Raw genomic sequence first — 57150 nt, 5'->3', positions numbered from 1 at the left:
GCCATTGCTCAAAATCACGGTAGTGGCCAGAGAGCCACGAGTCCGGGTAGGTCATCTGCGCTTTCAACTGCTGCCAGGAGGCGGGGAGATTGCCCTCTACGATGCCCTGGCGCTGCCAGTCATGGGCATTAACGCCGGCGGCGGCCAGCAGGGTGAGGGTCAAAAGCGTAGCGCGGGTTGGCATAGTGGCTCCATTTAAAAATAAAACAACGTTTCATAATGGATTCTAATGGCGCGGGTAAAATAAACTGTGACAGGCGATGCATTAATTAAGTTGGGGTAAACCTGCTCTGCTCCGTTGGGCAGCGGGTAAAACGCGTTGTAAAGTGGCGGCACGCGGCCTCAGGAAGAGACCGCGTGGGATCGGGAGGCCTTTATCATGTTTACGTGAGCAGGGGATTCAACGCTTCCCGGCGCAGCATCTGGCACAGGGCAATGAGCGGCAAACCGACCAGCGCGTTGGGATCGCGCCCCTCAAGCCGTTCGAATAGCGTGATGCCTAAACCTTCGCTTTTAAAGCTTCCGGCGCACTGCAGCGGGTTTTCCTTGCGGATATAGCTCTCAATTTCCTGGTCGCTTAAACGGCGGAAATGAACGTCGAAAGGTTCGCATTCCGTTTGTAGATGACCGTTGGCGGAATTGTACAGCGCCAGGCCGGTATAGAACGTGACGATGGTGCCGCTGGCCTTTCTCAGCTGGCGATGGGCGTTTTCTTCCGTATGCGGTTTGCCGGTAATTTCACCGTCCAGGACACAAACCTGATCGGAGCCTATAATGAGGTGCTGTGGGTAGCGTGCGGCAAGGGCCTGCGCCTTTGCCTGCGCCAGACGCATCACCAGCTGGCGGGCAGGTTCGCCGGGCAGCGGGGTTTCATCAACGTTCGGCGCAGCGCATTCAAAAGGCACCGACAGTTTTTCCAGCAGCATTCGCCGCCACGGCGAGGTTGACGCGAGGATTAGTTCAGACATATTTTTTCATCCACATATAGCGCTTCGCAGAGCATCATTTTAAACTATGCGCCGCAATGTGTGCGAATAAATGGCAAAAGGCAACCTGAGGCTGCCTTTTTCTTTGACTCTATGACGTTACAAAGTTAATATGCGCGCCCTATGCAAAAGGTAAAATTACCCCTGACTCTCGATCCGGTTCGCACGGCTCAAAAACGCTTAGATTACCAAGGTATCTATACCCGTGATCAGGCTGTGCGTGTCGCTGATTCTGTTGTCAGCGTGGACAGCGATGTGGAATGCAGCATGTCGTTCGCTATCGATAACCAGCGTCTTGCCGTTTTAAGCGGCGATGCGACGGTGTCGGTAACCCTCGAATGTCAGCGTTGCGGGAAACCGTTCCCCCATCATGTTCACACAACGTATTGTTTCAGCCCCGTCAGAAATGACGAACAGGCCGAAGCACTACCGGAAGCGTATGAGCCGATTGAGGTTAACGAATTCGGTGAAATCGATCTGCTGGCGCTGGTTGAAGATGAAATCATCCTCGCCTTGCCCGTAGTTCCGGTGCATGATTCTGAACACTGTGAAGTGTCCGACGCGGACATGGTCTTTGGTGAACTGCCTGAAGAGGCACAAAAACCAAATCCATTTGCCGTATTAGCCAGCTTAAAGCATAAGTAATTGAGGAGTAAGGTCCATGGCCGTACAACAGAATAAACCAACCCGTTCCAAACGTGGCATGCGTCGTTCCCATGACGCGCTGACCGCAGTCACCAGCCTGTCTGTAGACAAAGCTTCTGGTGAAAAACACCTGCGTCACCACATCACTGCCGACGGTTTCTACCGCGGTCGCAAGGTTATCGCTAAGTAATCACGCATTACTCCATGGATTTCGCGTTGCAAGAAGACGCAAGCGAGAGAAGCACCAGGAGCATAGCTCATTATGTGACTGGTGTGAACGAGCGCAGTCAACGCACTTGCCGCGTGAAAGACGAAGAGTAAAAGCGTGATGAAGCTTAGTGAGGATCTCCCCGGGTAACTGGGGAATAACCGAACCGAGCAGCGACGATACCTTGACACGTCTAACCCTGGCGTTAGATGTCATGGGCGGGGATTTTGGCCCTTCCGTGACAGTGCCTGCAGCATTGCAGGCACTGAACTCTAATTCACAACTCACACTTCTTTTAGTCGGCGATCCCGACACTATCGCGCCATTACTTGCCAAAGCTGATTTTGAACAACGTTCACGTCTGCAGGTTATCCCTGCGCAGTCAGTTATTGCCAGTGATGCTCGACCCGCGCAAGCGATTCGCGCCAGTCGCGGTAGCTCAATGCGCATTGCGCTTGAGTTAGTGAAAGAAGGGCGGGCGGAGGCCTGCGTCAGTGCGGGTAATACCGGAGCGCTGATGGGGCTGGCGAAGCTGCTGCTTAAGCCCATTGAGGGGATTGAGCGCCCTGCGCTGGTTACTATGTTGCCGCATCAGCTGAAGGGCAAAACGGTGGTGCTGGATTTAGGCGCTAACGTGGATTGCGATAGCACAATGCTGGTGCAGTTTGCCATCATGGGGGCGGTTCTTGCCGAAGAAGCGATCGGTATTAAGGATCCCCGCGTTGCGCTTCTGAATATCGGCGAAGAAGAGATGAAAGGTCTCAGCAGCATTCGCGATGCGGCGGCGGTTTTGAAGACCCTGCCAACCCTCAACTATATTGGGTATCTGGAAGCCAACGAATTGTTGACGGGCAAGACGGATGTTTTGGTTTGTGATGGATTCACGGGCAACGTCACATTAAAAACGATGGAAGGTGTTGTCAGAATGTTCCTTTCACTGTTGAAATCACAGGGAGAGGGGAAAAAAAGGTCGTGGTGGCTGCTTTTATTAAAGCGTTGGTTACAAAAAAGCCTGTCGAGGCGATTCAGTCACCTCAACCCCGACCAGTATAATGGTGCCTGTCTGTTAGGATTACGCGGTTCCGTGATTAAAAGTCATGGGGCTGCCAATCAGCGCGCTTTTTGCGTCGCGATAGAGCAGGCAGTGCAGGCTGTGCAGCGGCAGGTTCCTCAGCGAATTGCCGCTCGCCTGGAATCTTTATACCCTGCAGGTTTCGAATTGCCTGAAGGCGGCAGAAGCGGAAATTCCAGGCCTCAAACCCGGATGACCGGCAACGACTGACGCCTCGCAGTTTGAGTTAACCCGGTATATTACCCAAGAGTGACTGAGCGTACATGTATACGAAGATTATTGGTACCGGCAGCTATCTGCCTGAGCACGTGCGTACGAACGCTGAACTGGAAAATATGGTCGATACGTCTGACGAGTGGATTGTTACTCGTACCGGTATCCGCGAGCGTCGTATTGCCGCACCGAATGAAACAGTTGCTACGATGGGCCTTGAAGCCGCTAAGAATGCGCTGGACATGGCGGGCGTCAAGCCGGAGCAAATTGGTCTGATTATTGTTGCGACCACCTCCGGTACCCATGCGTTTCCTAGCTCGGCTTGCCAGATTCAATCAATGTTGGGTATTAAAGGCTGTCCGGCGTTTGACGTCGCTGCGGCCTGCGCGGGGTTCACCTACGCGCTCAGCGTTGCCGATCAATACGTGAAAAACGGTGCGGTGGATTACGCGCTGGTGATCGGCGCTGACGTGCTGGCGCGCACCTGCGATCCTGCCGATCGCGGAACCATTATTATTTTTGGCGATGGCGCCGGCGCCGTGGTGCTGGGCGCTTCTGAAGAGCCGGGCATCATCTCCACCCATCTGCACGCGGATGGCAGCTACGGCGAGTTGCTGACGCTGCCGAACGCCGATCGCGTCGAACCGGAAAACCCCATCTATCTGACGATGGCGGGTAATGAAGTCTTTAAGGTGGCGGTAACCGAGCTGGCGCACATCGTGGACGAGACTTTAGCTGCGAACAACCTCGAGCGCTCTGCGCTTGACTGGCTGGTGCCGCATCAGGCCAACCTGCGTATTATCAGCGCCACGGCGAAGAAGCTGGGCATGTCGATGGACAACGTGGTCGTCACGCTCGACAGACACGGCAATACGTCGGCGGCATCTGTTCCCTGTGCGCTGGATGAAGCCGTTCGCGATGGCCGCATTCAACGTGGTCAGCTTATTCTGCTGGAAGCCTTCGGTGGTGGTTTCACCTGGGGTTCCGCGCTGGTTCGTTTTTAGGATAAGGATTTAAACATGACGCAATTTGCTTTTGTGTTCCCGGGACAGGGCTCTCAGAGTGTCGGGATGCTGTCAGATATGGCGGCCGCTTACCCGGTCATTGAAGAGACGTTCCGTGAAGCCTCTGCGGCGTTGGGTTACGATCTGTGGGCGCTTGCACAGCAGGGCCCGGCGGAAGAGTTGAACAAAACCTGGCAGACGCAGCCGGCTCTGCTGACCGCCTCCGTAGCGCTGTATCGCGTCTGGCAGCAGCAGGGCGGTAAAGCGCCCGCTATGCTGGCGGGCCACAGCCTCGGCGAATACTCTGCGCTGGTATGCGCAGGCGTTATCGATTTTGCTGATGCCGTCCGCCTGGTTGAGATGCGCGGCAGGTTTATGCAGGAAGCGGTACCGGAAGGTACCGGCGCGATGTCCGCGATCATCGGGCTTGACGACGCTGCGATTGCCAAAGCCTGCGAAGAATCTGCTGAAGGGCAGGTGGTTTCTCCGGTAAACTTTAACTCGCCAGGACAGGTGGTTATTGCGGGTAACAAAGAGGCCGTCGAGCGCGCGGGAGCCGCCTGTAAGGCTGCGGGTGCGAAACGTGCCCTGCCGCTGCCGGTCAGCGTACCGTCCCACTGCGCGCTGATGAAGCCGGCGGCGGAAAAACTGGCGATTGAGCTGCAGAAAATCACCTTTAACGCGCCGACGATTGCGGTGGTAAACAACGTCGACGTGAAAAGTGAAACGGCGCCTGATGCTATCCGTGATGCCCTGGTTCGCCAGCTGTATAGTCCGGTTCAGTGGACCAAAACCGTTGAGTTTATGGCATCACAGGGCGTAGAGCATCTGTATGAAGTTGGTCCGGGTAAAGTCCTCACCGGTCTGACTAAACGTATTGTTGACACCCTGACCGCTTCCGCGCTTAACGAGCCGGCGGCGATGTCTGCGGCGCTTGAGCAATAAAAGAGGAAAACCATGAGTTTTGAAGGAAAAATCGCGCTGGTTACCGGTGCAAGTCGCGGGATTGGCCGCGCAATCGCTGAAACGCTCGTTGCCCGTGGCGCGAAAGTTATCGGTACTGCGACCAGCGAGAGCGGCGCGCAGGCGATCAGCGATTATTTAGGTGCTAACGGTAAAGGTCTGCTGCTGAATGTGACCGATCCTGCATCTATCGAATCTGTTCTGGGAAATATTCGCGCAGAATTTGGTGAAGTTGATATCCTGGTGAACAATGCCGGGATTACTCGTGATAACCTGTTAATGCGCATGAAAGATGATGAGTGGAACGATATTATCGAAACCAACCTGTCATCTGTTTTCCGTCTGTCAAAAGCGGTAATGCGCGCTATGATGAAAAAGCGTCATGGACGTATTATCACTATCGGTTCTGTGGTTGGTACCATGGGAAATGCGGGTCAGGCCAACTACGCTGCGGCGAAAGCGGGTCTGATTGGCTTCAGTAAATCACTGGCTCGCGAAGTTGCGTCCCGCGGTATTACTGTAAACGTTGTTGCTCCGGGCTTTATTGAAACGGACATGACGCGTGCGCTGACCGATGAGCAGCGTGCGGGTACGCTGGCGGCAGTTCCTGCGGGGCGCTTAGGCTCTCCAAATGAAATCGCCAGCGCGGTGGCATTTTTAGCCTCTGACGAAGCGAGTTACATCACCGGTGAAACTCTGCACGTCAACGGCGGAATGTATATGGTCTGACCGAGATTTGTGCAAAACGCTCAGGAACCGCGCAGTCTGTGCGGTTCACCGTAATGTTTTGTACAAAATGATTTGCGTTATGAGGGCAAACAGCCGCAAAATAGCGTAAAATCGTGGTAAGACCTGCCGGGATTTAGTTGCAAATTTTTCAACATTTTATACACTACGAAAACCATCGCGAAAGCGAGTTTTGATAGGAAATTTAAGAGTATGAGCACTATCGAAGAACGCGTTAAGAAAATTATCGGCGAACAGCTGGGCGTTAAGCAGGAAGAAGTTACCAACAATGCTTCCTTCGTTGAAGACCTGGGCGCTGATTCTCTTGACACCGTTGAGCTGGTAATGGCTCTGGAAGAAGAGTTTGATACTGAGATTCCGGACGAAGAAGCTGAGAAAATCACTACTGTTCAGGCTGCCATTGATTACATCAACGGCCACCAGGCGTAAGTGAACATCTCCAGGCGGTCATTCGACCGCCTGAGTTTTATCTATATTTTGTCCCACAAGAATCTATTTTCCCTCCCTGGAGGACAACCGTGTCTAAGCGTCGTGTAGTTGTGACCGGACTGGGCATGTTGTCTCCTGTCGGCAATACCGTAGAGTCTACCTGGAAAGCTCTCCTTGCCGGTCAGAGTGGCATCAGCCTGATCGACCATTTCGATACTAGCGCCTATGCAACGAAATTTGCTGGCTTAGTAAAGGATTTTAACTGTGATGACTTCATCTCGCGCAAAGAACAGCGCAAGATGGACGCCTTCATTCAATATGGAATTGTCGCTGGCATTCAGGCCATGCAGGATTCTGGCCTTGAAGTGACGGAAGAGAATGCTACCCGCATCGGTGCCGCTATTGGTTCCGGTATTGGCGGGCTTGGCCTGATCGAAGAAAACCACAGTTCGCTGGTAAAAGGCGGACCGCGTAAGATCAGCCCGTTCTTTGTTCCTTCCACAATCGTTAACATGGTGGCCGGGCATCTGACCATCATGTTTGGTCTGCGTGGACCAAGCATTTCCATCGCAACCGCCTGCACGTCTGGCGTACACAACATTGGTCACGCCGCGCGCGTTATCGCCTATGGCGATGCTGACGCAATGGTCGCCGGTGGTGCGGAAAAAGCCAGTACCCCGCTGGGCGTAGGCGGCTTTGGTGCAGCGCGCGCGCTGTCCACGCGCAATGACAACCCGCAGGCGGCAAGCCGTCCATGGGATAAAGAGCGTGATGGTTTCGTGCTCGGTGACGGCGCCGGCATGGTCGTGCTGGAAGAGTATGAGCACGCGAAAAAACGCGGCGCGAAAATCTATGCGGAAATCGTCGGCTTTGGTATGAGCAGCGATGCCTACCATATGACTTCGCCACCGGAAGATGGTGCTGGAGCCGCGCTGGCGATGGTGAACGCCATTCGTGATGCTGGCATTGAAGCTAGCCAGATTGGCTACGTCAACGCCCACGGCACCTCTACGCCGGCAGGCGATAAAGCAGAAGCGCAGGCGGTGAAATCCGTCTTCGGTGACGCTGCCAGCCGCGTCATGGTCAGCTCGACTAAGTCAATGACCGGCCACCTGTTGGGCGCCGCGGGCGCAGTAGAGTCTATCTACTCCATCCTCGCGCTGCGCGATCGGGCGGTTCCGCCAACCATCAACCTGGATAACCCGGATGACGGTTGCGATCTGGACTTCGTTCCGCACGAAGCGCGTCAGGTTAGCGATCTGGAGTATACCCTGTGTAACTCCTTCGGCTTCGGCGGCACTAACGGCTCGCTAATCTTTAAAAGGGTGTGATGCGCGCCTGACGCCACGTCTTTGCTGACGTCAATGCTCATCGAAAAACTGGCCCGCTCGTCGGGCCTTTTTTATTCAGTTTTCTCCGCTTGTTCAATGTATCTCCTCCTGCGAAACTAACCGGCCAGCGATAAGGAGACTTTTATGTATTTGATAAATGGCGCTGAAAGTGAAACGCTTGCGGTGAACGATCGCAGCGTTCAGTTCGGCGATGGCTGCTTTACCACGGCGCGCATCGTCAGAGGCCGGGTTCAGCTGCTGTCAGCCCATCTGGCCCGCCTGCAGAAGGCCTGTGAACAGCTCTTTATCCCCTACGACGACTGGGCGCTATTAGCGCAGGAGATGGCGCATCTGGCGCAGCCCCATCAGGATGGCGTGCTGAAGGTCATCATCACGCGCGGGGCGGGGGGGCGCGGATACAGCGCTGTCGGATGCGTGAATCCCGTGAGAATCCTCAGCGTATCGCCCTGGCCGGAGCACTATCTTCGCTGGCGCGAGGAGGGGATCTCCGTGACGTTGAGCCCTGTCAGGCTGGGACGCAATCCCTCGCTCGCCGGCCTCAAACACCTTAATCGGCTGGAGCAGGTGCTGATTCGGTCTCATCTTGAGCAGACGGACGCCGATGAAGCGCTGGTCCTTGACAGCGACGGGTGGCTTACGGAATGCTGTGCCGCGAACTTATTCTGGCGTAAAGGATCCGACGTCTTTACCCCGCGCCTCGATCAGGCGGGGGTCAACGGTATTATGCGCCAGTACATTCTCGCTAAGCTGGCACCATCGCCGTTTCGCGTTGTCGAAGCCACCATGCGCCCCGAGGCGTTACGCGAAGCCGACGAGGTCCTTGTCTGTAACGCATTAATGCCGCTGGTGCCTGTTCGCCGCTGGAACGATAAACGTTGGTCCACGCGCGAGCTTTATCATTTTTTAGCCCCCTTGTGTGAGCTGTCTGATTAGCCATGAAGAAAATGTTACGTTTCATTCTGCTGTTGGTGGTGGTGCTGGGCATCGCCGCGGGCATCGGTATGTGGAAAGTTCGCCAGCTGGCGGACAGTAAGTTACTGATTAAAGAAGAGACCATCTTTACCCTTGAGGCCGGAACGGGGCGCCTGGCGCTTGGGCAACAGCTGTATAGCGATAAAGTCATTAACCGCCCTCGGGTGTTCCAGTGGCTGCTGCGCATCAAGCCTGAGCTGTCCCACTTTAAAGCCGGGACCTATCGCTTCACGCCTGATATGACGGTACGCCAGATGCTGCAGCTGCTGGCCAGCGGTAAAGAGGCGCAGTTTCCGCTGCGCTTCGTTGAAGGTATGCGGGTGAGTGACTACCTGCGTCAGCTGCGCGATGCGCCTTACGTCAAGCATACGCTGGCGGATGACAGCTATGAAACCGTGGCGAAGGCCCTTGATCTGGAACATCCCGATTGGGTCGAAGGCTGGTTCTGGCCGGATACCTGGATGTATACCGCCAATACCAGCGATGTGGCGATCCTTAAGCGCGCGCATCAGAAGATGGTTGCCTCGGTCGATAAAGCCTGGGAAGGGCGGATGGAGAATCTGCCGTATCATGATAAGAATCAGCTGCTGACGATGGCCTCTATCATTGAAAAAGAGACGGCGCTGCCGGAAGAGCGCGACCGCGTCGCATCGGTATTTATCAATCGTTTACGTATCGGCATGCGTTTGCAAACCGATCCCACCGTGATTTACGGGATGGGGGAGAGTTATAATGGCAAATTGACGCGTAAAGACCTGGAAACGCCGACCGCTTACAATACCTATGCCATTAACGGTATGCCGCCCGGACCCATCGCCGCACCGGGCGAGGCCTCGCTGAACGCCGCCGCGCATCCGGCGAAAACGCCGTATCTTTATTTTGTCGCGGACGGTAAGGGCGGGCATACGTTTAACACCAACCTGGCCAGCCATAACCGCTCGGTTCAGGATTATTTGAAAGTACTTAAGGAAAAAAATGCGCAGTAACTATATCGTCATCGAGGGCCTGGAGGGCGCAGGGAAAACCACCGCGCGTGAATGTGTGGTAGAGACGCTAAAACAGCTGGGCGTTAGCGATATGGTGTTTACCCGCGAACCGGGCGGCACCATTCTGGCCGAGAAGCTGCGCAGCCTGGTGCTGGATATTCAGTCCACCGGCGATGAAGTGATTAATGATAAAGCGGAAGTGCTGATGTTTTACGCGGCGCGCGTACAGCTGGTAGAGACGGTGATTAAACCCGCTCTGGCGCGCGGTCAATGGGTCATTGGCGATCGTCACGATCTCTCTACCCAGGCCTATCAGGGCGGCGGTCGCGGTATCGACCAGACGATGCTGGCGACCCTGCGTGACGCGGTACTGGGAGACTTTCGTCCCCATCTGACGCTTTATCTTGATGTGACTCCGGAGGTGGGCCTGAAGCGCGCCCGCGCCCGCGGCGAACTTGACCGAATTGAGCAGGAGTCGCTGGATTTCTTTAATCGAACTCGCGCGCGCTACCTTGAACTGGCGGCGCAGGATCCCACCATCCGCACCGTTGACGCCACCCAGCCGCTGGAGGCCGTCGAGCGCGACATCCGTGCGGTGGTGAATCGGTGGGTTGCGGAGCAACTCCCATGAAATGGTATCCGTGGTTACGCCCGCCCTTTGAACAGCTGGTTGCCAGCTATCAGGCGGGACGGGGCCACCATGCGCTGATGGTCCAGGCGCTGCCGGGCATGGGGAGCGATGTGCTGATTTACGCGCTTTGTCGCTTTCTGATGTGCCGCCAGCCGGAAGGGCATAAAAGCTGCGGTCATTGCCACAGCTGTCAGCTGATGCAGGCCGGTACCCATCCTGATTATTATGCGTTGACCCCGGAAAAGGGGAAGAGCTCGCTCGGGATCGATGCCGTGCGCGAAGTGAGCGAAAAGCTTTATGAGCACGCCCGGCTTGGCGGCGCGAAGGTGGTGTGGATAGGCGATGCCGCTATGCTGACGGATGCGGCGGCAAACGCGCTGCTGAAAACGCTGGAGGAGCCGCCGGAGAATACCTGGTTCTTCCTGGCCTGTCAGGAGCCAGCGCGCCTGCTGGCAACGCTGCGCAGCCGCTGTCGTTTGTATCACCTTGCTCCGCCTTCAGAACGTTACGCGCTGGCGTGGTTAGAGCGGGAAGTGACGATGTCACAAGACTCGCTGCTCGCGGCGCTGCGGCTGAGCGCCAACGCGCCAGCGGCAGCGCTGGATCTGCTGCAGGATGCTCACTGGGCACCGCGCCAGCAGCTTTGTCAGATCCTGGGTAATATTTTAACTCACGGCGACTGGCTGACGCTGTTGCCGATTTTGAACCATGAACAGGCCGCGATTCGCCTGCACTGGCTGGCATCGCTGCTGGTCGATGCGCAAAAAAGGCAGCAGGGGATTACGCTTATCAGCAATCCGGACGCCTGGCCACTGGTCAATCAGCTGGCCGCTGCGCTGCCGGCGGCGCGCCTGCAGGCGATTGCGCGTGACGTCAGCGCCTGCCGCGAACAGCTGTTGAGCGTTGTCGGCATTAATCGCGAACTGCTGCTAACCGAGCGCCTTCTGCGCTGGGAACATTACCTGCAACCCGGGGCGGTTCTTCCCGTATCCCACCTCTGAGAGAGACATCATGTTTTTAGTCGACTCCCATTGCCATCTCGATGGCCTGGATTATCAAACGCTGCATAAAGATGTGGACGATGTACTGGCAAAGGCTTCCGCGCGCGATGTGAAATTTTGCCTGGCGGTGGCGACGACGCTGCCGGGATACCGCGGTATGCGCGAGCTGGTGGGGCAGCGTCACGACGTCGTTTTTTCCTGCGGCGTCCATCCGTTAAACCAGGATGAAGAGTATGACGTTGAAGAGCTGCGCAAACTCGCAGCAGAGAACGGCGTCGTCGCGATGGGCGAGACCGGGCTCGATTATTTCTACACGCCGGAAACAAAAGCGCGTCAGCAGGCGTCGTTTCGCGATCATATCCGTATAGGCCGGGAGCTGAATAAGCCGGTTATTGTTCACACCCGCGATGCCCGCGCCGATACGCTGGAAATTTTACGCGAAGAAAAAGTGACGGATTGCGGTGGCGTACTACACTGTTTCACTGAGGATAGGGAGACAGCGGGTAAGCTGCTGGATATGGGGTTCTATATCTCGTTTTCCGGCATTGTGACGTTCCGTAATGCGGAGCAGCTTCGCGATGCTGCGCGCTATGTACCTCTCGATCGCCTGCTGGTGGAGACCGATTCGCCGTATCTGGCGCCGGTACCGCATCGCGGCAAAGAGAACCAGCCGGCGATGGTCAGGGACGTCGCCGAGTATATGGCGGTCCTCAAGGGCGTATCGCTGGAGCAGCTGGCACAACAGACGACTGAAAATTTCGCGACGCTTTTTCATATTGACCCCTCCCGGCTGCAACCTCTCTGATATTGCTTATTATTTTAAGGCTCGTAATTAATAGCTAAAGCGAGTAAAGTTCACCGCCACAAATGGGGCGGTGAAGGTTTTTTGGCAACATTCAGACACGAGTTATGTAAATCAATGTCAGTTTTTAATGGGTGTCTGATTGAAACGTGATAGCCGTCAAACAATCATCCCGGTAATTATTTTACTCTGTGTAATAAATAAAGGGCGCTTAGATGTCCTGTCCACGGCGCGGTTCTCCCCCCGGGCCAATGCGTGAAAACGTAAAAAAGCACCAAATACTCAGGAGCACTCTCAATTATGTTTAAGAATGCATTTGCTAACCTGCAGAAGGTCGGTAAATCGCTGATGCTGCCGGTATCCGTACTGCCTATCGCAGGTATCCTGCTGGGCGTCGGTTCCGCAAACTTCAGCTGGCTGCCAGCCGTAGTTTCCCACGTCATGGCGGAAGCGGGCGGTTCGGTCTTCGCTAACATGCCGCTGATTTTTGCTATCGGTGTCGCACTTGGCTTCACCAATAACGACGGCGTATCCGCTCTGGCATCGGTCGTCGCTTACGGCATCATGGTGAAAACCATGGCCGTGGTTGCACCTCTGGTTCTGCATTTACCTGCTGAAGAGATTGCGGCTAAACACCTGGCGGATACCGGCGTCCTCGGCGGTATCATCTCCGGTGCCATCGCAGCCTACATGTTCAACCGCTTCTATCGCATTAAGCTGCCTGAGTATCTGGGCTTCTTTGCGGGCAAGCGTTTTGTGCCAATTATCTCCGGCCTGGCAGCGATCTTCACTGGCGTGATCCTGTCCTTTATCTGGCCACCGATCGGTACCGCAATCCAGACTTTCTCCCAGTGGGCCGCTTACCAGAACCCGGTTGTCGCGTTCGGTATCTACGGCTTCATTGAGCGCTGCCTGGTGCCGTTTGGTCTGCACCACATCTGGAACGTTCCTTTCCAGATGCAGATTGGTGAATACACCAACGCAGCAGGTCAGGTCTTCCACGGTGATATTCCGCGCTATATGGCAGGCGACCCGACTGCGGGCAAACTGTCCGGCGGCTTCCTGTTCAAAATGTACGGTCTGCCGGCCGCCGCTATCGCTATCTGGCACTCTGCCAAACCAGAAAACCGCGCGAAAGTGGGCGGTATCATGATCTCCGCAGCGCTGACCTCGTTCCTGACCGGTATTACCGAGCCGATCGAGTTCTCGTTCATGTTCGTTGCGCCGATCCTGTACATCATCCACGCGATTCTGGCAGGTCTGGCCTTCCCGATCTGTATCCTGCTGGGTATGCGTGACGGTACGTCGTTCTCTCACGGCCTGATCGACTTCATCGTTCTGTCTGGCAACAGCAGCAAGCTGTGGCTGTTCCCGATCGTCGGTATCTGCTACGCGATTGTTTACTACGTGGTGTTCCGCGTGCTGATCAAAGCGCTGGATCTGAAAACCCCGGGTCGTGAAGACGCCACCGAAGACAGCAAAGCTGGCGCGACCAGCGAAATGGCTCCGGCTCTGATTGCCGCGTTCGGCGGTAAAGAGAACATTACTAACCTCGACGCATGTATCACTCGTCTGCGCGTGAGCGTGGCGGATGTGGCGAAAGTTGATCAGGCTGGCCTGAAAAAACTGGGTGCCGCAGGCGTGGTTGTTGCAGGTTCAGGCGTTCAGGCTATTTTCGGTACCAAATCCGATAACCTGAAAACTGAAATGGATGAATACATCCGCAACAGCTAAGTTGTGATATGGGGAGACTAAGGCAGCCAACGGGCTGCCTTTTTTAATGGCCGCAGGCGTTAAAAGCGCGCCCGCGGCTTTTGTCACGTTAAGCCGAGATCAGAACTGATAGCTGGCCGTAATGCTGACGTTGCGCGGTTCGCCGTAGACGATGGAACCATCGACGTTGGTGTCGTAGGTTTTGTCGAACAGGTTATTGACGTTACCCTGCACAGCAAAACTTTTAGTGACCTGGTAGCGAGTGAACACATCCACCAGCGCGTAGCTGCCTTGTTCCGCACGGAACGTCCCGTACGGCGTCGCGGTATCTTTATACACCCGGTTCTGCCAGTTAACGCCGCCGCCGACGGTCAGTTCAGGCATTACCGGCAGACGGTAGCGGGTGAACAGCTTGACGCTGGTACGCGGCAGGTTGGGATTCACCGCATTGCCTTCATTGTCTTCAGCGACAAAACGCGTCGCCCCAAAGGTCATCTGCCAGTTATCGGTAATCGCCCCGTTGATTTCGAACTCCACCCCTTTGCTGACGGTACCGTCGACGGTTTTATAGGCTGCTTCGCCGTTGCTGCCGGGGATTTGCCCGCCGGTCGCCTGGCCGAGGTTATCCTGCTCGATGCGGAATAGGGCGAGCGTCGTCGTTAACCGGCTGTCCATCCAGTCCGACTTCAGGCCCACTTCATAGTTGTTTCCGGTAACCGGGGTCAGGTATTTACCGGAACTATCGCGCTTATTCTGCGGCTGGAAGACCGAGGTATAGCTGGTGTAGGCCGACCAGCTGTCGTTGATGTCGTAAACCAGCCCGGCGTACGGGGTGGTATGGTTTTTCTCCATCGTGTAGGTCAGCGTCTCGATGCTCCAGTTGTTATAGCGGACGCCAAGAATCAGATGCAGCGGGTCAAGCAGGGAAAAACGCGTCGCCGCATACAGCGACTTCATTCGCGTGGTATCGTCCTGCGCCAGGCTCTGCGGGCCCCAGCTGGTTTCCGGGAATGTCGCGCTATTGAAGCTATAGAAGCTGCCAACCTCATCGGGAAAGACGTTTGCCCACGAACTGAAATAGCGGTTGTTTTGTTTACTGTAGCTGGTGCCGATCATCAGGTTGTGCTGGCGACCAAACAGGTCGTAGCCGCCGTCGGCGAACAGGTCAACGGCGTCGACTTTACGTTTGCCGCTATTCCAGCCGGTACCGCCGACGTAATCATAGCCCGGGCCGTAGCTGCTATAGGGGCCCACCAGCATTCCGGTCGCTTTGTTGACGTACGCGTCAACGTACATCATCTTGCTGTCGAACGTGATCTCAGAATGGGTGGCATTCAGCGTTGCCTGCCAGGTATCGGCAAAGCGCTGTTTCAGCGTGACGAAGACCTTGTTGATCTCTTTGTCGTTATAGGCCCAGTCGGGCGCGGTGCTGTGGGCGCGGTCATAGCGGTTCTTGCTGCCATCGGTATTCCAGCGAGGCAGGCCACCCCATGTCGGGCTATTCACGTCGATACGATGATACTCGTAGCCAGCGGATAAAGCGGACGACGTACCGAGATCGGCATCAAGAATGCCGGAGAAGAACGTTTTTTCGCTGTTATAGCGATCCAGCCACGAGTCATTATTTTGATAACCGGCGATAATGCGCGCCCGTACGCTGCCATCGTCAGTCAGCGGGCTTTGCATATCAGCAACGTAGCGCTGCTTATTCCAGCTGCCGTACTCCGCAGAGACATTTCCCTTGAACTCCCGACTGGTCGCGTGCTTGCGGATCATATTGACCGACGCGGCAGGGTTGCCGGTACCGGTCAGCAAGCCGTTGGCGCCGCGTACGACCTCAACCCGTTCGAAGAGGGCCATATCTGAAAGCGCGTCGCCCAGATTCCAGCGAGATTCAAACCAGGTCGGAATGCCATCGACCATATAATTGTCGATCTCAAAACCGCGGGAATAATAGCTGGTGCGGTCTGAGTCCGCCTGGCTGCTGCTGATCCCCATGGTATGGTCCATGACGTCGCCCAGCGTTTGCAGCTGCTGATCCCGCATCCGCTGTTCGGTAATGATACTGACCGATTGCGGGATATCGCGCTGGGCCATCTCCATTTTAGTCCCGGCTGAGGTGGTTCTGACGCTGTAGTCCTGCTCTTGTGTCTCCGAGGCGCTATCTGCGGAACCTTCTACAATAATAGTGTCTTCGGACGTGCCGGCTGCCTGACTGAGGTTGGGAAAGATCGCCAGCGCGATACCCATAGCAAGCAGGGACGGCGCGTTACGCCCATCCCGAAAGTTGGTGGAGAGAGACATCATAAGCCCTTGATCGTGTGATTGTTGTTATTTGCTGCGGCGCGATGGCCGCGGTAGATCGTCAGTGCACTGCATTTTCTTTGAATACAAATGAGAAATATACGCATTAATATTTAATGTGTAAACAAGCGGGAAAACGGCTGTACCCGGGTCTTGTTGACCGGTACTGGGAGGCATACAGCGAAGAAACGCTTAATCCGTCAGCAGCTAAGCGCTTGGTCGCGTAAGAAAAAACGCATTCAGGTTGAAAGAGGGGGAGTAACTCGCTCATACTCTTAGGGGAATCCTGTGCATCCGCGTTTACCTGCAGAGGCAGGCCAGAGCACGGTATAAAAATTATTAAGGAATCAGTCATGGCAGAAGAAACGATTTTCAGCAAAATCATTCGCCGGGAGATCCCGTCGGATGTGGTTTATCAGGATGAGCTCGTGACCGCTTTTCGCGACATCTCTCCGCAGGCGCCAACCCATATTCTGATCGTTCCCAATATCCTGATTCCCACCGTCAACGATGTGACCGCAGAGCACGAGCTTGCCCTGGGACGCATGATGACCGTCGCGGCGAAAATCGCCCGCGATGAGGGGCTTGCCGACGATGGCTATCGCCTGATCGTCAACTGCAATCGCCACGGGGGCCAGGAGGTCTACCATGTCCATATGCACCTGCTGGGCGGCCGTCCGTTAGGCCCGATGCTGGCTCATAAAGGTTAACATTCATGCGCGCAGCCCACTTCGGCGCACTTCTGGCCGTGACGTTACTGGCCGGGTGCAGTTCGCATCCGGAAATTCCGGTCAGCGATCAGCAAAGTCTGGTGATGGAATCAAACGTACTGGCAGCGGGCATCAGCGCTGAAGTACCTACGGTGACCGCATCCGAGATTCAGGCGACGGCGACCACCCGATTGTTCAATGAACGCCAGGTACCGGTGACCGTGCATTATCGCTTTTTCTGGTATGACGCCAGAGGGCTGGAAATGCATCCGCTGGAGTCCGCGCGCAGCATAACGGTGCCTGCGCACTCTTCCGTTACGCTTTATGGCAGCGCCAATATTCTGGGGGCGCACAAGGCCCGTCTTTATCTTTATCTGTAAGAGGTAATCGTAATGATTAAACTATGTCGCTATGCATTAGTTACCGCACTGGCGATATTCCTTGCCGGATGCGTGGGTCAACGTCAGGAACCCGCTCCCGTTGAGGAAGCGCAGCCGAAGCCGCAGCAGCCCGTTCAGCCGCAGCCGACTGTGCCGACTATTCCCGTGATACCTACGCAGCCGGGTCCGATTGAACACGGCGAGCAGCCAGCGCAGCCGGCGCCGCGCGTGCGTCATTTTGACTGGAATTCCGCGGTGCAGCCGATGATAGGGCAGATGCTGCAGGCCAGCGGCGTAAATGCGGGCAGCATTTTGCTGGTCGACAGCGTCAATAACCGCACCAACGGCACGTTGAATGCGGGAGAGGCCACCACGGCGCTGCGCAACGCGCTGGAAGGCAATGGAAAATTCACCCTGGTCTCGCAGCAGCAGCTGGGCGTAGCCAAACAGCAGCTTGGCCTGTCGCCGCAGGATAGCCTTGGCAGCCGCAGTAAAGCGATGGGCATTGCGCGTACCGTTGGCGCACAGTACGTGCTCTATTCCAACGCGACCGGCAACGTTAATTCCCCTGAGCTGAAAATGCAGCTAATGCTGGTCCAGACCGGCGAAATTATCTGGTCAGGCAAAGGTGCTGTTCAGCAACAATAAGCTCACGCGCGACGAAGTGCTGTCGCGCTTTTTCCCGCGCTATACGCCTGTCGCCGCGCCGCCCCAAAACGGGCTGAGCGGCGGCAGCTGCATTCTCAGCGATGGTCGGCAAAAGCGGGTGCTGCGCCAGCCGCACGATCCGCATGCGCCGGCCTGCGACTTTCGCCGTCAATATCACGTTCTGTCACGCCTTCCCGATTCGTTAGCGCCCGCGCCGGTGTTTTATTCTCCCGCCTGGATGGTGGTGGAATATTGCTCAGGCGATGTGGTTAACGCATTACCGGAGTGTCCGGCGCTCGCAGGGTTACTGTATCATCTGCACCGACAGCCGCGCTTTGGCTGGCGTATCGCGCTGCGGCCGCTGCTTGAGCGCTACTGGCAACAGTGCAGCCCCGCGCGGCGCACACCGCAGTGGCTACGTTGGCACAAACGGCTGCTGCGTCGCGGCGAGCCCCGGCCGCTGCGTCTCGCCCCGTTACATATGGATGTCCATGCGGGCAACATCGTTCACGGCGAGGCGGGGCTGCGGCTGATTGACTGGGAATATGCGGGCGATGGCGATGTTGCGCTGGAGCTGGCGGCGGTGTGGATCGAGCCCGCCGCGCATCGTCGGCTAGCCGCAGAATACGCGAGACGGGCGAGCATCGATGAGCTTCAGCTCTGGCGGCAAATTCAGCGCTGGCGTCCGTGGGTGCAGCTGCTGATGGCGGGCTGGTACGAGCGACGCTGGCAGCAAACCGGTGACCGACAGTTTATTGCGCTGGCGGATGAGGTATGGCGCCAGTTAGACAAAAAGTAAAAGGATAAGAGAGGTGGATGTGGGCCCGGTAATGTTGGATGTCGAAGGTTTTGAACTGGATGCGGAAGAGCGTGAGATTCTGGCGCATCCTTTGGTTGGCGGGCTGATCCTGTTTACCCGCAACTATCACGATCCGGCGCAGCTGCGTGAGCTGGTCCGCCAGATCCGCGAGGCTTCGCGCAACCATCTGGTGGTGGCGGTAGATCAGGAAGGCGGGCGCGTGCAGCGTTTCCGCGAGGGTTTTACCCGCCTCCCCGCGGCGCAATCTTTCGCCGCGCTGCTCGGCATGGAGGAGGGCGGTAAGCTGGCCGCAGAGGCCGGCTGGCTGATGGCCAGCGAAATGATCGCCATGGATATTGATATCAGCTTTGCGCCGGTTCTGGACGTTGGGCATATCAGCGCCGCTATTGGCGAGCGATCCTATCACGACGATCCCGACAAAGCCCTGGCGATAGCTCGTCATTTTATTGACGGCATGCACGCCGCGGGAATGAAAACCACCGGTAAGCACTTTCCCGGACACGGCGCGGTGACGGCCGATTCCCATAAAGAGACGCCGCGCGATCCGCGCGCGGAAGCGGAAATTCGCGCCAGAGATATGGCCATCTTCCGTACGCTGATTGGCGAGCAGCGGCTTGATGCGATCATGCCCGCTCACGTCATCTACAGCGACGTTGACCCGCGTCCGGCCAGCGGATCTGCGCACTGGCTAAAAACGGTTCTGCGCGGTGAGCTGGGATTTGAAGGGGTGATTTTCTCTGACGATCTGTCGATGGAAGGGGCGGCGATTATGGGCAGCTACGCCGAGCGCGGCCAGGCATCGCTGGATGCGGGTTGCGATATGATCCTTGTCTGCAATAATCGTAAGGGTGCGGTCAGCGTGCTGGATAACCTGTCGCCGATCAAAGCAGAACGTGTTACGAAATTGTATCATAAAGGTTCCTTTAGCCGTCAGGCGTTAAGGGATTCCGCCCGCTGGAAGACGATCAGCGCGCAGCTTGAGCAGCTTCACGCGCGCTGGCAAGAGGCGAAATCCGCGTAATAAACCTGAAAGGCGTTGTTGTCTGGTGAGGATGCGATGATTATCTATTTACATGGTTTTGACTCAAACAGCCCCGGTAACCATGAGAAGGTGCTTCAGCTTCAGTTTATTGACCCCGATGTTCGGTTGATTAGCTACAGCACGCGGCATCCCAAACATGATATGCAGCACTTATTAAAAGAGGTCGATAAGATGCTGCAGCTGAGCGCCGACGATCGGCCGCTGATTTGCGGCGTGGGTCTCGGCGGCTTCTGGGCGGAGCGAATTGGCTTTCTTTGCGATATCCGCCAGGCCATTTTTAACCCGAACCTGTTTCCCAATGAAAACATGGAAGGGAAAATTGATCGGCCGGAAGAGTATGCGGATATTGCCACCAAATGCGTGAATAATTTCCGCGAAAAAAACCGCGATCGCTGCCTGGTGGTGCTATCTCGTCAGGACGAAGCGCTGAATAGCCAGCGTTCGGCGGACCTGCTGCACCATTACTATGAGATAATCTGGGATGAAGAACAGACCCACAAGTTCAAGAATATCTCCCCGCATCTCCAGCGCATAAAAGCCTTCAAAACCCTCGGCTAAACGCGCGCCGGCCCGCAATGTGAAAACATCGCGGGCTTTTTTTTATTCATTTTTGCGATTCTGCGCTCAAAAAATATGCGGTAAAACTTGATGCATATCAATTTTGGTATGACCAATGCACCGTTCATGTTATTCTCGATCTCGCTGAATGGTTTCACTGCCATAACCTGTTGTTAATTAAAGGTTATATGTATAACTTTTAGTTAACAATTGGTTAATAATTTTAGGGGGTCGCGTGACTACGCCATTGAAAAAAATAGTGATTGTGGGTGGTGGTGCCGGTGGGCTGGAGCTGGCTACCCAGTTGGGTAAAAAGCTGGGCCGTAATAAAAAGGCCAAAATCACGCTGGTTGATCGTAACCACAGCCACCTGTGGAAACCGCTGCTGCATGAAGTGGCGACCGGTTCACTTGATGAAGGTGTAGACGCGCTGAGCTACCTTGCTCACGCCCGTAACCACGACTTCCAGTTCCAGCTGGGATCGGTGGTGGATATTAACCGTGAAACCAAAACGATCACCCTCGCCGAGCTGCATAACGAGAAGGGCGAGCTGCTGGTGCCCGAGCGTAAGCTGCCGTACGACACGCTGGTCATGGCGCTGGGAAGTACGTCGAACGACTTCAACACGCCTGGCGTGAAAGAGAACTGCATCTTCCTCGATAATCCGCATCAGGCGCGTCGTTTCCATCAGGAAATGCTGGATCTGTTCCTCAAGTATTCGGCGAACCTCGGGGCGAACGGCAAGGTGAATATCGCCATCGTCGGCGGCGGCGCGACCGGCGTTGAGCTGTCGGCCGAGCTGCACAATGCGGTGAAACAGCTGCACAGCTACGGCTACAAAGGTCTGACTAACGAAGCTCTGAACGTGACGCTGGTTGAAGCTGGCGAGCGTATTCTGCCCGCGCTGCCGCCGCGCATTTCCGGCGCCGCGCACAGCGAGCTGACCAAGCTTGGCGTTCGCGTATTGACCAAAACCATGGTCACCAGCGCCGATGCAAACGGTCTGCACACGAAAGAAGGCGAATTTATCAACGCTGACCTGATGGTCTGGGCGGCCGGGATTAAGGCGCCGGACTTTATGAAAGAGATTGGCGGACTGGAGACTAACCGTATTAACCAGCTGGTGGTCGAACCGACGCTGCAAACGACGCGCGATGCGGATATTTACGCCATCGGCGACTGCGCGTCCTGCGCGCGCCCGGAAGGCGGTTTTGTCCCGCCGCGCGCTCAGGCTGCGCACCAGATGGCGACCTGCGCCCTGCACAATATTCTGGCGCAGATGAAAGGTAAGCCGCTGAAAGCTTATACCTATAAAGATCACGGTTCGCTGGTGTCGCTCTCTAACTATTCCACCGTGGGCAGCCTGATGGGCAACCTGATGCGCGGTTCAATGATGATCGAAGGTCGCATTGCGCGCTTCGTCTATATCTCTCTGTATCGCATGCACCAGATTGCGCTGCACGGCTACTTTAAAACCGGCCTGATGATGCTGGTAGGACGTATCAACCGCATTATTCGTCCGCGCCTGAAGCTGCATTAATGTCTCTGGGTGGCAAAGCCAGAAGGTTTTGTCCGCCCGTTTACTTTTCGCATTAAGAGACTCATAACCAGAATATCCTCCTTTCCTTGCCGGAAAACCCTCTCAGATTCCTCCGAATCCCGTTGATTTGCCACACGTTCACGCACTTTTCATCCGCTTTCTTATTTGCAAGCCTGATGCCTGGATTGCAAAATTACGGGCAATAGCAACGAAGGAGGAAGTCCCGTGAATAAATCAATGTTGGCGGGTATAGGAATTGGCGTGGCTGCCGCGCTGGGCGTCGCAGCCGTTGCCGGTCTTAACGTGTTAGATCGCGGCCCGCAGTATGCACAGGTAGTGTCCAGTACGCCGATAAAAGAGAGCGTCAAAACCCCGCGCCAGGAGTGCCGGAACGTCACCGTGACCCATCGTCGACCGGTGCAGGATGAAAACCGCATCGCCGGATCCGTGCTGGGCGCGGTAGCCGGAGGGGTTATTGGCCATCAGTTCGGCGGCGGACGCGGCCGCGACGTTGCCACCGTCGTGGGCGCGCTGGGCGGCGGCTATGCCGGTAACCAGATTCAGGGCTCAATGCAGGAAGGGGATACCTACACCACGACGCAGCAGCGCTGCAAAACGGTGTACGATAAATCAGAAAAAATGCTCGGCTACGATGTCACTTACAAAATCGGCGACCAGCAGGGCAAAATCCGTATGGATCGCGACCCTGGTACGCAAATCCCGCTGGACAGCAATGGCCAACTGATTCTGACTAACAAAGCGTAAAAAAGATGTGTATCTTTATTCGCCCCTCAGGCTCTCTGGCTGAGGGGCTTTTTTTATCAGAAGCTCAAAGCGTAGTTCAGGCCGAAGGTGCGTCCGCGGCCTTTATACTCGTAGAGAGAGCTGCTGCCGTAGGTCGGGCTATACAGCAGCGGCGCGCGCTGGCCCCAGAGGGTGACATAATCTTCATTGAGCAGGTTCTCAATGCTGAAGGTCAGCTTGCCGAGAGGGAGCGCGTAGCTGCCGATAAAGTCTACCGTATTGTAGCCGTCGAGCTTATTGCCGCTGGCATCGCTGATATCAAACACCTGCTGGCTCTGCACCCGCAGCGACCACGGCTCCGGCGCCCAGCCAACCCACGCGGTGGCTTTTGACGGCGAGGCGAGAGTGACGTCCCACTTCTGCCAGCTACCGTCGCTTTTCACCTGCGATTTCAGCACGTTAAAGTTAGCTCCGGCGCTCCAGTCGCTGTTCGGGAAGTAGTAGTCCACCGCGCCCTCTACGCCATAAATACGGCGTTTATCGGACTGCACATCGATGGTCATATCGGTACGGTTAACGACGATCGTTTTATCGGAGGTCGAGTAGTAAGCCGCCAGCTGAGTGCGTAGATTATCGCCGGTGTAGCGCCAGCCCAGTTCGTACGAGTTAACTTTAATTCCCTGCAGCGGCGAATCGCCAACGTTCACGCTTGAGAGAAGCGGAAGATGGCCGTTGACCGCCGCGCCGTACTTACCGATGCCGTAGTATTTGCCCGGATCCGGCAGCTCAACGCCCTGGGAGAAGTTAAACCAGGTCTGCTGACGATCGGTGAGATGGGCGACAATCCCGGCGTTAAACAGGAAGTTGTCGTAATCGGTTTTTCCGCCCGGAATGGCATCCGCTGAGCTGACCTTGCCGCTGGCGACATCCTGCTGCTGGGCATAGCCGACAAAATCATCGACCCGGTTTTCCGTCCACTGATAACGTACGCCGCCGCTGATAGTGAAGATGTCGTTCAGGTCATAGCTGGACTGCAGGAACGGCGCCAGGTTGGTAATGCTGTAGCCGGGATAACGGCCGGTGGTGTAGATAGCCTGGTTATTCAGACCGCCGGAAGACATAGACTGGCCCAAATCGAAGAACATCTGATTGGCGTTGAAGGTTTCGTGGTCGGCGTCCACTCCCCAGGTCAGATCCCAGCCATCCAGCGGCTGGCTATTCAGGGTGATCTTCGCGCCGTACTGATCGGTATCCTGCTTTGAAGAGGAGAAGCTGCTGACCTGGCCTTTGCTGAGCGTAGGGAAAGGGTAAAAAGTCAGGGATTCATCACGATAATAGACCTGGCTGACCAGATTCTGGCCGAGGAAATCGGCATCGGAATACTGCAGGCTTATCAGGTGACGTTCGGTGCCGGGGACGCGGTCGGAGTTCAGGCCATCGGTGGTAAAGGCTTTGCCGTCGCCGGTCACCGCCGACATATTTTTCCCGAGGTACAGACCGTAATCGTCGCCCTGGCTTTTATAGTACTGGGTTACCAGCTGCAGCTGACGGTTCTCGTCAATCTCAATGGTTCCCGTTCCCATCACATCCAGACGGTCGGAATGCTGAAGCCCGGTCTGGGTATTATCAAGGATCAGCGCATCGTTATTGCCATCATACCAGCCGCCAAAACGCTGATAGGCGACCGATAAACGGCCGGAAGCGTGGTCGGTACCGCCGCTGACCGCTGCCGCCACGCGTTCATCATGATCGTTGCTGTTGGCAAAACCGGTTTTGCTCCCCAGCTCCAGGTCAACCTGGCGCTCCTGCTGGCCCTTTTTGGTGACGATATTAATAAGGCCGCCGGTACTACCGCCGCCGTACAGCGATGTGGCGCCGGAGATCACCTCGATATGCTCAATGTTAAACGGATCGATAGAATCCAGCTGGCGGCTATCGGTACGGGAAGAGTTAAGGCGAACGCCGTCAATCAGCACGACGATCGCGCGGCCGCGCATATTCATGCCGTAGTTGGTGCGTCCCTGGCTGCTGACGTCGATGCCGGGGATCAGCTGCGCCAGCACGTCTTTAAATTCTTTTCCGCCCTGAACTTGCTGTTCAATTTCCTGGCCTTCGATAACCCAGGTGGTCTGGGCCATTTCAGCGACGGTGCGGTGCGTTCGGTTTGCGCTGACGATCATGCTGTCATCAGCGGCCCAGGCGGGCAGGGCGGTTGCCAGCAGCAGTGGGTTAAGCACCCAGAGACGCTTGTTCATGCTCATTCCTTTTATGAGTTTATGCCCGTCATTCTTCAAGTTGCAGGTGTGTTGACTGCGGATTACTCGGCCCATCCATGGGCCTCGCCCCTACGGGGCCAGCGCTAGCGCAGATCAAGGCGCAAGCGCCATGTCCTGCAACTCGAATTATTTAGGGCTTACGATATCGTTGTTTTCGTTATTCGGTACGGGCGTACCGGTTGTTACACGGTGAAATATACAGAAACGTTTAAGGCCGAATTTTGCCCGTATTGATTATTGTTATCAATATCATTCTCGCGAAATGAACAAAATAAATGACTGAAAACATTGCGTTATGTAGGGATAAAGGGGAGGGGAACCGGTGGGGAGCCCACCGGTAAGCGAGTTCTTAGCGCTGAAGAACCTGGGGCCACAGATGCAGCGTAGTCTCGGCGATTTGCATGATTTTAGTGAAGTCGGCGCCTTCGCGGGCGCTGATCGACATGCCTTGTAATATGCAGTTGAGGAACTGCGCCAGCTGACGTACGTCGCCGTCTGGCGGCAGCTCGCCGCGCAGCTGCCGCTGCTGGAGAAACTGCGTTAGCGTCTGTTCCTGCATTGCGTGCCGGGACTTAACGGTATTGGCGATATCGGTGGACGCCGCCGCGAGCGCTGCGGAGGTATTAATCATAAAGCAGCCTGCCGGCGTTTCTTTGCTGGTAAAGCAGGTCGCGACGGCGGTGAAGTAGTCGCGTAACGCTCGATCGACGCTTTTCTCTTCGTCAAACAGGAGCGCTTCGTGCCTGGCGGCAAAACGCGCGATGTAGCGATCCAGCACCGCGCGAAACAACCCCTCTTTATTCACAAATTCCGCGTAAAGCGTAGGCGCTTTTGCGCCCGTCGCCTCCACTAAATCGGCGAGAGAGGTCGCTTCATAGCCGTGCTGCCAGAAGAGTGTCATGGCCTTATCCAGCGCCGCTTCCCTGTCGAACACTTTAGGTCGGCCACGGCTTTTTTTCGTGCAACTTTGAACGTCAGTTGTCATGGTGCCGCTGTACCTGTGTTGGTTTGTTGAAAAGGCATTATAAAAATAAACCTTACGTGCTACCAGCGATGTTGCTCTAAAAATAAATAATTCATATATGTATGAATTTTAAGCTGTTTATAAATAGTTAAACGGTCGTTATAAAAATAGTTTGACGTGTGACGTGGATCACATTATCATTTCCCTATCGATCGTTAATTAAATGCATTCGCCCCTACAAAAACATTCATCTGCACAGGTATAACAATCATGAAAAATGTTAAAACACTCGCTATCGCCGCTGTTCTTAGCTCACTCTCTTTCGCCAGCTTCGCCGCTGTAGAAGTTCAGTCAACGCCGGCGGGTCAGCATAAAATCGGTACCGTTTCCGCCTCAGCCGGGACCAACCTGGGTTCGCTGGAAGATCAGCTGGCGCAAAAAGCGGAAGAGATGGGCGCAACCTCTTACCGTATTACGTCCGTAACCGGTCCTAACACCCTTCACGGGACTGCGGTTATCTACAAATAATTTTTTGAACTACCCCTGTTATGCCACTGACCACGCGCGGATCTGACCCCCTTCAGCAGTCCGCGTAAAGTAAGAAGTACGTTGTTCTCTGACGAGAGGCGGTGCCCACCCCTTATATGGCGCCGCAACCCGCAGAAAAGCAGGACCCTGTTTGATTATTGCCATAAAAAAACCGCCTCAGTGAACTGAAGGCGGTTTTTTTTCGTCGGCAGTTTAGCGAACTAGAGCGACTGCTCCGTTACGCGATGGTGGCGGGTGACGTCAATCGGCATGCCCGAACGCAGCATCATCGCGCGTTCCATTACCTCGGTGTCGGTCAACTGTGCCTGCTTAAACGCCTGCATGCTGTCGGTAAGGGTAATGGGCAGCGTCTGCGGGTCGTCATCAATATGTTTTGACAGCGGCTGATGGACCTCCACCAGACGGGTGCCGTTCGGCTCCACGGACACCTTGATTGGCGTATTGATAATCGTCACCCTGGTGCCAGGGGTGATTTCGTTGTACAACGCTTTGATGTCGTCATCGCGCAGGCGAATACAGCCGGAGCTGACGCGCATCCCGATGCCGAAGTCGGCGTTGGTGCCGTGCAGCAGATACACGCCGCCGTACGCCGCCAGGCGAATAGCGTGGTGCCCCATGGGGTTATCCGGGCCAGCGGGCATGACGGCGGGCAGGTCAATGCCCATTGCTTTATAGCGGGCGCGAATATTGGCCGTCGGCGTCCAGGTCGGGTTGGCGCGTTTGTCGGAGACGGTGGTGACCATCGTCGGCGTGATGGTATCACCGCCGAGCTGACCAATGCCGATAGGATAAACGGTCACTTCACTTCTTCCTGGCGGATAGTAATAGAGGCGAAGTTCGGCCAGGTTAAGGACTAATCCTTCGCGCGGCGCGTCGGGTAGCAGGGTTTGCAGCGGAATCGTCAGCACGCTACCGGCTCGTGGAACATACGGATCCACCCCGGGGTTAGCCTGGAGCAGGGCCAGAAAACCGACGTTGTACTTTTTGGCGATCGCTTCGAGCGAGCCGCCGTTATTCTCGACGACATGAAACTGGTTTTGCCCGACCAGACGGCTGCCCGGAGGCGGCAGGGGCCAGGTATTGGCGCGAGCGGGCAGCGCCAGCGCGGCGGCGATAGCCATCATCCCCAGCCAGAGAGAAATTCGCGTAAAGCTTTTCATCACCCTAATTCCATAATAAGTAAGTGGTTATTTTTATACGAAAAGTCCCTGAGATTATGGCGAAGAGAGTGTCTGGAAGTTCAGAGGGATTGCAAAATGTTTGTAAATTTTGCCGAACAAGTGGGGAGGGGCGGGATACGACGCACAGGCCGTATCCCGCTTGCTATCAGGCGGCGGCGTTCTCTTCGAGCTGGCGCATAAACTGGCGCACCCACTCCATCCGCGTTTTACGCTCGGCAAGGTCCTGCGTAAACTTGAGGCGCGTTGGGCCATCCAGGCGATAGTGCTGAGGCTGCTTTTGCAACAGGCCAATCAGCCACATCGGATTCACGTTATTCTTCTCGTTAAACTCAATGGTGCCGCCCTTTTCGTTGCTCTCCAGCTTGCGGATCCCCAGCTTCTGCGCCTGCTGGCGCAGTCGGGCGATATCGAGCAGGTTTCTTGCCGGGTCGGGCAGCAGGCCAAAGCGATCGATAAGCTCGACTTTGATCTCCTCCAGCTCATTCTCGTTCTTCGCGCTGGCAATGCGTTTGTAGAACGACAGGCGCGTATTCACATCCGGGATAAAGTCATCCGGCAGCAGCGACGGCATCCGTAGCTCAACTTCGGTCTGCTGACTGGTAAGATCCTCCAGCGAGGGTTCGCGGCCTGCTTTCAGCGCGTCAACGGCATTTTCCAGCAGCTCCATATAGAGGGAGAAGCCGATGGTTTCCATGGAACCGCTCTGATCCTCGCCCAACAGTTCACCCGCGCCGCGAATTTCGAGGTCATGCGTTGCCAGAGCGAAACCAGCTCCGAGATCTTCCAGCGATGCAATAGCCTCAAGGCGTTTTTGCGCATCGGTGGTCATCGCCTTCGGATGCGGCGTCAGCAGCCAGGCATAAGCCTGATGGTGCGAACGACCGACGCGACCGCGCAGCTGGTGCAGCTGTGCGAGACCGAAGTGATCGGCGCGTTCGATAATAATGGTGTTCGCCGTTGGAATGTCGATCCCGGTTTCGATAATGGTGGTGCACACCAGTACGTTAAAGCGCTGGTGATGGAAATCGTTCATCACCCGTTCGAGTTCGCGCTCGCGCATCTGGCCGTGACCGATGGTAATGCGCGCTTCCGGCACCAGCTCCGCCAGCCTCTCGGCGGCTTTCTGGATGTTTTCCACGTCATTATAGAGGTAGTAAACCTGGCCGCCGCGCAGTACCTCACGCAGGATCGCCTCGCGGACCACCAGCGCGTCATATTCGCGGACGAAGGTTTTGACCGCCAGACGGCGGGCGGGCGGGGTGGCGATGATCGACAGATCGCGCATACCGCTCATCGCCATATTCAGCGTACGCGGAATAGGCGTGGCGGTCAGGGTCAGGATATCGACGTCGGCGCGCATCGCCTTGATGCGCTCTTTATGGCGCACGCCAAAGCGGTGCTCTTCATCAACAATCAGCAGGCCGAGATCGCGCAGCTTAACGTCCGGCTGCAGCAGTTTATGGGTGCCGATAAGAATATCGACTTTCCCTTCCGCGACCTGCTCGAGGATCTGCGCCTGCTCTTTGGCGCTACGAAAGCGCGAGAGCATCTCGATGCGCACCGGCCAGTTGGCGAAGCGATCGCGAAAGTTATCGAAGTGCTGCTGGGCGAGCAGGGTGGTCGGCACCAGCACTGCCACCTGCTTATGGTTTTCAACCGCCAGAAACGCGGCGCGCATCGCCACTTCCGTTTTGCCGAAGCCGACATCGCCGCACACCAGACGGTCCATCGCCAGCGGCTGACACATATCGCTCAGTACGGCGTTAATAGCCTGCGCCTGATCGGGCGTGGTCTCGAACGGGAAGCCGTCGCAGAACAGCTGATATTGCTCTTTATCATGTTTAAACGCGTAGCCCGCTTTCGCCGCACGCTGGGCGTAGATATCCAGCAGTTCGGCGGCCACGTCGCGCACTTTCTCCGCCGCTTTCTGCCGCGCCCGCGCCCAGACGTCGCCGCCCAGTTTATGCAGCGGCGCATTCTCTTCCGCGCCGCCCGCATAGCGGCTAATCAGATGCAGCGACGACACCGGCACGTACAGTTTGGCATCGTTGGCGTAGGTCAGCATCAGGTATTCGCCATTGATGCCGCCCGCTTCAAGGGTGGTCATTCCGGCGTAGCGCCCAACTCCATGCTCAAGATGCACCACCGGTTGGCCGATATGCAGCTCCGCCAGGTTACGAATCAACGTATCGGGATTGATGGTGCGGCGCGAGTCCTGACGACGGCGCGCGACGCGCTCGCCCAGCAGGTCGCTTTCGCAAATCAGCGCCAGATTACGCTGGCTATCGACGAAACCATGCTCGGCGGCGCCGATCATCAGATAGCGGCCATTACCCGTCGCCTCTTCAAGACGCAGGATATGCTTTGGCGCGATCTTAATACGCGCCAGCATTTCGCCAAGCGCCTCTCGACGCCCCTCGCTCTCGACCGAAAAAATCACCGGCCCGCTGAAGGACTCGAGGAATCGGCGCAGGTTATCCAGCGGCGCTTTGTTCTGCGCCTGGATCGCCAGCTCGGGTAATTTCTGATAACCGAGATTGGTGTTGGCGGCTTTTTCCGCCAGACGCTCGGTTTTGAGCTGGACGCGCGGCCATTTTTTGAGCTCGCTAAACAGCTCATCGCTGCGCAGCCACAGCTGTTCCGGCGGCAAAAGCGGGCGCATCGGGTCGACGCCGCGGTTTTCAAAGCGGGCGCGGGTTTCGTTCTGGAAGCGTTCGGCGCTGGCCTCCAGATCGCCGGTATTAACGATCAGCGTTTTCGCCGGGAAATAGCTGAACAGCGGCGGCAGCGGCTCGTTAAAGAACAGCGGCTGCCAGTATTCGATTCCCGCGGGCAGCGTGCCTTTACTGACCTGTTGATAAATATGCTCGGCGTCGCGTTTGACCTCAAAGCGGTCGCGCCACTGGCTGCGGAATAGCTCGATAGCGGCCTGATCCGTCGGGAATTCGTGCGCCGGAAGCAGGTTAATGCTGGCGACTTCCTCCAGCGTACGCTGGCTGTCGACGTCGAACAGACGCAGGCTGTCTATCTCATCATCAAAAAAATCGAGACGGTAGGGCTGCTCGCTGCCCATAGGAAAAAGGTCAAGCAATGCGCCGCGCGTGGCGTACTCGCCGTGCTCCATCACCTGGTCGACGTGACGATAGCCGGCGCTATCCAGCTGGGAGCGCAGCGCATCCCGCGACAGGCGCTGGCCTTTTTTCATCACCAGCGCGTGGCCGTGGAGGAAATTATGCGGACAGACGCGCTGCATCAGGGTGCTGACCGGGATAATCAGTACGCCGCGTTCCATGGTCGGGAGCTGGTACAGGGTGGCGAGACGGGAAGAGATAATGTCCTGGTGCGGGGAAAAGCTATCGTAGGGGAGGGTTTCCCAATCCGCCAGGCCCGCCACCATGCTATCGGTAAACTGCCTGATTTCATCATTCAGACGCAGGGCGTTTTGCATATCGGGGGCAATCAGTACCACCGGTCCGCCGTGGCGCTCGGCCATTTCCGCCACCAGAGTGGCGCAGGCCGCGCCGGTCAGTTCGCCAATCTGGCGCTGATCGCCGGCTTTAACCGGCAGAGAGTATCGGTATTGTTCAGGCATAGACGGTATCATGATCTCTTGGGTATTCGCTCTGCCGATATGGAGGGCAACTCGCTGATATTCAATAGTGAGATTATCCGCGATCGACCCGGATTCGCCAACCCGTATCGCAAACATCCTGTCGTGGCCAAAAATGTAACGAACTCCGATAAGCGTAAAGTTAAATAATGACTTACCTGTCTATCTTGTTGTTTATATTGATGTTTTGCTGTTTTTGTCAATAAAATCTACAGGTATCAGTCATTTACGCTGCCCATAATCGCTTATATACTCGGGCATCGGCTATCAGCAATCAGATGGATTACATGTATCAACCTGCCGCACTCTTTATCGGCCTTCGCTATATGCGTGGGCGCGCAGCCGACCGCTTCGGTCGTTTCGTCTCCTGGCTTTCGACCATCGGCATTACGCTTGGCGTGATGGCGCTGGTGACCGTTCTTTCGGTGATGAACGGCTTTGAACGCGAGCTGCAAAACAACATCCTGGGGCTGATGCCGCAGGCCATTCTTAGCGCCAAGCAGGGGTCTGTAAACCCGCAACAGCTGCCGGAAAGCGCGGCCAGATTACAGGGGGTCACCCGCGTGGCGCCGCTGACCACCGGCGATGTGGTGCTGCAAAGCGCCCGCAGCGTGGCGGTCGGCGTGATGCTCGGCATCGACCCGGCGCAAAAAGATCCCCTGACGCCCTACCTGGTTAACGTCAAGCAGAGCGATCTGCAGGCCGGCAAGTATAACGTCATCCTGGGTGAACAGCTGGCAGGACAGCTGGGCGTCAATCGCGGCGATCAAATCCGCGTGATGGTGCCTTCCGCCAGCCAGTTTACCCCGATGGGGCGGCTTCCCAGCCAGCGCCTGTTTAACGTGATCGGTACCTTTGCGGCCAGCAGTGAAGTCGATGGTTATCAAATGTTGACCAACATCGACGACGCCTCGCGCCTGATGCGCTACCCGCAGGGAAATATTACCGGCTGGCGGCTGTGGCTGAATCAGCCTTTACAGGTGGATACCCTCAGCCAGCAGACGCTGCCGGAAGGGACCAAATGGCAGGACTGGCGCGAGCGTAAAGGCGAACTGTTCCAGGCCGTGCGGATGGAAAAAAATATGATGGGCCTGCTGCTGAGCCTGATCGTCGCCGTCGCCGCCTTTAACATCATTACCTCTCTGGGAATGATGGTGATGGAAAAGCAGGGCGAAGTGGCGATTCTCCAGACCCTCGGCCTGACGCCGCGGCAGATCATGCTGGTCTTTATGGTCCAGGGCGCGAGCGCCGGGATCGTCGGCGCGCTGCTTGGCGCCGGGCTGGGCGCGCTGCTGGCCAGCCAGCTGAATAATTTGATGCCGATTATCGGCGCGTTCCTCGACGGCGCCGCGCTGCCGGTGGCCATTGAGCCGCTGCAGGTCATTGTGATTGCCCTGGTGGCAATGGTGCTGGCATTACTCTCTACGTTGTATCCTTCATGGCGCGCTGCCGCCACTCAACCCGCTGAGGCTTTACGTTATGAATAAGATCCTGCTGCAATGCGACAACCTGTGCAAACGCTATCAGGAAGGCACCGTGCAAACCGACGTGTTGCATGATGTCAGCTTCAGCATTGAGGAGGGCGAGATGATGGCGATTGTCGGTACCTCCGGTTCCGGCAAAAGTACGCTGCTGCATCTGCTTGGCGGGCTGGATACGCCGACCTCCGGCGACGTTATCTTTTCCGGCCAGCCGATGAGCCAGCTCTCCGCCGCCGCCCGCGCCGATCTGCGCAACCGCGAACTGGGCTTTATCTATCAGTTTCACCACCTCTTACCGGATTTCACCGCGCTGGAAAACGTGGCGATGCCGCTGCTGATTGGTAAGCAGAAGGCGGCGGATATCGAGCGGCAGGCGAAAGCGATGCTGCGCGCCGTCGGGCTTGAGCACCGCAGCGACCACCGTCCGTCGGAGCTCTCCGGCGGCGAGCGTCAGCGCGTTGCGATTGCCCGCGCGCTGGTCAATAAACCGCGCCTGGTGCTGGCGGACGAGCCCACCGGTAACCTTGACGCCCGCAACGCCGACAGCATTTTTCAGCTGCTTGGCGAGCTGAACGTGGCGCAGCGTACCGCCTTCCTGGTGGTGACCCACGACCTGCAGCTGGCAAAACGCATGAGCCGCCAGCTGGAGATGCGCGACGGGCGCCTGACAGCCGAACTCTCCCTGATGGGGGCTGAGTAATGGCTTCTCCGTTATCGTTATTGATTGCCCTGCGCTTCAGCCGTGGACGGCGGCGCGGTGGGATGGTGTCGCTGATTTCGGTTATTTCGACGATCGGTATCGCGCTGGGCGTGGCGGTGTTGATCGTTGGCCTGAGCGCGATGAACGGCTTTGAACGCGAGCTCAACAACCGCATTCTGGCGGTGGTCCCGCACGGTGAGATTGAACCGGTGAACCAGCCGTGGAACAACTGGAACGAGGCGCTGGCGAAGGTTGAGAAGGTCAAAGGCATCGTTGCCGCGGCGCCATATATTAACTTCACCGGGCTGGTGGAGAGCGGCAGCAATATGCGCGCCATCCAGGTGAAAGGCGTTGACCCGCAGCAGGAGAGCCGTCTCAGTTCGCTGCCCAACTTTGTGCAGAACAATGCGTGGGCCAGCTTTAAAGCCGGCGAACAGCAGGTGATCCTTGGTAAAGGCGTCGCCGATGCCCTGCACGTTAAGCAGGGGGACTGGGTGTCAATTATGATCCCTAACTCCGATGCCGAGCATCAGCTGCTGCAGCCAAAGCGCGTCAGGCTTCACGTTGCCGGTATTTTGCAGCTAAGCGGACAGCTCGATCATAGTTTTGCCATGATTCCCATGCAGGATGCGCAGCAGTACCTTGATATGGGCAGCAGCGTGACGGGGATCGCCATCAAAGTGACCGACGTGTTTCATGCCAACACCCTGGTACGCGATGCGGGCCAGGTGACCAATAGCTACGTTTATATCAAGAGCTGGATAGGCACCTACGGCTATATGTACCGGGACATTCAGATGATCCGCGCCATTATGTACCTGGCGATGGTGCTGGTGATTGGCGTGGCCTGCTTTAACATCGTCTCGACCCTGGTGATGGCGGTGAAAGATAAAAGCGGCGATATTGCGGTGCTGCGCACGCTTGGCGCAAAAGACGGGCTGATCCGCGCGATTTTCGTATGGTATGGTTTACTTGCCGGTTCGGTAGGGAGCCTGATTGGGGTGGCGATTGGCGTTATCTGCGCCTTTAAGCTGACCGCAATCATTAACGGTATTGAGAACCTGATCGGGCATAAATTCCTCTCCGGCGACATCTATTTTATTGACTTCCTGCCGTCTGAACTGCACTGGCTGGACGTCGTTTACGTGCTGGTGACGGCACTGTTGCTGAGTTTGCTGGCCAGCTGGTATCCCGCCCGCCGCGCCAGCCGCATTGACCCGGCGAGGGTGCTGAGTGGCCAGTAATTTATCGTCATGGTCGGCTTTGCTGACCAGTAAAGAGGAATTGCTGAAATGTACTATGGATTTGACATTGGCGGCAGCAAGATAGCGCTGGGCGTATTTGATAAAGCGCGGCGGCTGCAGTGGGAAAAACGCGTCGCCACGCCGAAAGAGAGCTACGAAGCATTTTTGCAGGCGGTAGAGGAGCTGGTTGAGGAAGCCGACCAGCGCTTCGGCTGCCAGGGTTCGGTGGGCATCGGTATTCCGGGCATGCCGGAGACGGAAGACGGCACGCTCTACGCCGCCAACGTGCCCGCCGCCAGCGGCAGGCGGCTGCGGGCCGATCTGAGCGAACGTCTGGGCCGCGATGTGCGGCTTGATAACGACGCCAACTGTTTTGCCCTCTCCGAAGCGTGGGATGACGAGTTCACCCAATATCCGCTGGTGATGGGGATGATCCTCGGCACCGGGGTTGGCGGGGGGCTGGTGCTCAACGGAAAATCGATTACCGGGCATCGCTATATTACCGGCGAATTCGGCCATATCCGCCTGCCGGTGGATGCGCTGGAGGTGGTGGGACGCGATTTTCCGCTTACGCGCTGCGGCTGCGGCCAGCTGGGCTGCATTGAAAACTACCTTTCCGGACGCGGCTTCGCCTGGCTGTATGAACATTTTTACCAACACGCTTTAACCTCGCCCGAGATCGTCGCGCTATGGCAGCAGGGCGACGCGAAGGCGCGCGAGCACGTCGAGCGCTATCTCGATTTACTGGCGGTATGCCTGGGCAATATTTTAACGATTGTCGACCCGGATCTGCTGGTGCTTGGCGGTGGATTGTCTAACTTTACAGCAATAACCGAAGGGCTGGCGCAGCGCCTGCCGCGACATCTGCTTCCCGTTGCCAGCGTGCCGCGCATTGAGCGCGCGCGCCATGGCGATGCCGGAGGCATGCGCGGTGCGGCCTTCCTTCATCTGACTCAATAACGACAGAGGTAGCTATGCAGTCGCGCCGCTTACATCGATTAAGCCGATTTCGCCGCAATAAGCGTCGGTTACGAGACCGTCTGCGTCAGCGGATTTTCTTCGGCGAAGATAAGGAGACCCCTGAAACGATGGAAAAACCAAGAGTCGTGGTGCTAACCGGCGCGGGTATTTCGGCAGAGTCGGGAATTAAAACCTTCCGCGCCGCCGATGGCCTGTGGGAAGAGCATAGGGTGGAAGACGTGGCGACGCCGGAAGGCTTCGCCCGCGATCCGGCGCTGGTGCAGGCGTTTTACAATGACCGCCGCCGCCAGCTGCAAGGACCGGACATCGTGCCCAACGCGGCACATCAGGCGCTGGCGCGGCTGGAAGAGGCGCTGGGCGATCGTTTTCTGCTGGTCACCCAGAATATCGATAATCTGCACGAGCGCGCGGGCAATCGCCGGGTGATTCATATGCACGGCGAGCTGCTGAAGGTGCGCTGCTCGTGGAGCGGCCAGGTGCTGGCGTGGACCGGCGATGTGACGACGGAGGACAAATGCCACTGCTGCCAGTTCCCCGCGCCGCTGCGCCCGCACGTGGTGTGGTTCGGCGAGATGCCGCTGGATATGGATGAGATCTACCTTGCGCTGGCCGAGTGCGATATCTTTATCGCCATCGGCACTTCCGGGCACGTTTATCCGGCGGCAGGCTTTGTTCACGAAGCGCGGCTGCAGGGCGCCCATACGGTAGAACTCAACCTCGAGCCAAGTCAGGTGGGCAGCGAATTTGCCGAAAAACACTATGGCCTGGCAAGCGAAGTGGTGCCGGAGTTTATAGGCAAGCTACTGAAAGCGTTTTAACGTTTTAGCGCAGCGGCTTTCTGCTGCTGGCGCGGACCTTCAGGCTGGAGGGGAGCTCAATGGCGCTCTCCAGCGTATTTCCAGCCAGTAAATCCAGCAGCGTTTTACCAGCAACGGTTCCCGCCTCGCTCCATGGAAACTCTACCGCAGTTAACGCCGGCGAGCAGACCGCGGCAAGCGTACCGCCGCTAAGGCTGGCCAACGCCAGGGTATCCGGAACCTTAATTCCCGCGTTATGACAGGCCATAATACAGCCGCAGGCCAGCTCGTCCGAGGTACAGATCAGCGCATCCAGCTCTGGCCAGGTGATGCGAATATCATTCAGCAGATTGAAACCGGTGGTGATCCCTGAAGGTAAATGCGGCGTCACTACCCGGTGCGGAGAGTGGTTGATTGAGAGCATTGCACTATTCCAGCCGCTTAATACCTGCCTGAACATGATGTTGTTTGACGCCGTGCAGAGTAAACCAAGGTTTTTATAGCCCGCCTGTGCCAGCGATGAGACCAGTTTTTTTAGCGCGGCGGAGTAGTCTACTCCAATGCTAATACCGGCCGTTTCGTGGTTAATCGCGCCGATTTCTACCATCGGTATACCGGCATTCATCAGCATCTGCGAACAGCTGTCAACGTTATCGATATTGAACTGAACGATTGCCGCCGGATTATAGGCCAGCATCTGCCGAAAAGCCTTCTCTTCACTTTGCCCGCCCTGACCAGATTCGATAAACATCATGGTATAGCCCTGAGGTGCGAGGACGGTTTGTAGCGTTTCCGAGGCGGCGATAAAACCGGGCGATGAAAAAGAGGGGACAACGCCCATAACCAGCGTTGAGTCCGCTGAAGCCAGGCTTCGGGCCTGCAAATTGGGCACATAGCCGAGTTCGCTGACCGCGGCTTCGATGCGCGTGCGTAGTTCTGGGTTGACCTTTTCAGGCATACGTAACGCGCGGGATACGGTCATAGTACTGACGCCCACCAGCTTTGCGACTTCTGCCAGCGTGATTTTGCCGGTGTTCTTTCTGCGTTTTTCTTTTGCGCCGTCATCCGTTTGTAACGTCTGCACTGATTTCCTCCTGTTTACCCAATCGCACCGGTCTATTGTAAATGATGGCGAGCGACCAGGGCACTACTAATGCTCATGCGTAAAGCTCACCAGGAGTATGGTTAATAAAGTTAGCGGTAACAAGTATTTTAACATTTTATCGTGTTAGCGCTAACTTTGCGATACAGATCACGGTAAGTCCGGAAAGTATTCCACTATAGTAGGCCCACATTGAAATAGAGCGGGGGATTTATGATTTCCACCTGGTTAACAGAAAAGAAGATTCAAATCGTTGATAGCGTCAGCGACTGGAAACAGGCGATTACTATTTCTGCGCAGCCGTTGCTAGTCGATGAATCAATTAATGAAAACTATGTTGAAGCTATTTTTCGTAGCCATGAAGAATTAGGTCCGTATTATGTTTTAGCCCCCGGTCTGGCAATGCCTCACGCACGCCCGGAGCAGGGAGCTAAAAAAAATGGGTTATCCTTATTGCACATAAAGGAAGGCGTTTCTTTTGATGCTGATGAAAATGATCCCATCTTTGTCGTGATTATGCTATGCGCGGTTTCTGGCGATGAACATATCCGAATGATTACCGCGCTGGCGGAAATTTTCTGCGACGAAGCGCGTCTTGATGGCCTGCTTAAGGCATCGACGAAAGAAAAAATAAACAATATTATCAATGGTTAATGAGGTTTGTGATGAAGAAGATTTTGATTGTATGCGGTAATGGCTTAGGCAGCAGCTTCATTGTTGAAATGAACGTCAAAAAAATCATTACTGAGTTAGGTAAAGAGGCGGAAGTCTCGCATACCGATCTCACTTCGGCAAAAAGCGAATCTGCAGATATTATTTTAAGCGCTAAAGATATCGCTGAGCACCTGACCGGGCACAGCGCTCAGGTTTTTGGTTTAAATAACCTGTTGGATAATAATAAAATTAAAGAAATTCTTGTGGCTAACCTTTAATTAATTCCTTGTGGCCCTACGGAGTCATTCTATGCTGCAGTTTATTATTCATGATGTGCTTGGCACACCAGCAATACTGGTCGGCCTTTTTTCTTTAATTGGTTTGCTATTACAGAAAAAGGCTATCTCTGATGTTATTTCCGGGACCCTGAAAACGATTATGGGTTTCGTCATATTAACATCAGGGGCGGCGATTATTGCCACGACGTTAACAACATTTAGCCAGCTGTTTGAACATTCATTCCATATTCAGGGCGTGGTGCCCAACACCGATGCGATGGCCGCGCTGGCGCAAAAAAACTACGGTACGGCGACAGCGATGATCATGGTGCTGGGGATGCTGTTTAACATCGTTCTGGCGCGCATTACTCCGCTGAAATATATCTTTTTGACCGGTCACCATACGCTGTATATGTCGGCAATGCTGGCAGTGATCCTGTCCGTTGGCGGCCTGACGCCTTTCTGGGTTGTTGCTCTCGGCGCGGCGATCCTCGGCGCGATGATGGTAGTTTCCCCGGCAATCCTGCAGCCCTTTACCCGTAAAATTACCGGCACTGACGATCTGGCTCTGGGACACTTTGGTTCCACCGGCTATCTGCTGTCGGCGCTGGTCGGTAAAGCGATAGGTAAAGGCAGCCCGTCGATTGAAGAATTGAAGGTACCGAAATCGCTGAACTTTCTGCGTGATTCATCGGTGGCCATCTCGCTGACTATGATGATTCTGTTCCTGATTCTGGTACTGGTGGCGGGGAAAAACTTTGTTGAAACCAGCATTAGCGGCGGTCAGAACTTCATTATCTTCGCCATTATTCAGTCGCTAACCTTTGCCGCAGGGGTATGGATCATTCTTGCCGGCGTACGCATGGTGATTGCCGAAATCGTCCCGGCCTTTAAAGGTATTGCCGATAAGCTGGTCAAAGACGCTAAACCGGCGCTTGATTGCCCAACGGTATTCCCGTTCGCGCCGAATGCGGTCATCGTCGGCTTCTTGTCGAGTTTTGCCGCTGGTCTGGTAAGCATGTTCCTGTGTCCACTGTTTGGCCTCAGCGTGATTGTTCCCGGCCTGGTTCCGCACTTCTTCTGCGGCGCAACCGCGGGCGTATACGGCAATATCTGCGGCGGCCGCCGTGGCGCCATTGTTGGCGCGTTTGCACAAGGCTTACTGATTTCTTTCTTGCCCGCCATTCTGCTGCCGCTGATGGGCGACCTGGGCTTTGCATCCACCACTTTCGGTGATGCGGACTTTGGCGTGGTTGGCATCGTGCTCGGACACGTTGTGGCCTGGTTTAATTAATTGATTTTTTTGGCGGAGGGATACGGCTGCTCAGTTTTCACCCTCGTTGATGTGCATCTGATGGTTAACCACCCGGAAGATATTATTCCGCTGCGGCGTGGTACTGAGCCCGGCTACGCCTGGGATAATAGGATGACTCTCTTCGAGGGTGAGGTTAACGCATAAAATTTACAGCGTCCTCAATCGGCACGTCAATACGGGTTTAGCAGAGGTCTATTTAACCGGTCCGACTTTCTGTTTTCCCGCATTGCCGCAGTTGCGTTGGGGACGCTGTAACCTTTCTGTCTGCCAGGAGCAGTATGATGTTCGCAAGATGTGAACTTGCTAACGCTATTCGTACGCTGAGCATGAACGCAGTACAGCAAGCCAAAACCGTTCACCCGGGTGCCCCGATGGGTATGGCTGACATTGCCGAAGTCCTGTGGCGTGCTTTCCTGAATCGTAATTCGCAGAACCTGTCCTGGAGCGACCGCGATTGTTGGCATGACCAGCTTCGGTGAGTCTGCGCCGGCGGAGCCGCTGTTTGAAGAGTTTGGCTTCACCGTGCATGGCACCGTTGCCAAAGCGGCAGCGCTGGTATTAATTTGGCCGTTAATATATTTCACATATATGTAACGCTGTGATTAACAAAACAGTATCAGACAGACATTTGTGGCATGTTTCTTCACTCGGACAACAGAGAAGGAATAACACCATGGCCACTGAATATGTTGACTACCTGATCCTCGGCGACGAGCATCACGGCGAAATCCACAGGGATATTAAAAGCCACTCTCTCCGGGTCCGTTCGAAATACGCAGCCGGTTCCGTCCGGGGAGACGCCTCTGCCGAGCAGCCAAAAATGGTGAACTACAACGTCCATGAATATCCGGCGCAGGATGGGCGATTTTATCTGGTGGCGACCAACTATCCGCTGGCCGATTTTGACGTTGAAGACGCGCTGGTTAAATCAAGAATTCATCCGTTGAGAAGCTAGAAACGCACTTCCCGAAGCGGTCGGGTAAGCACCATGCTACCCGACCTGTGAGGTGATTAACGACCCGCTTTCAGCTTCTGATAATACTCTTCATAAAGCGTACTGGCGCTGCCGACATCGTTCTGCCATTCGCCTTTCTGAATCGTTGCGGCGTCCGGGTAGAGCGATTTATCGTTGGCGACTTCCGGGCTTAGCATCTTCCGCGCGGCAAGGTTTGGCGTCGGGTAGCCGATGGTTTCCGCGACCTGTTTAGCCACTTCCGGGCGCAGCAGGAAGTTGATCAGCTTCAGCGCGCCATCGACGTTTTTGGCGTTTGCCGGAATCGACAGGCTATCCATCCAGAAGATGCCGCCTTCTTTCGGCCACACCACTTCCAGCGGCGTACCGGCCTGACGCGCAACCCACGCGGAGCCATTCCACACCATGCCGAGGTTGACCTCGCCTTCCATATACGGGTTCGCCGGGTTATCGGAGTTGAACGCCGCGACGTTCGGCATCAGTTTTTTCAGCTCGTTATAGGCCGCTTCAATCTCTTTCGGATCGGTGGTATTACCGGAGTAGCCCAGTTTACGCAGCGCGACCTGGAACACTTCGCGCGCGTCGTCGGTCAGCAGCAGGCTGCTCTTATACTCGGGTTTCCACAGATCCGCCCAGCTGGTGACGGTCTTCGGATCGATCTCTTCGCTATTCACCCCAATGGCCGTCGCGCCCCAGATGTACGGAATGGAGTAGTCGTTGTTGGGGTCGAACGGCTTGTTGAGCATTTCAGGGTCAAGATTGCTGAAGTTGCTCAGTTTGCTTTTGTCGATCTTCTGCAGCATGCCCTCTTTACGCATTTTGTCGACGAAGTAGGTAGAAGGCACGACCAGGTCGTAGGCGCCGTCTTTATAGGTTTTGAGCTTGGCGTACATGGTTTCGTTCGACTCGTAGGTCGAATAGATCACCTTGATACCGGTCTCTTTGGTGAACTGTTCCAGCAGCCCCGGCGGGACATACTCGGTCCAGTTGTAGAAATAGAGCGTTTTGCTATCGTCCGCGTGCGCGGCGCTCATACCGACTGCCAGAGCGCCCGCAGCGAGCAGGTGGCGTGACCATTTTTTCATTTTAACGTCCCCTGAGTTTTATCACGTGCAATTATCTGGCTGGCAATAACCATCACCAGCGACAGAACCAACAGAATGGTCGCCAGCGCATTAACCTCCGGCGATACCCCAACTTTAACCATCGAATAGATCTTCAGCGGCAGGATCTCATAACCCGGCCCGGTGACGAATGAAGAGACCACCACATCATCCATCGACAGGGTAAAGCTCAGCAGCCACCCTGCGGCCACCGCGGGCAGCGCCAGCGGCAAAATGATCTTTCGCAGAATGGTCAGTTCGCTGGCGCCGAGATCTTTCGCTGCTTCCAGCATCCGCACGTCAAAACCTTTCAGGCGCGAAAATACCGTGACCACCACGAAGGGCAGGCAAAAGGTGATGTGGGAAAACAGCAGCGACCAGAATCCCAGCTGAATACCGATCAGCATAAACAGCACCAGCAGCGAAATCGCCATCACGATATCCGGCGACATCATCACCACAAACAGCATCCCGCTGACGAACGGCTTGCCGCGAAAGCGATAGCGGTACAGCGCCACGGCGGTCAGCGAGCCGATAAGCGTAGCGAAGGTCGCCGAGAGCACCGCCATGGTCAGCGAGTGCTGCGCCGCCTGCAGCAGGCTGTCGTTGTTCATCAGCAGGCTATACCAGTTGGTGGTAAAACCCTGCCAGTTAATGCCAAAGCGTGAACTGTTAAACGAGTTAACGATCAGAATAATAATGGGAATATAGAGATACGCGTAAATAGCGGTCATAAAGCCGCCGCGCAGCAGTCGACCGATCATTCCAGCTCCACCTTTTTATTCAGTAAACGCGCCGCGCGCCAGTAAATCAGCAGCATCAGACCCATCACCAGCGTGAGCGTGATGCTGGTCGCCGCGCCAAACGGCCAGTCGCGGATGTTGAGGAACTGGCTCTTAATCACGTTACCAATCAGCAGGTTCTTCGCGCCGCCCATCAGGTCGGAAACGTAGAACAGCCCCATGGCCGGAAGCATCACTAGCAGGCAGCCGGCGATAATCCCCGGCATGGTCAGCGGAATGATGATACGGATAAAGGTTTGTAGCTTACCGGCGCCAAGGTCTTTTGCCGCTTCCAGCAGCGGGCGGTCGAGCTTCTCGATGCTCGAGTAGAGCGGCATCACCATAAACGGCAGCAGAATATAGACCAGGCCGATAATCACCGCCGAAGGGGTGTACATGATGCGCAGCGGCGTATCGATGATACCCAGCCACAGCAAAAATTCATTAAGGTAGCCCTTGGTGCTGAGGAAAATCTTCAGGCCGTAGATACGAATCAGCGAATTGGTCCAGAACGGCACGATCAGCAGAAACAGCATCAGCGGGCGCACCTTCTCCGGTAGCCTGGCCAGGAACCAGGCGAAAGGGTAGCCGAGCGCCAGGCAGGCCAGCGTCGCCAGCAGCGCCATATTCAACGAATGCAGCAGCACGTCGTAGTAGAGCGGGTCGAGCAGGCGCGCGTAGTTGTCCAGCGTAAAGACCAGCTTGACGAAGTTGGTATCGTCGCGGGTCAGAAAGCTGGTGGCGATGATCATCAGGTTGGGCAGAAAGACAAACAGCACAAGCCAGCCCACGATGGTGGCGATCGCCACATTCTGGAATTTACTGGTGTTCTTCATCGGCCAGCACAACCTCCCAGCTTTCTACCCAGTTAATGGCCATTTTCTGGTCGAGAGAGTGGTCAAAATCAGGATCGTCTTCATTAAAGAATTCGCTGACCATCACCATTTTACCGTTTTCCAGTTCAACCACCGATTCCAGCGTCATGCCTTTATAGTTGCGTTCGCGGATATAGCCTATCAGGCCATCGGCGTCATTACTGTCGTGGATCTCGTCCACGCGCAGGTCTTCCGGGCGCAGCAGAACGTTAAGCCGCTGGCCTTTTTCAACGGCGAAGTTGACGTAGATATTGCACTCGCGGCCTTCGACGCTGGCGCGCACCCGCCGATCGTCAATCCGTTCAATGACCGTGGCGCTGAAAATGTTGATTTCGCCGATAAAGCTGGCGACGAACAGGTTTTTCGGTTCTTCGTAGATTTCGCGCGGCGTACCGTCCTGCTCGATTTTACCCTCGCGCATCACCACGATACGGTCGGACATGGTCAGCGCTTCTTCCTGATCGTGGGTCACGAAGACGAAGGTGATGCCGAGCTTACGCTGCAGCGCCTTCAGTTCGTTCTGCATCTGCTTGCGCAGTTTATAATCAAGGGCGGAGAGGGATTCATCAAGCAGCAGCAGGCGCGGTTTATTTACCACCGCGCGGGCAATCGCCACGCGCTGCTGCTGGCCGCCGGACAGCTGATGCGGTTTACGTTGAGCAAACGCTTCAAGCTGCACCATGCGCAGGGCATCGTGGACGCGGGGAGCGATGTCCGCCGTCGGGGTTTTCTGCATACGCAGGCCGAAGGCGACGTTTTCAAACACCGTCATGTGCGGAAACAGCGCATAGCTTTGAAAGACGGTGTTCACATGGCGGTTTTCCGCCGGGATATGGGTGATATCGTGATCTTCGAGATGGATTTGGCCGCTATCGACGCTTTCCAGTCCGGCGATAAGACGAAGAACGGTTGTTTTACCGCAGCCAGAGGGGCCAAGCAGGGTGAGAAACTCACCGTTGTTGATGGTCAGATTGAGGTCGGAGATAACCGTTTTACCATCAAAGCTTTTGCGAATTCCCGCCAGCTGAACCAGCGGAGAACGCGAACGCGGTTGTGTATTCAATTTTCGACTCTGTCCCATGTAGACGCAGCGGAAAGCTTACCGATGCGGGGTTTGTGGTTAACCACCTTTGGTTTTGCACATAAAATAATAAGGCCGAGCATTCTACGGCAAACGATTGTAATCGCCAATGATTGATGCGCCATGATGAACTACCTTTACAACATTATCGTGTGAAATGTATTAAATTCTCATTTGCCGGGCTAAAAATGACCTGACGCAATATTTGGTTTTTCCGGCTTATCAATAATGTTGTCACAAAAAAAGAGGGTGGCTACATGGATAAATTGCTTGAGCGTTTTTTGCAGTACGTTTCTTTAGACACGCAGTCGAAACCGGGCGTGCGTCAGGTACCGAGCACGGAAGGTCAGTGGAAGCTGCTACGTCTGCTTCAGGCGCAGCTGCAAGAAATGGGACTGGTGAATGTGACGCTGAGTGAGAAAGGGACGATCATGGGCACCCTGCCAGCTAACGTTGAGGGTGATATTCCGGCCATTGGCTTTATTTCTCATGTCGATACGTCGCCTGACTTCAGCGGCAAGCACGTGAATCCGCAGATCGTAGAAAACTATCGCGGCGGCGATATCGCGCTTGGTATTGGCGATGAGGTTCTCTCACCGGTGATGTTCCCGATACTGCACCAGCTGCTCGGGCAGACGCTGATCACCACCGATGGTAAAACGCTCCTCGGCGCCGATGATAAAGCCGGTATCGCAGAGATCATGACCGCGCTGGCGACGCTAAAGGCGAAGAATATTCCTCACGGCGATATTCGCGTGGCCTTTACCCCAGATGAAGAGGTGGGCAAAGGGGCGAAGCATTTCGATGTTGCCGCGTTTGACGCCTGCTGGGCCTATACCGTCGACGGTGGCGGCGTGGGTGAGCTGGAGTTCGAGAACTTTAACGCCGCGTCGGTGACGATTAAGATCGTTGGCAACAATGTTCATCCCGGTACGGCGAAAGGGGTGATGGTCAACGCGCTGTCGCTGGCGGCGCGCATTCATGCCGAAGTCCCAGCGGACGAAGCGCCGGAAACCACCGAAGGCTATGAGGGCTTCTACCATCTGGCCAGCATCAAAGGCACGGTCGATCGGGCCGATATGCACTACATCATCCGCGATTTTGACCGCAAGCAGTTTGAGGCCCGCAAGCGCAAAATGATGGAGATCGCCAAAAAGGTCGGCAAGGGGCTGCATCCGGATTGCTATATTGAGCTGGTCATCGAAGACAGCTATTACAATATGCATGAAAAGGTGATGGCGCACCCGCACGTGGTGGAGATTGCCCGCCAGGCGATGGTGGATTGCCAGATCGATCCGCAGATGAAGCCGATTCGCGGCGGTACCGACGGCGCGCAGCTCTCCTTTATGGGTCTGCCGTGCCCGAATCTGTTTACCGGCGGCTATAACTACCACGGCAAGCATGAGTTTGTGACGCTTGAAGGCATGGAGAAGGCGGTGCAGGTGATTGTACGCATTGCGGAGCTGACGGCGAAACGAGGCGCATGAAGGCTATAAGCTACGGGCCCGGTGTGGCGTCAGCCGTCACCGGGCAGTCGAAGACTCAGTCCTCAAAGAACCAGTAGCCGCTGTTGACCAGCGCGGCCAGCAGGGCGAAGAAGGAGGGATCTTCCAGCGCATCGCCGAGATGCTCAGCGTTTAGCGTCAGGTGGGTTGCCAGAGCATCCAGCGCCGGACGGTGCGGAGAGTTGATCTTCTCGCCGTTGACGAATACCTGGCCATCAATCCGCAGCACGCGCAGGCCCCCAAGACGCGTCAGCTTATCTCCCTGCTGCAGGGCATCGTAAATTTCATCCGGCTGATACGGTGGCTCCGGCGGCGCCACGTCCAGCTCGTGCCGGGACTGGGTGATAAACTCGCCGAACCACTGCTTAAAGTGCTCCGGCTGATTAATCAGCCCCAGCATCATATCGCGCAGGCGATCCAGCTCCGCGGGCAGAATATCCGCAGGGTGCTCGCGAGACGGTACGTCCGGGTCGGCATAACGCTGGCTGCCCAGTTCACGCTGCAAAATATAATCAGCAAAGCCGCTGAACAGCTCACGCGCGTTAGGCGCGCGATAGCCAACTGAATAGTTGAGCGAGTTTTCCAGCGAGTAGCCTTCGTGCGGGAACCCCGGCGGAATATACAGAATATCGCCCGGCTCCATCTCTTCATCAATGATGGCTTCAAACGGGTCGACCTGCAGCAGGTCCGGGTGCGGGCAGTGCTGTTTCATCGGCACTTTTTCACCCACGCGCCAGCGGCGGCGGCCGGTACCCTGAATGATAAACACATCGTACTGGTCGAGATGCGGACCGACGCCGCCGCCGGGGACGGAAAACGAGATCATCAGATCGTCGATGCGCCAGTCGGGCAGGGCGCGGAACGGACGCATGAGCGCCGCCGTTGGCTGATGCCAGTTATTGACTGCCTGTACCAGCAGCGACCAGTTATTCTCGCTCAGGTGATCGTAGCTCTCAAAGGGGCCGTGGCTGACCTGCCATTTACCGTCCTGATGACTGACCAGGCGACTGTCGACTTCGCTCTCCATCGCCAGTCCGGCCAGTTCGTCCGGGCTTAACGGATCGACGAAATTAGCAAAGCCCCGTTTCAGCACCACCGGGCGTTTTTGCCAGTAGCGTTCGATAAAGTCGGGCCAGTTAAGCGTTAATTGATAATCCATATTTATATTCCACAGCAGGTGTCTGTTAGGGATTATAACGGATGCGGCACCAGCATGATGCAGGCGCCGTTAAAAAACCGACGGTTTTAGCTCTCTTTATCTTCCAGGGCCTGACGACCAAAAATAACTTCCATGCAGGCGCCGCCGAGCAGGCTCTCTTCGGCGAGGATGCGGCCATCGTACTGGGCTACGATATCGCGGGCAACCGAGAGACCGACGCCCTGTCCGGGGCGCAGCGTATCTGCGCGCTGGCCGCGGTCGAATACCGCGCTGCGCATCGCGGCGGGGATCCCCGGGCCATCATCTTCAACCAGAATATGCAGATGGTTGTCGTTGGTCTGCCGGACGGAGACTTCCACAAACTCAAGGCAGTATTTACAGGCGTTATCGAGCACATTGCCCATAACCTCCATAAAATCATTCTTTTCACCGACAAAACTGATTTCCGGCGAGATATCCAGGGTAATGTTCACGCCTTTACGTTGATAGACCTTATTCAGCGCCGAGGTCAGGCTGTCGAGGAGCGGAGCGATGGGATGCAGCTCGCGACTGAGCAGCGAACCGCCGCTGCGCATGCTGGCGCGGTGCAGATAGTAGCCAATCTGCTGCGAGATGCGGCTAATCTGCTCCAGCATCACCGGCTCTGCTTCATTGACGCTCATTTTCTCGCCGCGCATGGAACGCAGCGTGCTCTGCATCACCGCAAGCGGGGTTTTCAGACTGTGGGTGAGGTCGGTCAGCGTCGTGCGGTATTTATCATAGCGTTCGCGTTCGCTTTTCAGCAGGCGGTTGAGGTTGCTGACCAGCCGCGTCAGCTCGCGGGTGGTATTCGGATTGAGCATCTCGCGGTGATGCTCCTCCAGTTCGCGCACCTCTTTGGCCAGCGATTCGATAGGGCGCAAGCTCCACCATGCCGCGACCCACAGTAGCGGGATCACCAGCAGCAGGTTAGCCGCGAGGACATAGATAAACCAGCTCCACACCATGTAGGAGCGCTTAAGCTCTACCGGAATGGTGTCGACAACCACGATACTGAGCTGCGGCATGGTGCTGGTGGCCGGATAGATATTGATCGCCACCGAGTGGGTCATTTCGGAGCCATCGTCCTCTTGCCGAATGGCGTCCAGCTGTTGTTGAATCTCATGGTTGTTGTGCTGCAGCATACTGCTGCTGTCAACGTCGGCCTCAATTTCGTGAAAGCCGTTGTTTTTGAGCCAGTCCGGTTGAATACGTTTTACCAGCCAGGGTACGTCGCGCTGTGCCCACAGCAGCTGGCCGCGGGCGTCGTAAATGAGCGTCACCGTGGGGCTTTGCATATTCAGGTTTTCGGGGATATCAACATCGATGGTGTTGTTTTCCCATTTCGCCAGCATATAGAACAGATTGCTCTCGCCGCGCAGCAGGCGGAAGGTGGTTTTATCGAAACTGACGCTATACCCCACCAGCGCGACCATGCCATAGGAGAGTGACAGCACCAGCACTACGGCGGCCGTCGCCAGCAGAAAGCGAACGCGTAACGACAGCGGCAGAATATGCCGCAGCACCCCTTTCATCCGCGCAGTTCGAACAGATAGCCCTGACCGCGCACGGTGGTAATCACATCCTGCGGATACTCAGCCTGTATTTTTTTGCGCAATCGTCCCATCAGCACATCGATGGTATGGCTTTCGCGCAGCTCGGCGTCGGGATAGAGCTGCAGCATCAGCGAATCTTTGCTGACCACTTTGCCCCGATTGCGGATCAGGGTTTCCATAATGGTGTATTCAAATGCCGTCAGCTTGATGGGCTGGTCGTTGACCGACAGCTCGCGACGCGACAGATCCACCTGGAAAGGCGGAATGGAGATAACCTGTGATGCCAGGCCGCTATTACGCCGCAGAAGCGCCTGCATGCGGGCGGCAACCTCTTCGATATGGAACGGCTTAGTGACGTAATCATCCGCTCCGGCGCTCAGGACCTCAACCTTATCCTGCCAGCCTTCGCGGGCGGTCAGCACCAGCACCGGTACCGACACGTCGTGGCTGCGCCAGCGACGAATCAGCGAAAGGCCGTCTTCATCCGGCAGGCCAAGATCGACGATGGCGATGTCCGGAACGTGCTCACCCAGATAGTAATCCGCTTCCTTTGCGTCTTCCGCCGCATCGACCTGATGTCCCAGCTCCTGCAGCTGAACTTTCAGGTGGTGGCGCAGCAGAGCGTTATCCTCAACCACGAGTACGCGCATGCCAGTTCTCCATTTTATTTATGATATTGAACAGTTTAGCGTTTATTATACACCTTTAATATAAACAGCTGTTAAATAAAGAATTTTATTCGATTTTTTGTACCTCGGTCTCTTGGGCGGTGAGGACGAGTCCGTCTTCGGCCGCGGGCGACATCATCGGTATCGGGCGCAGCGTACGTTTATCGATCAGCACGGAATGGTGTTCCCCATGGGCAAACAGATGCAGCTCTCCCCACTGGCGTAGCGCAACGACAACGGGGAACAAACGCTCTCCTTTTGCCGTCAGTACGTATTCCTGATAAGCCGTGCCATCCGAGGCGGATTGCATAGTGAGAATACCTGAGTTTACCAATTTGTGCAGACGGTCAGAGAGAATATTACGTGCCATACCGAGGCTTCGCTGAAAATCGCTGAAGCGGCGTATGCCATCAAAGGCGTCGCGTACAATCAACAAGGACCAGCGATCGCCGATAATATCCACGCTTCGGGCGACGGGGCAGGTTTCGTTTTTCATTTTTTCACGCGCTGGCATGGGCTCTCCGAACGGTCTGTTAAGTAGTTGCATTTTAAAACTTGATGTTCTAGCCTTCAACTGGTTTTATTTTGAAACCAGATAACCAAGGTGGGCATCATGAAAGCGACACTGATATCTCCAACGCTAAGCGATCCGCAAACGGTTATGCCTCGCAGCCTGGTCTGGCTGTTTGCTTTCGCCAGCGGCCTGAGCGTGGCAAACGTGTATTACGCGCAACCGCTGCTCGACGCGCTAGCGCGAGATTTTGCGATCGGCGACGCCGCGATTGGCGGGGTGATTGCGGCGACCCAGATTGGCTGCGCAATGGCGTTGCTACTGCTGGTGCCGCTGGGCGACAGGGTGAATCGCCGCCGCCTGATGGCGACGCAGGTGATTTTACTGATCGCTGCCCTGGCAGCGGTGAGTATGGCTTCCACCGCCGTGATGCTATTGGGCTGTATGCTTGCCGTTGGCCTGCTGGGTACCGCGATGACCCAGGGGCTAATCGCGTATGCCGCCAGCGCCGCCGCGCCCCATGAACAGGGGCGCGTGGTGGGCGCTGCGCAAAGCGGAGTATTTATCGGGCTGCTGCTGGCGCGGGTCTTCTCCGGGTCGATTAGCGATCTCTTCGGCTGGCGCGGGGTGTACATCTTGGCCGCTTTACTGATGCTGGGTATTGCGCTTCCGCTGTGGCGTCGGCTGCCGGTATTGGCGGCTGCGCCGAACCCCCTGAGCTATCCGCGGCTGTTGATATCCATGCTGGCTCTGCTGCGCCAGGAAAAAGTGCTTCAGGTGCGCGGCGTGCTGGCATTACTGATGTTTGCCGCTTTCAATATCTTCTGGAGTGCGCTGGTTTTGCCATTAAGCGCTCCGCCCTTTCGCTTTTCCCATACTGAGATTGGTGCCCTGGGCCTGGTCGGGGTCATCGGCGCTCTGGCAGCGGGGCGTGCCGGTAAATGGGCCGATCGCGGATATGGGCAGCGCACCAGCGCCGCGGCCCTGGTGATGTTGCTGATAGCCTGGTGGCCGCTGTCGCTGATGGCATGGTCGCCCGCGGCGCTGTTGGTCGGCATTGTACTACTGGATCTCGGCGGTCAGGCGCTGCATGTCACCAATCAAAGCATGATTTTCCGTACCCGTCCCGAAGCGCACAGCAGGCTGGTCGGTTTGTATATGCTGTTTTATGCGCTTGGCAGCGGTTTGGGCGCGGTGAGTACGACAGCGGTATATGCGCGCGCGGGATGGCAGGGCGTTTGCCTGCTGGGGGCTTCGGTCAGTCTGCTGGCGCTGCTGTTCTGGTTGATGACCCGGGGGATGACGACGAGCAGATGAGGGGGAGGAAAAATAACCCTCTTTCCCGGCGGAAAGAGGGTGGAAAGGTTTACTTCAGTTCGTCAACCATGGTGGTCGCACGGCCGATATAGTTAGCCGGGGTCATGGCCTTCAGGCGAACTTTTTCCGCTTCCGGCAGCGCCAGGCTGTCGATGAACTGCTGCATGCCTTCGGCATCAACGCGCTTGCCGCGGGTCAGCTCTTTCAGCTTCTCGTACGGCTTCTCGATGCCGTAGCGACGCATGACGGTCTGAATCGGCTCGGCCAGAACTTCCCAGTTGTGGTCCAGTTCATCCAGCAGGCGGTCCTGATTCAGCTCCAGCTTGCTCACGCCTTTCAGGGTGGATTGATACGCGATCAGCGCGTAGCCGATGCCCACGCCGAGGTTACGCAGGACGGTGGAGTCGGTCAGGTCGCGCTGCCAGCGGGAAACCGGCAGTTTGCTTGCCAGATGCTGCATCACCGCATTGGCCAGACCGAGGTTACCTTCGGAGTTCTCGAAGTCGATCGGGTTCACTTTATGCGGCATGGTGGAAGAGCCGATTTCGCCGGCAATGGTCTTCTGCTTGAAATGGTTGAGCGCGATATAGCCCCACACGTCACGATCGAAATCAATCAGGATGGTGTTGAAGCGGGCGACGCAGTCAAACAGCTCGGCGATATAGTCGTGCGGTTCAATCTGGGTGGTGTACGGGTTCCACTGGATACCCAGCGAGGTGACGAACTCTTCGCTGAACTGGTGCCAGTCAACTTCCGGGTAGGCGGCGATGTGGGCGTTATAGTTCCCCACCGCGCCGTTGATTTTGCCCAGAATTTCAATCTGATTCAGCTGACGATACTGGCGCTCCATACGGTAAGCGACGTTCGCCATCTCTTTACCCATGGTGGACGGCGTGGCCGGCTGGCCGTGGGTGCGGGAAAGCAGCGGGATATCGCGATACTGTACCGCCAGGTCCTTAACCGCGTCGATCAGCTTGCGCCAGTATGGCAGGATCACTTCGTCGCGGGCGGTTTTCAGCATCAGCGCGTGGGACAGATTGTTGATGTCCTCGGAGGTGCAGGCGAAGTGGATAAACTCGGAGACCGCGTGCAGTTCTGCCACGTCGGCGACTTTTTCCTTGAGGAAATACTCAACCGCTTTGACGTCGTGGTTGGTGGTGCGCTCGATCGTTTTGATGCGCTCTGCATCTTCTACGCTGAAATCGGCGACGATTTTATCAAGGTAACCGTTTGCGTCGGCAGCAAAAGCAGGAACTTCCTTGATCGCTGCGTGCGCGGCCAGTTTTTGCAACCAACGCACTTCTACCTGAACGCGGAATTTCAGCAAACCGAATTCGCTGAAGATACCGCGCAGCGCGCTGACTTTGTCGCCGTAGCGGCCGTCGACTGGGGAAACGGCGGTCAGTGAGGATAATTCCATAGATCACAACTCCGGGGTTAAATGAGCAAGAATTTGTTTTGCCTGGTTAACCAGACGATTACGGGAAAACATCAGCTGCAGACGTCCGCCGCCGACCTGGTGCCAGAGCACCGCGGAGCGAATACCTGCCAGCAGGGCAGAACGAACCTTCGCCTGAACCTGAGGGCTTTGCAGCACGGCTGGAGAGCCGGTCACCTGAATCCGCGGGCCCAGCGGGCTAATGACATCAACATAGATGCCGGCCATTGCGCTGAGCAGGGTCTCGGATTGCAGATCGAAATGTTCAAGCTGACGGCGCAGGCCACCGATACGGTTGCCGAGGGTATCCATGGCCCCTTTGCTGGCGGCGAGCTTACGCTCGAGCACCATCAGGCTTAGAGTATAGCGGGTGAGTTCGGCGTTCAGTCCCTGGCGACTGCTGGTATTCAGCACGCCAATGAGAGTTTCCAGCCCGAGACGAAGATTGGCTTCACTACCACCGAACACCGCCAGCGTTGAATCCGGGTCGAGGTCGATGATGCTGTTCAGCGACACATGCAGGGCGTCGCTATCGCAGTGCCCCTGGTGCGCCAGTTCCTGAACCAGACGCGCGGCCTGGCAAACGCCGGCCAGCGCCAGCGTAATGTCATAATAATTCTTCGCCACACATTCTCCTTGTAAACCGCCGAATACCCGGTTGAGGCATTCCGCGGCTAATATGTCTGTCAAGCCTGCAGCGGCAAGCGCTGTTCGATAATCCCACCGCCGAGGCAGACTTCGTCGCGGTAAAAGACCGCAGACTGGCCAGGCGTGACGGCGGCAACCGGCTCATCAAAGATCACTTCAATGCGGTCGTCATCCAGCGCTTTTACGCTGCAGGGGATATCGGTCTGGCGGTAGCGGGTTTTCACCGTGCAGCGCAGCGTGCCGGTCAGCGGCTCGCGGTCTACCCAGTGCAGCTGTTGAGCAATCAACCCCACGGACATCAGACGCGGATGGTCGTGGCCCTGGGCGACAATCAGAATATTGTTTTCGACGTCTTTGTCGACCACGTACCACGGGTCTTCGCCGCCGTCTTTGATGCCGCCGATGCCCAGGCCTTTACGCTGACCCAGCGTGTGGTACATCAGGCCCTGGTGCTCGCCAACTTCGTCGCCGTCAACGCTGATAATTTTACCCGGCTGGGCGGGCAGGTAGCGGCCAAGGAATTCACGGAATTTACGTTCGCCGATAAAACAGATACCGGTCGAGTCTTTTTTCTTCGCGGTGATGAGATCCAGCTCTTCGGCGATTTTACGCACCTGCGGCTTTTCCAGCTCTCCTACCGGGAACAGGCTTTGCGCGATCTGTTCGTGGCTGAGAGTATAAAGGAAGTAGCTCTGGTCTTTGTTACCGTCGAGGCCGCGCAGCAGCTGGCTCTTGCCGTTAACGTCGGCGCGGCGCACGTAGTGCCCGGTGGCGATGTAGTCAGCGCCGAGGTCTTCTGCGGCAAATTCGAGGAAGGCTTTAAATTTAATTTCTTTATTGCACAGAATATCCGGGTTCGGCGTGCGGCCGGCTTTATATTCTTCAAGGAACAATTCGAATACGTTGTCCCAGTATTCTGCGGCAAAGTTGACGGTGTGAAGTTCAATTCCCAGCTTATCGCAAACGGCCTGCGCGTCGGCAAGATCCGCCGCTGCGGTGCAGTATTCCTCGCCGTCGTCTTCTTCCCAGTTCTTCATGAACAGGCCTTCCACCTTATACCCTTGCTGGAGCAGCAGGTAAGCGGAAACTGAGGAATCAACCCCGCCGGACATGCCGACGATCACTTTTTTCTGGCTTTCTGACATTGGAATACTCACTACATTGAACTTCGAGGCGGCGTATTCTAGCACGCGTCATCCGTCGAGGCACCCCCTGTAAACGGCCAGTTAAATTCGCCGATGAGCGACAGCGGGTAGCGCGGATCCTGCTGATAGCTGCGAATGCTCTCGGCAACCAGTTGAGAACGCAGGTTTGTTGCGTTAAGAATTTCCTCAGCACTGAGCCACAGGCAGCGATCGATATCGCTATCATGGGGCTCGGTGACGCACGTATCGTTAAGCTCGATAGTAAAGAGGAAGCGCAAAAACGGGGTGCGATCCGGGGCTATCCACTGATGCAGGCGAAGAAAGTGCTGCGGCGTCGCGCGAATGCCGGTCTCTTCCCAGAGCTCGCGCTCTGCGGCCTGAACCAGGGTTTCGTCGGCTTCGAGGTGACCTGCAGGCTGGTTCCACAGCGCTTTTCCGTTGATCGTTTCTTCAACAACGAGGAATTTGCCTTTCGCGTGAACCACGCAGGCGACGGTGACGTGCGGCTTAAACATTGTTTTTCCTTAGGCTACGGTTAATCAATTTTGCGCCATTCGCCGTTGGCCAGGCCATCCAGCGTATAGCCGCCCATCGCATAGCGAATCAGGCGCAGCGTCGGAAAGCCGACGTGGGCGGTCATCCGCCGTACCTGGCGGTTGCGTCCCTCATAGAGGGTGATTTTCAGCCAGCTGGTGGGGATAGATTTGCGCTCGCGGATGGGCGGATTCCGCGGCCACAGCCACTCTGGTTCCGCAACCCGCTCAACGCCGGCGGGCAGAGTAGGGCCGTCATTAAGCGTGACGCCGTCGCGGAGCGCGGCCAGCGCGTCCGCCGTGGGTTCACCTTCCACCTGAACATAATAAATTTTACCGGTGCGCTTACCCGGTTGAGTGAGCGCCGCCTGCAGCGCGCCGTCGTTGGTCAGTACCAGCAGGCCTTCGCTATCGCGATCCAACCGACCGGCAGCGTAGACGCCGGCAACCGGAATAAAATCTTTTAGCGTGCTGCGTCCGGCTTCATCGGTAAATTGCGGCAATACATCGTATGGTTTATTGAACAAGATCACAGTTTTTGGCTGGCGTTCTTTGCGTTGTCTGGTGACTTGTTGCGTGCTGAATCGCTCAACGCGATGTTTTCTAAATGAAGTTTTTTGCATGGTATTTTCAGACTCAATCAATTGCCGCATTATAGCCTAATTACGAATGCCTTTCATGGATGCAAACATTCAGGTAGTATTGACATGCTCATTACAACTTATTAACAAAAAGGTTGCTCAAACCGATTCGCATTACAGGAAGGCGACACGGACGCGAAATCTCCGGTTAGCGGGATATTCCGATGACGGGAGTGGGCGAGTAAAGCCAACGCCCGGCTAGCGTGAAGAGGGAAGAGCAGAACCAGAAGCGCTCGAAGGAGAGGTTAATGGAAAGCAAAGTAGTAGTTCCGGCGGAAGGTCAAAAAATCACCCTGCAAAACGGCAAGCTGAACGTCCCTAATAACCCGATTATCCCGTTCATCGAAGGTGATGGTATCGGCGTTGACGTGACTCCGGCGATGCTGAAAGTGGTTGATGCTGCCGTTGAGAAAGCCTATAAGGGCGAGCGTAAAATTTCCTGGATGGAAGTTTACACCGGTGAAAAATCGACCCAGGTTTATGGCCAGGATGTCTGGCTGCCTGCCGAAACTCTTGATCTGATTCGTGAATATCGTGTTGCTATCAAAGGCCCTCTGACCACCCCAGTCGGTGGCGGCATCCGTTCTCTGAACGTTGCTCTGCGTCAGGAACTGGACCTCTACGTTTGTCTGCGCCCGGTTCGTTATTATCAGGGTACCCCGAGCCCGGTTAAGCATCCTGAACTGACCGATATGGTTATCTTCCGCGAAAACTCTGAAGACATCTACGCCGGTATCGAGTGGAAAGCCGATTCTGCTGAAGCAGATAAAGTGATCAAATTCCTGCGCGATGAAATGGGCGTGAAGAAAATTCGCTTCCCGGAACATTGCGGTATCGGCATCAAGCCGTGCTCTGAAGAAGGCACTAAACGCCTGGTTCGCGCCGCCATCGAATACGCTATCACCAACGATCGCGATTCTCTGACTCTGGTGCACAAAGGCAACATCATGAAATTCACCGAAGGCGCGTTCAAAGACTGGGGTTACCAGCTGGCACGCGAAGAGTTCGGCGGTGAGCTGATTGACGGCGGCCCGTGGCTGAAGATTAAAAACCCGAACACCGGGAAAGAGATCGTCGTTAAAGACGTTATCGCCGACGCCTTCCTGCAGCAGATCCTGCTGCGTCCGGCGGAATACGATGTTATCGCCTGTATGAACCTGAACGGTGACTATATCTCTGATGCCCTGGCGGCGCAGGTTGGCGGTATCGGTATTGCCCCTGGTGCGAACATCGGTGACGAGTGCGCGCTGTTTGAAGCCACCCACGGTACTGCACCGAAATATGCCGGCCAGGACAAAGTGAACCCAGGTTCCATTATCCTGTCCGCTGAGATGATGCTGCGCCACATGCAGTGGTTCGAAGCCGCAGACCTGATCGTCAAAGGCATGGAAGGCGCTATCGCCGCCAAGACCGTGACCTATGACTTCGAACGTCTGATGGAAGGCGCTAAGCTGCTGAAATGTTCAGAGTTTGGCGACGCGATTATCGCGAATATGTAATCCAGTCTCTGGGTTAAGCAAAAACGGGAGCCGATGGGTTCTAATGCCAGTCAGTTAAGCAACTGACTGGCTTTTTTTCGGGGCTGTGGGGTATCT

At 56.0% G+C, this 57150-nt stretch carries 56 protein-coding genes and 1 pseudogene (1 of these 57 only partly in view); 36 read left to right on the top strand and 21 right to left on the bottom strand.

The window, feature by feature from the left end; translation table 11 throughout:
• Positions 1-184, bottom strand: partial view of an alpha/beta fold hydrolase gene (locus ABLU87_RS16505; protein WP_014228837.1) — the start only. 962 nt of this gene lie to the left of the window's left edge; 184 of the gene's 1146 nt are visible here — the first part of the coding sequence; it begins with the start codon at positions 182-184; the stop codon falls past the left edge of the window.
• A 199-nt stretch (positions 185-383) separates the two neighbouring features.
• On the bottom strand, positions 384-968 hold the full coding sequence (locus ABLU87_RS16500) for a nucleoside triphosphate pyrophosphatase (protein WP_004849894.1): 585 nt from the start codon (positions 966-968) through the stop codon (positions 384-386).
• A gap of 141 nt (positions 969-1109) precedes the next feature.
• Between ABLU87_RS16500 and yceD the strand changes: the two genes are divergently transcribed.
• The 14 genes from yceD to ptsG all read left to right on the top strand — a co-directional run bounded on the left by yceD (position 1110) and on the right by ptsG (position 13745).
• Entirely contained in the window at positions 1110-1631 is a 522-nt protein-coding gene (gene yceD, locus ABLU87_RS16495) for a 23S rRNA accumulation protein YceD (RefSeq protein ID WP_004849895.1), read from the top strand.
• Positions 1632-1647: 16 nt separating this feature from the next.
• The gene (rpmF, locus tag ABLU87_RS16490) at positions 1648-1821 is read left to right on the top strand and encodes a 50S ribosomal protein L32 (RefSeq protein ID WP_004101077.1); all 174 of its coding nucleotides are present in this window, start codon (positions 1648-1650) and stop codon (positions 1819-1821) included.
• 202 nt (positions 1822-2023) lie between these two features.
• Positions 2024-3121: a phosphate acyltransferase PlsX gene (gene plsX / locus ABLU87_RS16485; protein WP_071846169.1), complete on the top strand. Its 1098-nt coding sequence runs from the start codon at positions 2024-2026 to the stop codon at positions 3119-3121.
• A gap of 53 nt (positions 3122-3174) precedes the next feature.
• Complete coding sequence (locus ABLU87_RS16480) at positions 3175-4128, top strand: beta-ketoacyl-ACP synthase III (RefSeq protein ID WP_004131395.1); 954 nt, start codon at positions 3175-3177, stop codon at positions 4126-4128.
• A gap of 15 nt (positions 4129-4143) precedes the next feature.
• On the top strand, positions 4144-5073 hold the full coding sequence (gene fabD, locus ABLU87_RS16475) for an ACP S-malonyltransferase (RefSeq protein WP_064405275.1): 930 nt from the start codon (positions 4144-4146) through the stop codon (positions 5071-5073).
• A 12-nt stretch (positions 5074-5085) separates the two neighbouring features.
• Positions 5086-5820: a 3-oxoacyl-ACP reductase FabG gene (fabG, locus tag ABLU87_RS16470; RefSeq protein WP_004131399.1), complete on the top strand. Its 735-nt coding sequence runs from the start codon at positions 5086-5088 to the stop codon at positions 5818-5820.
• 210 nt (positions 5821-6030) lie between these two features.
• Entirely contained in the window at positions 6031-6267 is a 237-nt protein-coding gene (gene acpP, locus ABLU87_RS16465) for an acyl carrier protein (protein ID WP_000103754.1), read from the top strand.
• A gap of 89 nt (positions 6268-6356) precedes the next feature.
• The gene (fabF, locus tag ABLU87_RS16460) at positions 6357-7598 is read left to right on the top strand and encodes a beta-ketoacyl-ACP synthase II (protein WP_004849908.1); all 1242 of its coding nucleotides are present in this window, start codon (positions 6357-6359) and stop codon (positions 7596-7598) included.
• 144 nt (positions 7599-7742) lie between these two features.
• Positions 7743-8552: an aminodeoxychorismate lyase gene (gene pabC, locus ABLU87_RS16455; RefSeq protein ID WP_122117412.1), complete on the top strand. Its 810-nt coding sequence runs from the start codon at positions 7743-7745 to the stop codon at positions 8550-8552.
• A gap of 2 nt (positions 8553-8554) precedes the next feature.
• A complete protein-coding gene (gene yceG, locus ABLU87_RS16450) occupies positions 8555-9577 on the top strand; it encodes a cell division protein YceG (RefSeq protein ID WP_122117411.1) in 1023 nt (340 codons plus the stop codon).
• Positions 9567-10208 carry a dTMP kinase gene (gene tmk, locus ABLU87_RS16445; RefSeq protein WP_025106911.1) on the top strand — a complete coding sequence of 214 codons (642 nt, stop codon included), beginning with the start codon at positions 9567-9569 and terminating at the stop codon, positions 10206-10208. The genes yceG and tmk overlap by 11 nt, the downstream gene beginning before the upstream one ends.
• Positions 10205-11209 (top strand): DNA polymerase III subunit delta', encoded by a 1005-nt coding sequence (holB, locus tag ABLU87_RS16440; protein ID WP_122117410.1) that lies wholly within the window; start codon positions 10205-10207, stop codon positions 11207-11209. The genes tmk and holB overlap by 4 nt, the downstream gene beginning before the upstream one ends.
• A gap of 10 nt (positions 11210-11219) precedes the next feature.
• Positions 11220-12014 carry a metal-dependent hydrolase gene (locus ABLU87_RS16435; protein ID WP_032749596.1) on the top strand — a complete coding sequence of 265 codons (795 nt, stop codon included), beginning with the start codon at positions 11220-11222 and terminating at the stop codon, positions 12012-12014.
• Between the two features lie 297 nt (positions 12015-12311).
• Positions 12312-13745 (top strand): PTS glucose transporter subunit IIBC, encoded by a 1434-nt coding sequence (gene ptsG / locus ABLU87_RS16430; RefSeq protein ID WP_014228844.1) that lies wholly within the window; start codon positions 12312-12314, stop codon positions 13743-13745.
• 99 nt (positions 13746-13844) lie between these two features.
• On the opposite strand, the gene fhuE is transcribed toward ptsG, so the two are convergent.
• Positions 13845-16028, bottom strand: coding sequence for a ferric-rhodotorulic acid/ferric-coprogen receptor FhuE (gene fhuE / locus ABLU87_RS16425; protein WP_122117409.1), 2184 nt, complete (start codon positions 16026-16028; stop codon positions 13845-13847).
• A gap of 353 nt (positions 16029-16381) precedes the next feature.
• Here fhuE and hinT point away from each other — a divergent pair, with 353 nt between their 5' ends.
• The 8 genes from hinT (at position 16382) to ABLU87_RS16385 (ending at position 22491) form a co-directional block, all read left to right on the top strand.
• Entirely contained in the window at positions 16382-16738 is a 357-nt protein-coding gene (gene hinT, locus ABLU87_RS16420) for a purine nucleoside phosphoramidase (RefSeq protein WP_004849924.1), read from the top strand.
• 5 nt (positions 16739-16743) lie between these two features.
• Complete coding sequence (locus ABLU87_RS16415; RefSeq protein ID WP_014228846.1) at positions 16744-17118, top strand: YcfL family protein; 375 nt, start codon at positions 16744-16746, stop codon at positions 17116-17118.
• 12 nt (positions 17119-17130) lie between these two features.
• The gene (gene lpoB / locus ABLU87_RS16410; protein WP_014228847.1) at positions 17131-17766 is read left to right on the top strand and encodes a penicillin-binding protein activator LpoB; all 636 of its coding nucleotides are present in this window, start codon (positions 17131-17133) and stop codon (positions 17764-17766) included.
• On the top strand, positions 17747-18565 hold the full coding sequence (gene thiK, locus ABLU87_RS16405) for a thiamine kinase (RefSeq protein ID WP_046876503.1): 819 nt from the start codon (positions 17747-17749) through the stop codon (positions 18563-18565). The genes lpoB and thiK overlap by 20 nt, the downstream gene beginning before the upstream one ends.
• 31 nt (positions 18566-18596) lie before the next feature.
• Complete coding sequence (nagZ, locus tag ABLU87_RS16400; protein WP_029946910.1) at positions 18597-19607, top strand: beta-N-acetylhexosaminidase; 1011 nt, start codon at positions 18597-18599, stop codon at positions 19605-19607.
• 36 nt (positions 19608-19643) lie between these two features.
• Complete coding sequence (gene ycfP, locus ABLU87_RS16395; RefSeq protein WP_004849931.1) at positions 19644-20186, top strand: alpha/beta hydrolase YcfP; 543 nt, start codon at positions 19644-19646, stop codon at positions 20184-20186.
• A gap of 235 nt (positions 20187-20421) precedes the next feature.
• Positions 20422-21726 carry an NAD(P)/FAD-dependent oxidoreductase gene (locus ABLU87_RS16390; RefSeq protein ID WP_004849932.1) on the top strand — a complete coding sequence of 435 codons (1305 nt, stop codon included), beginning with the start codon at positions 20422-20424 and terminating at the stop codon, positions 21724-21726.
• A gap of 225 nt (positions 21727-21951) precedes the next feature.
• Positions 21952-22491 carry a glycine zipper 2TM domain-containing protein gene (locus tag ABLU87_RS16385; RefSeq protein WP_004131424.1) on the top strand — a complete coding sequence of 180 codons (540 nt, stop codon included), beginning with the start codon at positions 21952-21954 and terminating at the stop codon, positions 22489-22491.
• Positions 22492-22547: 56 nt separating this feature from the next.
• On the opposite strand, the gene ABLU87_RS16380 is transcribed toward ABLU87_RS16385, so the two are convergent.
• Positions 22548-24725: a TonB-dependent siderophore receptor gene (locus ABLU87_RS16380; protein WP_049071768.1), complete on the bottom strand. Its 2178-nt coding sequence runs from the start codon at positions 24723-24725 to the stop codon at positions 22548-22550.
• A 370-nt stretch (positions 24726-25095) separates the two neighbouring features.
• Entirely contained in the window at positions 25096-25731 is a 636-nt protein-coding gene (locus ABLU87_RS16375) for a TetR/AcrR family transcriptional regulator (RefSeq protein ID WP_196942123.1), read from the bottom strand.
• A gap of 249 nt (positions 25732-25980) precedes the next feature.
• Here ABLU87_RS16375 and bhsA point away from each other — a divergent pair, with 249 nt between their 5' ends.
• Positions 25981-26238, top strand: coding sequence for a multiple stress resistance protein BhsA (gene bhsA / locus ABLU87_RS16370; RefSeq protein ID WP_004131427.1), 258 nt, complete (start codon positions 25981-25983; stop codon positions 26236-26238).
• Positions 26239-26459: 221 nt separating this feature from the next.
• On the opposite strand, the gene ABLU87_RS16365 is transcribed toward bhsA, so the two are convergent.
• Positions 26460-27419 (bottom strand): L,D-transpeptidase family protein, encoded by a 960-nt coding sequence (locus ABLU87_RS16365; RefSeq protein ID WP_029946911.1) that lies wholly within the window; start codon positions 27417-27419, stop codon positions 26460-26462.
• A gap of 166 nt (positions 27420-27585) precedes the next feature.
• On the bottom strand, positions 27586-31032 hold the full coding sequence (gene mfd / locus ABLU87_RS16360) for a transcription-repair coupling factor (protein WP_014228854.1): 3447 nt from the start codon (positions 31030-31032) through the stop codon (positions 27586-27588).
• A 305-nt stretch (positions 31033-31337) separates the two neighbouring features.
• On the opposite strand from mfd, the gene lolC reads away from it, so the two are divergent.
• The 5 genes from lolC to cobB are packed head-to-tail and all read left to right on the top strand — an operon-like array spanning position 31338 to position 36274.
• Entirely contained in the window at positions 31338-32537 is a 1200-nt protein-coding gene (gene lolC / locus ABLU87_RS16355; RefSeq protein WP_004849945.1) for a lipoprotein-releasing ABC transporter permease subunit LolC, read from the top strand.
• Positions 32530-33231: a lipoprotein-releasing ABC transporter ATP-binding protein LolD gene (lolD, locus tag ABLU87_RS16350; RefSeq protein WP_014228855.1), complete on the top strand. Its 702-nt coding sequence runs from the start codon at positions 32530-32532 to the stop codon at positions 33229-33231. The genes lolC and lolD overlap by 8 nt, the downstream gene beginning before the upstream one ends.
• Positions 33231-34475: a lipoprotein-releasing ABC transporter permease subunit LolE gene (gene lolE / locus ABLU87_RS16345; RefSeq protein WP_014228856.1), complete on the top strand. Its 1245-nt coding sequence runs from the start codon at positions 33231-33233 to the stop codon at positions 34473-34475. The genes lolD and lolE overlap by 1 nt, the downstream gene beginning before the upstream one ends.
• Before the next feature lie 48 nt (positions 34476-34523).
• Positions 34524-35435 carry an N-acetylglucosamine kinase gene (gene nagK / locus ABLU87_RS16340; RefSeq protein ID WP_025106920.1) on the top strand — a complete coding sequence of 304 codons (912 nt, stop codon included), beginning with the start codon at positions 34524-34526 and terminating at the stop codon, positions 35433-35435.
• Between the two features lie 14 nt (positions 35436-35449).
• On the top strand, positions 35450-36274 hold the full coding sequence (cobB, locus tag ABLU87_RS16335; protein ID WP_047724090.1) for a Sir2 family NAD+-dependent deacetylase: 825 nt from the start codon (positions 35450-35452) through the stop codon (positions 36272-36274).
• Positions 36275-36278: 4 nt separating this feature from the next.
• Here the strand turns inward: cobB and ABLU87_RS16330 are convergent, their stop codons facing one another.
• Complete coding sequence (locus tag ABLU87_RS16330; protein ID WP_025106922.1) at positions 36279-37337, bottom strand: LacI family DNA-binding transcriptional regulator; 1059 nt, start codon at positions 37335-37337, stop codon at positions 36279-36281.
• Positions 37338-37568: 231 nt separating this feature from the next.
• Here ABLU87_RS16330 and ABLU87_RS16325 point away from each other — a divergent pair, with 231 nt between their 5' ends.
• The 5 genes and pseudogenes from ABLU87_RS16325 (at position 37569) to ABLU87_RS16305 (ending at position 40557) form a co-directional block, all read left to right on the top strand.
• Positions 37569-38009, top strand: coding sequence for a PTS sugar transporter subunit IIA (locus ABLU87_RS16325; protein WP_048261594.1), 441 nt, complete (start codon positions 37569-37571; stop codon positions 38007-38009).
• 11 nt (positions 38010-38020) lie between these two features.
• Complete coding sequence (locus ABLU87_RS16320; protein WP_025106924.1) at positions 38021-38287, top strand: PTS sugar transporter subunit IIB; 267 nt, start codon at positions 38021-38023, stop codon at positions 38285-38287.
• Positions 38288-38318: 31 nt separating this feature from the next.
• The gene (locus ABLU87_RS16315) at positions 38319-39581 is read left to right on the top strand and encodes a PTS ascorbate transporter subunit IIC (protein WP_025106925.1); all 1263 of its coding nucleotides are present in this window, start codon (positions 38319-38321) and stop codon (positions 39579-39581) included.
• A 302-nt stretch (positions 39582-39883) separates the two neighbouring features.
• Positions 39884-40057, top strand: a pseudogene (locus ABLU87_RS16310) (hypothetical protein); the annotation flags it as partial.
• Positions 40058-40275: 218 nt separating this feature from the next.
• A complete protein-coding gene (locus tag ABLU87_RS16305; RefSeq protein ID WP_025106927.1) occupies positions 40276-40557 on the top strand; it encodes a hypothetical protein in 282 nt (93 codons plus the stop codon).
• Positions 40558-40613: 56 nt separating this feature from the next.
• Here the strand turns inward: ABLU87_RS16305 and potD are convergent, their stop codons facing one another.
• The 4 genes from potD to potA are packed head-to-tail and all read right to left on the bottom strand — an operon-like array spanning position 40614 to position 44416.
• The gene (potD, locus tag ABLU87_RS16300) at positions 40614-41660 is read right to left on the bottom strand and encodes a spermidine/putrescine ABC transporter substrate-binding protein PotD (protein ID WP_004849958.1); all 1047 of its coding nucleotides are present in this window, start codon (positions 41658-41660) and stop codon (positions 40614-40616) included.
• Complete coding sequence (gene potC / locus ABLU87_RS16295; protein ID WP_004849960.1) at positions 41657-42442, bottom strand: spermidine/putrescine ABC transporter permease PotC; 786 nt, start codon at positions 42440-42442, stop codon at positions 41657-41659. Before potC ends, potD begins: the two co-directional genes overlap by 4 nt.
• Entirely contained in the window at positions 42439-43296 is an 858-nt protein-coding gene (gene potB, locus ABLU87_RS16290; protein WP_004849963.1) for a spermidine/putrescine ABC transporter permease PotB, read from the bottom strand. The genes potC and potB overlap by 4 nt, the downstream gene beginning before the upstream one ends.
• Positions 43280-44416: a spermidine/putrescine ABC transporter ATP-binding protein PotA gene (gene potA / locus ABLU87_RS16285; RefSeq protein ID WP_014228869.1), complete on the bottom strand. Its 1137-nt coding sequence runs from the start codon at positions 44414-44416 to the stop codon at positions 43280-43282. Before potA ends, potB begins: the two co-directional genes overlap by 17 nt.
• 257 nt (positions 44417-44673) lie before the next feature.
• Here potA and pepT point away from each other — a divergent pair, with 257 nt between their 5' ends.
• Positions 44674-45903, top strand: coding sequence for a peptidase T (gene pepT / locus ABLU87_RS16280; RefSeq protein ID WP_025106928.1), 1230 nt, complete (start codon positions 44674-44676; stop codon positions 45901-45903).
• 55 nt (positions 45904-45958) lie between these two features.
• Here the strand turns inward: pepT and ABLU87_RS16275 are convergent, their stop codons facing one another.
• The 4 genes from ABLU87_RS16275 to ABLU87_RS16260 form a co-directional block, all read right to left on the bottom strand.
• Entirely contained in the window at positions 45959-47080 is a 1122-nt protein-coding gene (locus ABLU87_RS16275; RefSeq protein WP_122117520.1) for a cupin domain-containing protein, read from the bottom strand.
• A gap of 86 nt (positions 47081-47166) precedes the next feature.
• Positions 47167-48633, bottom strand: coding sequence for a two-component system sensor histidine kinase PhoQ (phoQ, locus tag ABLU87_RS16270; RefSeq protein WP_004849971.1), 1467 nt, complete (start codon positions 48631-48633; stop codon positions 47167-47169).
• The gene (phoP, locus tag ABLU87_RS16265) at positions 48630-49304 is read right to left on the bottom strand and encodes a two-component system response regulator PhoP (RefSeq protein ID WP_004101181.1); all 675 of its coding nucleotides are present in this window, start codon (positions 49302-49304) and stop codon (positions 48630-48632) included. The genes phoQ and phoP overlap by 4 nt, the downstream gene beginning before the upstream one ends.
• A gap of 85 nt (positions 49305-49389) precedes the next feature.
• Positions 49390-49836, bottom strand: a complete 447-nt coding sequence (locus ABLU87_RS16260; RefSeq protein WP_122117521.1) for a helix-turn-helix domain-containing protein — start codon at positions 49834-49836, stop codon at positions 49390-49392.
• A gap of 99 nt (positions 49837-49935) precedes the next feature.
• On the opposite strand from ABLU87_RS16260, the gene ABLU87_RS16255 reads away from it, so the two are divergent.
• The gene (locus ABLU87_RS16255; RefSeq protein WP_122117522.1) at positions 49936-51150 is read left to right on the top strand and encodes an MFS transporter; all 1215 of its coding nucleotides are present in this window, start codon (positions 49936-49938) and stop codon (positions 51148-51150) included.
• Between the two features lie 49 nt (positions 51151-51199).
• On the opposite strand, the gene purB is transcribed toward ABLU87_RS16255, so the two are convergent.
• Genes purB through rluE form a run of 5 tightly spaced genes read right to left on the bottom strand, consistent with a single transcriptional unit; the run spans position 51200 to position 55567 of the window.
• Complete coding sequence (purB, locus tag ABLU87_RS16250; RefSeq protein WP_004131470.1) at positions 51200-52570, bottom strand: adenylosuccinate lyase; 1371 nt, start codon at positions 52568-52570, stop codon at positions 51200-51202.
• Between the two features lie 3 nt (positions 52571-52573).
• Positions 52574-53215: a high frequency lysogenization protein HflD gene (hflD, locus tag ABLU87_RS16245; protein ID WP_004131471.1), complete on the bottom strand. Its 642-nt coding sequence runs from the start codon at positions 53213-53215 to the stop codon at positions 52574-52576.
• Positions 53216-53274: 59 nt separating this feature from the next.
• Entirely contained in the window at positions 53275-54381 is a 1107-nt protein-coding gene (gene mnmA, locus ABLU87_RS16240; protein ID WP_004849976.1) for a tRNA 2-thiouridine(34) synthase MnmA, read from the bottom strand.
• Positions 54382-54419: 38 nt separating this feature from the next.
• Positions 54420-54896 (bottom strand): NUDIX hydrolase, encoded by a 477-nt coding sequence (locus ABLU87_RS16235; RefSeq protein WP_025106932.1) that lies wholly within the window; start codon positions 54894-54896, stop codon positions 54420-54422.
• A gap of 20 nt (positions 54897-54916) precedes the next feature.
• Positions 54917-55567 carry a 23S rRNA pseudouridine(2457) synthase RluE gene (gene rluE / locus ABLU87_RS16230; RefSeq protein ID WP_004138338.1) on the bottom strand — a complete coding sequence of 217 codons (651 nt, stop codon included), beginning with the start codon at positions 55565-55567 and terminating at the stop codon, positions 54917-54919.
• Between the two features lie 236 nt (positions 55568-55803).
• On the opposite strand from rluE, the gene icd reads away from it, so the two are divergent.
• Positions 55804-57054, top strand: a complete 1251-nt coding sequence (gene icd, locus ABLU87_RS16225) for an NADP-dependent isocitrate dehydrogenase (protein WP_014228876.1) — start codon at positions 55804-55806, stop codon at positions 57052-57054.
• Positions 57055-57150: the final 96 nt, after the last annotated feature.

This window comes from Klebsiella sp. CB_Kp196 (assembly GCF_040061575.1).
Lineage (GTDB): Bacteria > Pseudomonadota > Gammaproteobacteria > Enterobacterales > Enterobacteriaceae > Klebsiella > Klebsiella michiganensis.
Note: the sequence above shows the minus strand (reverse complement) of the source record. Positions and strands in the feature narration are given on the sequence as shown.

Coding starts and splice junctions, on each gene's coding strand:
- ABLU87_RS16500 (WP_004849894.1), bottom strand. CDS start 968: ATGTCTGAACTAATCCTCGCGTCAACCTCGCCGTGGCGGCGAATGCTG.
- yceD (WP_004849895.1), top strand. CDS start 1,110: ATGCAAAAGGTAAAATTACCCCTGACTCTCGATCCGGTTCGCACGGCT.
- rpmF (WP_004101077.1), top strand. CDS start 1,648: ATGGCCGTACAACAGAATAAACCAACCCGTTCCAAACGTGGCATGCGT.
- ABLU87_RS16480 (WP_004131395.1), top strand. CDS start 3,175: ATGTATACGAAGATTATTGGTACCGGCAGCTATCTGCCTGAGCACGTG.
- fabD (WP_064405275.1), top strand. CDS start 4,144: ATGACGCAATTTGCTTTTGTGTTCCCGGGACAGGGCTCTCAGAGTGTC.
- fabG (WP_004131399.1), top strand. CDS start 5,086: ATGAGTTTTGAAGGAAAAATCGCGCTGGTTACCGGTGCAAGTCGCGGG.
- acpP (WP_000103754.1), top strand. CDS start 6,031: ATGAGCACTATCGAAGAACGCGTTAAGAAAATTATCGGCGAACAGCTG.
- pabC (WP_122117412.1), top strand. CDS start 7,743: ATGTATTTGATAAATGGCGCTGAAAGTGAAACGCTTGCGGTGAACGAT.
- yceG (WP_122117411.1), top strand. CDS start 8,555: ATGAAGAAAATGTTACGTTTCATTCTGCTGTTGGTGGTGGTGCTGGGC.
- tmk (WP_025106911.1), top strand. CDS start 9,567: ATGCGCAGTAACTATATCGTCATCGAGGGCCTGGAGGGCGCAGGGAAA.
- holB (WP_122117410.1), top strand. CDS start 10,205: ATGAAATGGTATCCGTGGTTACGCCCGCCCTTTGAACAGCTGGTTGCC.
- ABLU87_RS16435 (WP_032749596.1), top strand. CDS start 11,220: ATGTTTTTAGTCGACTCCCATTGCCATCTCGATGGCCTGGATTATCAA.
- ptsG (WP_014228844.1), top strand. CDS start 12,312: ATGTTTAAGAATGCATTTGCTAACCTGCAGAAGGTCGGTAAATCGCTG.
- fhuE (WP_122117409.1), bottom strand. CDS start 16,028: ATGTCTCTCTCCACCAACTTTCGGGATGGGCGTAACGCGCCGTCCCTG.
- hinT (WP_004849924.1), top strand. CDS start 16,382: ATGGCAGAAGAAACGATTTTCAGCAAAATCATTCGCCGGGAGATCCCG.
- ABLU87_RS16415 (WP_014228846.1), top strand. CDS start 16,744: ATGCGCGCAGCCCACTTCGGCGCACTTCTGGCCGTGACGTTACTGGCC.
- lpoB (WP_014228847.1), top strand. CDS start 17,131: ATGATTAAACTATGTCGCTATGCATTAGTTACCGCACTGGCGATATTC.
- nagZ (WP_029946910.1), top strand. CDS start 18,597: ATGTTGGATGTCGAAGGTTTTGAACTGGATGCGGAAGAGCGTGAGATT.
- ycfP (WP_004849931.1), top strand. CDS start 19,644: ATGATTATCTATTTACATGGTTTTGACTCAAACAGCCCCGGTAACCAT.
- ABLU87_RS16380 (WP_049071768.1), bottom strand. CDS start 24,725: ATGAACAAGCGTCTCTGGGTGCTTAACCCACTGCTGCTGGCAACCGCC.
- ABLU87_RS16375 (WP_196942123.1), bottom strand. CDS start 25,731: ATGACAACTGACGTTCAAAGTTGCACGAAAAAAAGCCGTGGCCGACCT.
- bhsA (WP_004131427.1), top strand. CDS start 25,981: ATGAAAAATGTTAAAACACTCGCTATCGCCGCTGTTCTTAGCTCACTC.
- ABLU87_RS16365 (WP_029946911.1), bottom strand. CDS start 27,419: ATGAAAAGCTTTACGCGAATTTCTCTCTGGCTGGGGATGATGGCTATC.
- mfd (WP_014228854.1), bottom strand. CDS start 31,032: ATGCCTGAACAATACCGATACTCTCTGCCGGTTAAAGCCGGCGATCAG.
- lolC (WP_004849945.1), top strand. CDS start 31,338: ATGTATCAACCTGCCGCACTCTTTATCGGCCTTCGCTATATGCGTGGG.
- lolD (WP_014228855.1), top strand. CDS start 32,530: ATGAATAAGATCCTGCTGCAATGCGACAACCTGTGCAAACGCTATCAG.
- lolE (WP_014228856.1), top strand. CDS start 33,231: ATGGCTTCTCCGTTATCGTTATTGATTGCCCTGCGCTTCAGCCGTGGA.
- nagK (WP_025106920.1), top strand. CDS start 34,524: ATGTACTATGGATTTGACATTGGCGGCAGCAAGATAGCGCTGGGCGTA.
- cobB (WP_047724090.1), top strand. CDS start 35,450: ATGCAGTCGCGCCGCTTACATCGATTAAGCCGATTTCGCCGCAATAAG.
- ABLU87_RS16325 (WP_048261594.1), top strand. CDS start 37,569: ATGATTTCCACCTGGTTAACAGAAAAGAAGATTCAAATCGTTGATAGC.
- ABLU87_RS16320 (WP_025106924.1), top strand. CDS start 38,021: ATGAAGAAGATTTTGATTGTATGCGGTAATGGCTTAGGCAGCAGCTTC.
- ABLU87_RS16315 (WP_025106925.1), top strand. CDS start 38,319: ATGCTGCAGTTTATTATTCATGATGTGCTTGGCACACCAGCAATACTG.
- ABLU87_RS16305 (WP_025106927.1), top strand. CDS start 40,276: ATGGCCACTGAATATGTTGACTACCTGATCCTCGGCGACGAGCATCAC.
- potD (WP_004849958.1), bottom strand. CDS start 41,660: ATGAAAAAATGGTCACGCCACCTGCTCGCTGCGGGCGCTCTGGCAGTC.
- potC (WP_004849960.1), bottom strand. CDS start 42,442: ATGATCGGTCGACTGCTGCGCGGCGGCTTTATGACCGCTATTTACGCG.
- potB (WP_004849963.1), bottom strand. CDS start 43,296: ATGAAGAACACCAGTAAATTCCAGAATGTGGCGATCGCCACCATCGTG.
- potA (WP_014228869.1), bottom strand. CDS start 44,416: ATGGGACAGAGTCGAAAATTGAATACACAACCGCGTTCGCGTTCTCCG.
- pepT (WP_025106928.1), top strand. CDS start 44,674: ATGGATAAATTGCTTGAGCGTTTTTTGCAGTACGTTTCTTTAGACACG.
- ABLU87_RS16275 (WP_122117520.1), bottom strand. CDS start 47,080: ATGGATTATCAATTAACGCTTAACTGGCCCGACTTTATCGAACGCTAC.
- phoQ (WP_004849971.1), bottom strand. CDS start 48,633: ATGAAAGGGGTGCTGCGGCATATTCTGCCGCTGTCGTTACGCGTTCGC.
- phoP (WP_004101181.1), bottom strand. CDS start 49,304: ATGCGCGTACTCGTGGTTGAGGATAACGCTCTGCTGCGCCACCACCTG.
- ABLU87_RS16260 (WP_122117521.1), bottom strand. CDS start 49,836: ATGCCAGCGCGTGAAAAAATGAAAAACGAAACCTGCCCCGTCGCCCGA.
- ABLU87_RS16255 (WP_122117522.1), top strand. CDS start 49,936: ATGAAAGCGACACTGATATCTCCAACGCTAAGCGATCCGCAAACGGTT.
- purB (WP_004131470.1), bottom strand. CDS start 52,570: ATGGAATTATCCTCACTGACCGCCGTTTCCCCAGTCGACGGCCGCTAC.
- mnmA (WP_004849976.1), bottom strand. CDS start 54,381: ATGTCAGAAAGCCAGAAAAAAGTGATCGTCGGCATGTCCGGCGGGGTT.
- ABLU87_RS16235 (WP_025106932.1), bottom strand. CDS start 54,896: ATGTTTAAGCCGCACGTCACCGTCGCCTGCGTGGTTCACGCGAAAGGC.
- rluE (WP_004138338.1), bottom strand. CDS start 55,567: ATGCGGCAATTGATTGAGTCTGAAAATACCATGCAAAAAACTTCATTT.
- icd (WP_014228876.1), top strand. CDS start 55,804: ATGGAAAGCAAAGTAGTAGTTCCGGCGGAAGGTCAAAAAATCACCCTG.